The organism is Microbacterium sp. (assembly GCF_017305435.1).
In the GTDB taxonomy this organism is placed as follows: domain Bacteria; phylum Actinomycetota; class Actinomycetes; order Actinomycetales; family Microbacteriaceae; genus Microbacterium.
This window is the reverse complement of the sequence record NZ_JAFKIP010000002.1, coordinates 1-56501: the sequence shown is the minus strand read 5'-3', so window position 1 is coordinate 56501 and position 56501 is coordinate 1. Positions and strand designations below refer to the sequence as shown.

General features: G+C 69.4%; 52 protein-coding genes and 1 tRNA gene. 32 read left to right on the top strand and 21 right to left on the bottom strand.

The genetic code is table 11. The annotated features are described in order from the left end of the window. Window positions 1-102: 102 nt before the first annotated feature. The 3 genes from J0I43_RS00300 to J0I43_RS00290 all read left to right on the top strand — a co-directional run bounded on the left by J0I43_RS00300 (window position 103) and on the right by J0I43_RS00290 (window position 4387). Window positions 103-1188 (top strand): Glu/Leu/Phe/Val dehydrogenase family protein, encoded by a 1086-nt coding sequence (locus J0I43_RS00300; RefSeq protein WP_292857224.1) that lies wholly within the window; start codon window positions 103-105, stop codon window positions 1186-1188. Between the two features lie 182 nt (window positions 1189-1370). Beyond that, complete coding sequence (locus J0I43_RS00295) at window positions 1371-2996, top strand: AMP-binding protein (protein WP_292857221.1); 1626 nt, start codon at window positions 1371-1373, stop codon at window positions 2994-2996. A gap of 53 nt (window positions 2997-3049) precedes the next feature. Further along, entirely contained in the window at window positions 3050-4387 is a 1338-nt protein-coding gene (locus J0I43_RS00290) for an amidohydrolase family protein (RefSeq protein WP_292857218.1), read from the top strand. Between the two features lie 12 nt (window positions 4388-4399). Here the strand turns inward: J0I43_RS00290 and J0I43_RS00285 are convergent, their stop codons facing one another. Next, window positions 4400-5401, bottom strand: a complete 1002-nt coding sequence (locus J0I43_RS00285; RefSeq protein WP_292857215.1) for a PDR/VanB family oxidoreductase — start codon at window positions 5399-5401, stop codon at window positions 4400-4402. A gap of 206 nt (window positions 5402-5607) precedes the next feature. Between J0I43_RS00285 and J0I43_RS00280 the strand changes: the two genes are divergently transcribed. From J0I43_RS00280 to J0I43_RS00265, 4 genes are all read left to right on the top strand, one after another. Further along, entirely contained in the window at window positions 5608-6888 is a 1281-nt protein-coding gene (locus J0I43_RS00280) for an amidohydrolase family protein (RefSeq protein ID WP_292857212.1), read from the top strand. Further along, entirely contained in the window at window positions 6885-7676 is a 792-nt protein-coding gene (locus tag J0I43_RS00275) for an ABC transporter ATP-binding protein (RefSeq protein ID WP_292857209.1), read from the top strand. The genes J0I43_RS00280 and J0I43_RS00275 overlap by 4 nt, the downstream gene beginning before the upstream one ends. Then, a complete protein-coding gene (locus J0I43_RS00270; RefSeq protein ID WP_292857207.1) occupies window positions 7673-8605 on the top strand; it encodes an ABC transporter permease in 933 nt (310 codons plus the stop codon). The genes J0I43_RS00275 and J0I43_RS00270 overlap by 4 nt, the downstream gene beginning before the upstream one ends. A 119-nt stretch (window positions 8606-8724) precedes the next feature. Beyond that, window positions 8725-9930: a hypothetical protein gene (locus J0I43_RS00265; RefSeq protein WP_292857204.1), complete on the top strand. Its 1206-nt coding sequence runs from the start codon at window positions 8725-8727 to the stop codon at window positions 9928-9930. Window positions 9931-10052: 122 nt separating this feature from the next. Here the strand turns inward: J0I43_RS00265 and J0I43_RS00260 are convergent, their stop codons facing one another. Continuing rightward, window positions 10053-10664 carry a cyclodeaminase/cyclohydrolase family protein gene (locus J0I43_RS00260; RefSeq protein WP_292857202.1) on the bottom strand — a complete coding sequence of 204 codons (612 nt, stop codon included), beginning with the start codon at window positions 10662-10664 and terminating at the stop codon, window positions 10053-10055. A 153-nt stretch (window positions 10665-10817) separates the two neighbouring features. On the opposite strand from J0I43_RS00260, the gene J0I43_RS00255 reads away from it, so the two are divergent. Together J0I43_RS00255 and J0I43_RS00250 are read left to right on the top strand one after the other, a co-directional pair. Beyond that, window positions 10818-11960, top strand: a complete 1143-nt coding sequence (locus J0I43_RS00255) for a methylenetetrahydrofolate reductase C-terminal domain-containing protein (protein WP_292857200.1) — start codon at window positions 10818-10820, stop codon at window positions 11958-11960. Beyond that, on the top strand, window positions 11960-13027 hold the full coding sequence (locus J0I43_RS00250) for a methylenetetrahydrofolate reductase C-terminal domain-containing protein (RefSeq protein WP_292857198.1): 1068 nt from the start codon (window positions 11960-11962) through the stop codon (window positions 13025-13027). Before J0I43_RS00255 ends, J0I43_RS00250 begins: the two co-directional genes overlap by 1 nt. A gap of 8 nt (window positions 13028-13035) precedes the next feature. Here the strand turns inward: J0I43_RS00250 and J0I43_RS00245 are convergent, their stop codons facing one another. After that, window positions 13036-13662: a helix-turn-helix domain-containing protein gene (locus J0I43_RS00245; RefSeq protein WP_292857195.1), complete on the bottom strand. Its 627-nt coding sequence runs from the start codon at window positions 13660-13662 to the stop codon at window positions 13036-13038. A gap of 34 nt (window positions 13663-13696) precedes the next feature. Between J0I43_RS00245 and J0I43_RS00240 the strand changes: the two genes are divergently transcribed. From J0I43_RS00240 to J0I43_RS00230, 3 genes are read left to right on the top strand one after another with little or no spacing between them, the layout of a single operon-like run. Next, window positions 13697-15070: an FAD-binding oxidoreductase gene (locus J0I43_RS00240; protein ID WP_292857192.1), complete on the top strand. Its 1374-nt coding sequence runs from the start codon at window positions 13697-13699 to the stop codon at window positions 15068-15070. Next, entirely contained in the window at window positions 15067-15870 is an 804-nt protein-coding gene (locus tag J0I43_RS00235) for a creatininase family protein (protein ID WP_292857189.1), read from the top strand. Before J0I43_RS00240 ends, J0I43_RS00235 begins: the two co-directional genes overlap by 4 nt. Continuing rightward, window positions 15867-16523 (top strand): pyridoxamine 5'-phosphate oxidase family protein, encoded by a 657-nt coding sequence (locus tag J0I43_RS00230; RefSeq protein ID WP_292857186.1) that lies wholly within the window; start codon window positions 15867-15869, stop codon window positions 16521-16523. The genes J0I43_RS00235 and J0I43_RS00230 overlap by 4 nt, the downstream gene beginning before the upstream one ends. A gap of 347 nt (window positions 16524-16870) precedes the next feature. Here the strand turns inward: J0I43_RS00230 and J0I43_RS00225 are convergent, their stop codons facing one another. Next, complete coding sequence (locus J0I43_RS00225) at window positions 16871-18034, bottom strand: winged helix DNA-binding domain-containing protein (RefSeq protein ID WP_292857184.1); 1164 nt, start codon at window positions 18032-18034, stop codon at window positions 16871-16873. A 126-nt stretch (window positions 18035-18160) separates the two neighbouring features. Further along, window positions 18161-18697, bottom strand: a complete 537-nt coding sequence (locus J0I43_RS00220) for a DUF1761 domain-containing protein (protein WP_292857182.1) — start codon at window positions 18695-18697, stop codon at window positions 18161-18163. Between J0I43_RS00220 and J0I43_RS00215 the strand changes: the two genes are divergently transcribed. Further along, a complete protein-coding gene (locus J0I43_RS00215) occupies window positions 18675-19658 on the top strand; it encodes a YafY family protein (protein WP_292857180.1) in 984 nt (327 codons plus the stop codon). The two genes, J0I43_RS00220 and J0I43_RS00215, sit on opposite strands and share 23 nt — an antisense overlap. A gap of 123 nt (window positions 19659-19781) precedes the next feature. On the opposite strand, the gene J0I43_RS00210 is transcribed toward J0I43_RS00215, so the two are convergent. The 4 genes from J0I43_RS00210 to galU all read right to left on the bottom strand — a co-directional run bounded on the left by J0I43_RS00210 (window position 19782) and on the right by galU (window position 22477). After that, window positions 19782-19857, bottom strand: a tRNA-Ala gene (locus J0I43_RS00210). A 50-nt stretch (window positions 19858-19907) separates the two neighbouring features. Next, window positions 19908-20828 (bottom strand): large exoprotein, encoded by a 921-nt coding sequence (locus J0I43_RS00205; protein ID WP_292857178.1) that lies wholly within the window; start codon window positions 20826-20828, stop codon window positions 19908-19910. Between the two features lie 99 nt (window positions 20829-20927). Beyond that, window positions 20928-21557 carry a GNAT family protein gene (locus J0I43_RS00200; protein ID WP_292857175.1) on the bottom strand — a complete coding sequence of 210 codons (630 nt, stop codon included), beginning with the start codon at window positions 21555-21557 and terminating at the stop codon, window positions 20928-20930. Window positions 21558-21598: 41 nt separating this feature from the next. Then, the gene (gene galU, locus J0I43_RS00195; protein ID WP_292857173.1) at window positions 21599-22477 is read right to left on the bottom strand and encodes a UTP--glucose-1-phosphate uridylyltransferase GalU; all 879 of its coding nucleotides are present in this window, start codon (window positions 22475-22477) and stop codon (window positions 21599-21601) included. 73 nt (window positions 22478-22550) lie between these two features. On the opposite strand from galU, the gene J0I43_RS00190 reads away from it, so the two are divergent. Genes J0I43_RS00190 through mscL form a run of 3 tightly spaced genes read left to right on the top strand, consistent with a single transcriptional unit; the run spans window position 22551 to window position 23919 of the window. After that, complete coding sequence (locus J0I43_RS00190; RefSeq protein ID WP_292857171.1) at window positions 22551-23147, top strand: 5-formyltetrahydrofolate cyclo-ligase; 597 nt, start codon at window positions 22551-22553, stop codon at window positions 23145-23147. Window positions 23148-23174: 27 nt separating this feature from the next. Further along, window positions 23175-23459 carry an FmdB family zinc ribbon protein gene (locus J0I43_RS00185; protein ID WP_292857168.1) on the top strand — a complete coding sequence of 95 codons (285 nt, stop codon included), beginning with the start codon at window positions 23175-23177 and terminating at the stop codon, window positions 23457-23459. Between the two features lie 34 nt (window positions 23460-23493). Further along, window positions 23494-23919, top strand: coding sequence for a large conductance mechanosensitive channel protein MscL (mscL, locus tag J0I43_RS00180; protein ID WP_292857165.1), 426 nt, complete (start codon window positions 23494-23496; stop codon window positions 23917-23919). Window positions 23920-24002: 83 nt separating this feature from the next. Here mscL and J0I43_RS00175 read toward each other — a convergent pair whose 3' ends face one another. Continuing rightward, window positions 24003-24212 carry a hypothetical protein gene (locus J0I43_RS00175; RefSeq protein WP_292857162.1) on the bottom strand — a complete coding sequence of 70 codons (210 nt, stop codon included), beginning with the start codon at window positions 24210-24212 and terminating at the stop codon, window positions 24003-24005. Further along, window positions 24199-27939, bottom strand: a complete 3741-nt coding sequence (locus J0I43_RS00170; protein WP_292857159.1) for an AAA family ATPase — start codon at window positions 27937-27939, stop codon at window positions 24199-24201. The genes J0I43_RS00175 and J0I43_RS00170 overlap by 14 nt, the downstream gene beginning before the upstream one ends. A 149-nt stretch (window positions 27940-28088) precedes the next feature. On the opposite strand from J0I43_RS00170, the gene J0I43_RS00165 reads away from it, so the two are divergent. The 3 genes from J0I43_RS00165 (at window position 28089) to J0I43_RS00155 (ending at window position 30011) form a co-directional block, all read left to right on the top strand. Then, a complete protein-coding gene (locus J0I43_RS00165; protein WP_292857156.1) occupies window positions 28089-28625 on the top strand; it encodes a methylated-DNA--[protein]-cysteine S-methyltransferase in 537 nt (178 codons plus the stop codon). An 83-nt stretch (window positions 28626-28708) separates the two neighbouring features. Continuing rightward, window positions 28709-29557, top strand: a complete 849-nt coding sequence (locus J0I43_RS00160) for a LuxR C-terminal-related transcriptional regulator (protein WP_292857153.1) — start codon at window positions 28709-28711, stop codon at window positions 29555-29557. Window positions 29558-29639: 82 nt separating this feature from the next. Further along, window positions 29640-30011: an Lsr2 family protein gene (locus J0I43_RS00155; protein WP_292857150.1), complete on the top strand. Its 372-nt coding sequence runs from the start codon at window positions 29640-29642 to the stop codon at window positions 30009-30011. 29 nt (window positions 30012-30040) lie between these two features. Here the strand turns inward: J0I43_RS00155 and J0I43_RS00150 are convergent, their stop codons facing one another. Next, a complete protein-coding gene (locus tag J0I43_RS00150) occupies window positions 30041-30676 on the bottom strand; it encodes a TetR/AcrR family transcriptional regulator (RefSeq protein WP_292857147.1) in 636 nt (211 codons plus the stop codon). A gap of 100 nt (window positions 30677-30776) precedes the next feature. On the opposite strand from J0I43_RS00150, the gene J0I43_RS00145 reads away from it, so the two are divergent. Next, a complete protein-coding gene (locus J0I43_RS00145; protein WP_292857145.1) occupies window positions 30777-32303 on the top strand; it encodes an MFS transporter in 1527 nt (508 codons plus the stop codon). Here J0I43_RS00145 and J0I43_RS00140 read toward each other — a convergent pair. The 6 genes from J0I43_RS00140 to J0I43_RS00115 form a co-directional block, all read right to left on the bottom strand. Next, window positions 32279-32908: a hypothetical protein gene (locus J0I43_RS00140; RefSeq protein ID WP_292857142.1), complete on the bottom strand. Its 630-nt coding sequence runs from the start codon at window positions 32906-32908 to the stop codon at window positions 32279-32281. The two genes, J0I43_RS00145 and J0I43_RS00140, sit on opposite strands and share 25 nt — an antisense overlap. A 98-nt stretch (window positions 32909-33006) precedes the next feature. Continuing rightward, a complete protein-coding gene (locus tag J0I43_RS00135; protein ID WP_292857139.1) occupies window positions 33007-34086 on the bottom strand; it encodes a peptidase C39 family protein in 1080 nt (359 codons plus the stop codon). After that, window positions 34079-35665: an ABC transporter ATP-binding protein gene (locus tag J0I43_RS00130; RefSeq protein ID WP_292857136.1), complete on the bottom strand. Its 1587-nt coding sequence runs from the start codon at window positions 35663-35665 to the stop codon at window positions 34079-34081. Before J0I43_RS00130 ends, J0I43_RS00135 begins: the two co-directional genes overlap by 8 nt. Then, window positions 35662-36513, bottom strand: coding sequence for an ABC transporter permease (locus J0I43_RS00125; protein ID WP_292857133.1), 852 nt, complete (start codon window positions 36511-36513; stop codon window positions 35662-35664). Before J0I43_RS00125 ends, J0I43_RS00130 begins: the two co-directional genes overlap by 4 nt. Next, complete coding sequence (locus J0I43_RS00120) at window positions 36510-37556, bottom strand: ABC transporter permease (RefSeq protein ID WP_292857131.1); 1047 nt, start codon at window positions 37554-37556, stop codon at window positions 36510-36512. The genes J0I43_RS00125 and J0I43_RS00120 overlap by 4 nt, the downstream gene beginning before the upstream one ends. Beyond that, window positions 37553-40264, bottom strand: coding sequence for an ABC transporter substrate-binding protein (locus tag J0I43_RS00115; protein ID WP_292857129.1), 2712 nt, complete (start codon window positions 40262-40264; stop codon window positions 37553-37555). Before J0I43_RS00115 ends, J0I43_RS00120 begins: the two co-directional genes overlap by 4 nt. Window positions 40265-40376: 112 nt before the next feature. Here J0I43_RS00115 and J0I43_RS00110 point away from each other — a divergent pair, with 112 nt between their 5' ends. After that, window positions 40377-41081 carry a DUF1684 domain-containing protein gene (locus J0I43_RS00110; protein ID WP_292857126.1) on the top strand — a complete coding sequence of 235 codons (705 nt, stop codon included), beginning with the start codon at window positions 40377-40379 and terminating at the stop codon, window positions 41079-41081. Window positions 41082-41087: 6 nt separating this feature from the next. On the opposite strand, the gene J0I43_RS00105 is transcribed toward J0I43_RS00110, so the two are convergent. Further along, the gene (locus J0I43_RS00105; protein WP_292857124.1) at window positions 41088-41309 is read right to left on the bottom strand and encodes an RNA-binding S4 domain-containing protein; all 222 of its coding nucleotides are present in this window, start codon (window positions 41307-41309) and stop codon (window positions 41088-41090) included. A 77-nt stretch (window positions 41310-41386) separates the two neighbouring features. On the opposite strand from J0I43_RS00105, the gene J0I43_RS00100 reads away from it, so the two are divergent. The 7 genes from J0I43_RS00100 to J0I43_RS00070 all read left to right on the top strand — a co-directional run bounded on the left by J0I43_RS00100 (window position 41387) and on the right by J0I43_RS00070 (window position 49903). Beyond that, window positions 41387-42598: an ROK family transcriptional regulator gene (locus tag J0I43_RS00100; RefSeq protein ID WP_292857122.1), complete on the top strand. Its 1212-nt coding sequence runs from the start codon at window positions 41387-41389 to the stop codon at window positions 42596-42598. Continuing rightward, a complete protein-coding gene (locus J0I43_RS00095) occupies window positions 42595-43542 on the top strand; it encodes a carbohydrate ABC transporter permease (RefSeq protein WP_292857119.1) in 948 nt (315 codons plus the stop codon). Before J0I43_RS00100 ends, J0I43_RS00095 begins: the two co-directional genes overlap by 4 nt. Continuing rightward, window positions 43535-44368 carry a carbohydrate ABC transporter permease gene (locus J0I43_RS00090; protein ID WP_292857116.1) on the top strand — a complete coding sequence of 278 codons (834 nt, stop codon included), beginning with the start codon at window positions 43535-43537 and terminating at the stop codon, window positions 44366-44368. The genes J0I43_RS00095 and J0I43_RS00090 overlap by 8 nt, the downstream gene beginning before the upstream one ends. Window positions 44369-44412: 44 nt before the next feature. Continuing rightward, window positions 44413-45663: a sugar ABC transporter substrate-binding protein gene (locus J0I43_RS00085; protein ID WP_292857113.1), complete on the top strand. Its 1251-nt coding sequence runs from the start codon at window positions 44413-44415 to the stop codon at window positions 45661-45663. Window positions 45664-45735: 72 nt separating this feature from the next. Then, complete coding sequence (locus J0I43_RS00080) at window positions 45736-46887, top strand: glycoside hydrolase family 15 protein (RefSeq protein WP_292857110.1); 1152 nt, start codon at window positions 45736-45738, stop codon at window positions 46885-46887. Then, window positions 46887-49124 (top strand): TIM-barrel domain-containing protein, encoded by a 2238-nt coding sequence (locus J0I43_RS00075; RefSeq protein ID WP_292857107.1) that lies wholly within the window; start codon window positions 46887-46889, stop codon window positions 49122-49124. The genes J0I43_RS00080 and J0I43_RS00075 overlap by 1 nt, the downstream gene beginning before the upstream one ends. A gap of 5 nt (window positions 49125-49129) precedes the next feature. Further along, the gene (locus J0I43_RS00070; protein WP_292857104.1) at window positions 49130-49903 is read left to right on the top strand and encodes a hypothetical protein; all 774 of its coding nucleotides are present in this window, start codon (window positions 49130-49132) and stop codon (window positions 49901-49903) included. Between the two features lie 215 nt (window positions 49904-50118). Here the strand turns inward: J0I43_RS00070 and J0I43_RS00065 are convergent, their stop codons facing one another. Further along, the gene (locus J0I43_RS00065) at window positions 50119-51099 is read right to left on the bottom strand and encodes a DUF5677 domain-containing protein (protein ID WP_292857101.1); all 981 of its coding nucleotides are present in this window, start codon (window positions 51097-51099) and stop codon (window positions 50119-50121) included. Window positions 51100-51415: 316 nt separating this feature from the next. Here J0I43_RS00065 and J0I43_RS00060 point away from each other — a divergent pair, with 316 nt between their 5' ends. Then, window positions 51416-52087: a hypothetical protein gene (locus J0I43_RS00060; RefSeq protein ID WP_292857098.1), complete on the top strand. Its 672-nt coding sequence runs from the start codon at window positions 51416-51418 to the stop codon at window positions 52085-52087. A 136-nt stretch (window positions 52088-52223) separates the two neighbouring features. On the opposite strand, the gene J0I43_RS00055 is transcribed toward J0I43_RS00060, so the two are convergent. Then, window positions 52224-52721, bottom strand: coding sequence for a DUF1643 domain-containing protein (locus J0I43_RS00055; RefSeq protein ID WP_292857095.1), 498 nt, complete (start codon window positions 52719-52721; stop codon window positions 52224-52226). Window positions 52722-53409: 688 nt separating this feature from the next. On the opposite strand from J0I43_RS00055, the gene J0I43_RS00050 reads away from it, so the two are divergent. The 3 genes from J0I43_RS00050 to J0I43_RS00040 all read left to right on the top strand — a co-directional run bounded on the left by J0I43_RS00050 (window position 53410) and on the right by J0I43_RS00040 (window position 56332). Then, entirely contained in the window at window positions 53410-54783 is a 1374-nt protein-coding gene (locus J0I43_RS00050) for a hypothetical protein (protein WP_292857093.1), read from the top strand. Between the two features lie 254 nt (window positions 54784-55037). Then, window positions 55038-55271, top strand: coding sequence for a hypothetical protein (locus tag J0I43_RS00045; protein ID WP_292857091.1), 234 nt, complete (start codon window positions 55038-55040; stop codon window positions 55269-55271). Further along, entirely contained in the window at window positions 55268-56332 is a 1065-nt protein-coding gene (locus J0I43_RS00040) for a hypothetical protein (RefSeq protein ID WP_292857089.1), read from the top strand. The genes J0I43_RS00045 and J0I43_RS00040 overlap by 4 nt, the downstream gene beginning before the upstream one ends. Window positions 56333-56501 lie beyond the last annotated feature (169 nt).

The window sequence follows — 56501 nt, the reverse complement described above, 5'->3', positions numbered from 1 at the left end:
CTGCCGACGCCCACCGCCGCGGGTGACACAATGGACGGCGGATGCCGCAAAGCCGCGACGTCCGCAGAGCACTGCCCACAAGGCACGCCGAAAGAGGACGCGATGACGCACACCCTGCCCCTGCCCGATCTCACGCACGAGCGCGTGGAGGTGACGACGGGCCCGCGCAGCGGCCTCGTGATCACCGTGGCGCTCCACTCGTCCGCGCTCGGCTCCGCCCTCGGCGGCGCCCGGCTGTGGACCTACCCGCACTGGAGCGACGCCGTCGGCGACGCCCTCCGGCTCTCCGCCGCGATGACGCTCAAGAACGCCGCCGCGGGCCTCGATGCGGGCGGCGGCAAGTCCGTCATCTGCCTGCCGCCCGGCACGACGCTCGACTCCGATCGCCGCCGCGCCGCCTTCCTCGATCTCGGCGACGCCGTCGAGCGCATGGAGGGTCGGTACCGCACGGCGGAAGACGTCGGCTCGACCACCGACGACATGCTCACGGTCAGCGAACGCACGAACCACGTCGTGGGGCTCCCCGACTCCGCGGGCGGGTCCGGCGAGCCGGCCGGACCGACGAGCCTCGGTGTCTACGAGGCTCTGCGCGCGACGCTCGACCGGCTCGACGACACGACGGGCTCGGATGCCGCGGTCGCCGGCCGGCGCATCACGATCTCCGGTCTGGGTCAGGTGGGCAGCCGCCTCGCGGTCCGGCTCGCCGCCGAGGGCGCCGCCCTCACGGTGACCGACGTCAATCCCGCGAAGCGAGACCTCGCCGCCGAGCTCGGCGCGCACTGGGTCGACCCCGGCACCGAGCACCTCATCGCCGCGGACGTCTTCGTCCCGGCCGGCATCGGCGGAGTGCTGGACGACGAGGTCATCGACGCCCTCGCCGCCCGCGCCGTCTGCGGCCCGGCGAACAACCCGCTCGCCGCGCGCAGCGGCGCCGATCGCCTCGCCGCGCGCGGCATCCTCTATGCGCCCGACTTCGTCGTGAACGCCGGCGGCGTGATCTACCTCGACCTCGAGGCGAAGCGCCTCGGCAGCCGCGCCGAGATCATGGACCGCGTCGCCGGCATCGGAGACGTCGTCCGCGGGATCTTCGACGACGCCGAGAACCACGGGATCACGCCGCTGGATGCCGCGGAGCAGCGCGCCGCCGCACGCCTGCGCGCCGCGGCGGCGACGTCCGCGCTCGTCTGACGGCGCCCGCTCACGCCCGTCCGACGACGTGAACGACGGACCCGGTGCCACAAAGAGTGGAACCGGGTCCGTCGTGATGTCAGGATGGTGCCACCCGGCATCGTCGCCGGGAGGCCCGCGCGACACCTCGGCAGCCGAAGCCGTCGCCGCGCCGGCCACACCGCCGTCGAAGGAGACCGCCCGTGTTCACCAGCCCGTTCCCCGACATCGAGATCCCCGCGACGAGTGTCTACGACGACCTGTTCGGCGAGCTGAGCGCGGACAACGCCGCCCGCATCGCGCTCATCGACCCGTCGACCGGCGTCGAGACGACGTACGGCGCGCTGAAGGCGCAGATCGATGCGTTCGCCGGGGCCCTCGCGGCGCGCGGTGTCGGCGTCGACACCGTCGTGGGCCTCCTCTGCCCCAACGTCCCGGCGTTCGCGACGGTCTTCCACGGCATCCTGCGCGCCGGCGCGACGGTGACGACACTCAACTCGCTCTACACGCCGGGCGAGATCCAGAAACAGCTGACGGATGCCGAAGCCACCTGGCTCATCACCGTGAGCCCGCTCCTCCCCCAGGCTCAGGCCGCCGCGGATGCCGTCGGCATCCCGGCCGATCATGTCATCGTCCTCGACGGCACCGCCGAGGCGACGCCCGGCCATCCGAACCTGCCCGAGCTCCTCACCGAAGGGCGCACACCGCCGGAGGTGTCTTTCGACCCGGCGACGCATGTCGCCGTCCTGCCCTACTCGTCCGGGACGACCGGCATCCCGAAGGGCGTCATGCTGAGCCACCGCAACCTCGTGGCGAACGTCGCGCAGTGCCGCATCAACATCGACCTCCAGACCAGCGACCGCGTCCTCGCCGTCCTGCCGTTCTTCCACATCTACGGCATGACGGTGCTGCTGAACCTCGCGCTCAAGCAGCGCGCGAGCCTCGTCACGATGCCGAAGTTCGACCTGGTCCAGTTCCTCGACAACATCCAGACCTACAAGTGCACGTACCTCTACATCGCGCCGCCGATCGCGGTCGCCCTCGCGAAGCATCCGATCGTCGACCAGTACGACATCTCGACGGTGCACACGATCTTCTCCGGTGCGGCTCCCCTCGACGGCGAGACGGCGGAGGTCGCGGGGCGGCGCCTGGGAGCCCGCATGATGCAGGGCTACGGCATGAGCGAGCTCAGCCCCGTCTCGCACGCCATGCCGTACACGCGCCACGACATCCCGGTCTCGTCGGTCGGCACGATCCTGCCGAACATCGTCTGCAAGCTCGTCGACACCGAGACGGGCGAGGAGATCACCGAGATCGGCGAGGACGGGCAGACGCGGCCCGGCGAGCTGTGGGTCAAGGGTCCGAACGTCATGCTCGGGTACCTGGGCAAGCCCGATGCGACGGCGGAGACGCTGGATGCCGAGGGCTTCCTCCACACGGGCGATGTCGCCGTGTACCACGAGGGCGGGTACTTCTCGATCGTGGAGCGGGTGAAGGAGCTCATCAAGTACCACGGCTACCAGATCGCGCCGGCGGAGCTCGAGGCGCTGCTGCTGAGTCACCCGAAGGTGTTGGATGCCGCGGTCATCGGCGTGCAGGGCGAGGACCACGAGGAGATCCCGAAGGCGTTCGTCGTGGCCGCGCCCGACTCCGGTCTCACGGAAGAGGATGTGAAGGCCTTCGTCGCCGAGAACGTCGCGCCGTACAAGAAGGTGCGGCGGGTGGAGTTCATCGACCAGATCCCGAAGTCGACGGCCGGCAAGATCCTGCGCAAGGACCTGCGGGCGCGGGAGGCGGCGGGAGCGGCCGCACAGGAGGCGGCGCAGTAGGCCCCGCGCTCGGCGGCATCTGCGCGAAACATCCGCCTGGTAGGACGGAGGACATGACCGGCTCAGTCACCCTCACCGGCGCCTCCGTCATCGTCGAGCGCTTCGACGACCCCGCTGCCGACCGCAACGGCACCCTGGTCGTTCAGGACGGGCGGGTCGCCGCGGCGGGGTCGCCGTCTCCGGCAGGCGAGGTCCTCGACGCGGAGGGGGGCATCGTCACCCCCGGCCTGGTCAACGCGCACCACCACCTGCTGCAGTCGGGCTTCCGCACGCTCCCGGGCACTCGAGGCGTGCCGATGCGCGACTGGCTGCCGGCGATGGCCGCCGCCTACGCCCGCGCCGGGATCGACGCATCGCTGGTCGGTGCGACCGCCGGGGTGGGGCTCGCCGAATCGCTCCTGTGCGGAGTGACGACGGTCGCCGACCATCAACTCAACTGGCCCGACCCGGGCGCGGTGGCCGACCCGATCGGGAACACCGTGGCCATCGCGCGCGCCGTCGCCGCCGCCGCCACCACGCTCGGCGCTCGGCTCGTGTTCGTGCGGGGCTCGGCGCGCGATGATCCGGATGCCGCCGCCGACAGCGCCGAGGCGATCGTCCGCGCCCTTCTTCCCGCGGATTCCGCGAGCGGAACGAGCGCCGACGGCATGCTGCAACTGGCCGTCGGGCCCGCCGGCGTCCACTCCGACTCCGCGGAGACCTTTCGCGCGCTCGGCGCGGTCGCCCACCGCCACGGCCTGCGCCGCCGCACCCAGGCGAACGAACAGGTCGACACGGAGATCGCGCTCCAGCGATACGGCCGCCGGCCGCTCGATCTGCTCGAGGACTGGGGGTGGCTCGAGTCGGACGTGACGATCGCCCACCTGTGCGACGTCACGGACGACGAGATCGCGCGGCTCGCCACCGCCGGCGTCAGCGCCACGCATGCCCCGGGCTGCGACGTCCCGATGGGGTGGGGCGTGAGCCCGGTGCGTCGAATCCGAGACTCGGGCATCGCCGTCGGACTCGGCACATCCGGGGGCGGCTCGAACGACGCGGGCCACCTTCTGGCCGATGCCCGCCTCGCGATGCAGGTGTCCGGACTCGTGGGCCCGGTGCTGACGGCGCGCGACGTGCTCGCGATGGCCACCTCCGGAGGCGCAGCCGGTCTCGGTCGAGCCGATCTCGGCATCCTGTCCCCCGGCGCAGCGGGGGATTTCTGCGTCTGGGATGTCTCCGGCGTGGCCGACGCCGGAGTCGCCGATCCGGTCGCAGGTCTGGTGTGGTCCCATCCGGGGCGGCGGCCGCGGCACGTCGTCGTCGCCGGGCGCGTCGTCGTCCGCGACTACCGGCTGGTCACCGCCGACGAGGCCGCCCTCGTCGCGGCCCTTCGGGACCGGACCGGCAGGTGATCCCGCGCCGGGTCAGGCGTCGAGCACGATGCGCGGGCAGGCCGCACGCGAGACGCACACCATCATGACCGCGCTGTGCTCACGCTCCAACGGGGTGAGCACCGAGTCGCGGTGCTCGATCTCGCCTTCGACCACGGGGACCTCGCAGGTGCCGCACGTGCCGCGACGGCAACTGGAGAGCACGGTCGCGGCAGGGCTCTGCTCCTCGATGGCCTCGAGCACCGACTGATCCGGGCGCACGGTGACGACGTCGCCCGTCATCGCCAGTTCCACCTCGAACGGCTCGGGCCAGATCGGCGCTCCGTACTCGATGGCCTCGAAGCGCTCGACGTGCAGCAGGTCCGCGCGACCGGCGGTCGCGAACACCTCATCGAGGGCGGCGATCAGCCGTGCCGGCCCGCACGCGTAGACCGGCGCGCCGTCCGCGGCAGCCTCCGCCAGCGCGGCGACATCGAACCGCGTCCCCGCATCGGCCGGATACAGCCGCACGCGCCCGACGCCGGCGTCGAGGGCGCGCAGCTCGTCGACGAAGGCCATCGTCGAGAGCGAGCGCCCGGCGTACTCGAGCGTCCAGTCTGCGCCCGCCCGCGCCGCGGCTCGCACCATACCGAGAATCGGCGTGATGCCGATGCCGCCGGCGACGAACCTCAGCGTCGCGCCGGGCACGACCTCGCACGCGAAGTGGTTGCGCGGTCCGCGCACGCGCAGACGCTGGCCCACCTGCACGTCGTCGTGGATCCGCACCGACCCCCCGCGCCCGGCATCCTCGCGCAACACCGCGACGCGCCACGTCGAACGATCGGCCCCGTCGCCGCAGAGGGAGTACTGACGCTCCACCCGCTCCGCCGCGGGCAGCCGGCTGTCCGAGAGGATCAGATCGACGTGCGATCCGGGCTCCCACGTGGGGAGGTCGCGTCCGTTGTGCGCGACGAGGTCGAGCGCCAGGATGCCGTCGGCCAGCGCGGTGCGGGCGGCGACCACGAGGTCCCGTTCGACGTCGCTGAAGTAGCTCATGGGTCCCACTCTCTCTGCTGGGGCGGGGCGTGCCCGACGACGAGCGACGCCCGGCCGTGCTCTTCGCGCGGATTTAACACGGCCGCAATCCTGACAAGCCCGGCAGGAAACACTCCGGGCGTTTACTGATTCTCACCCGATGTTGGCCATACCAACAACACCAGTGCTCGCCGACACAGCCATCACCCCGTGAGGAGGACGATCGTATGGATGCCGAACTCCTCGAACCGGGTCAGCGCGTCGCCGCTCTCACGGGACTGACGCCCACCGGTGCGATCGGTGAGGTCCTCGCCTTCGCCGACGGCCGGGTGATCGACGCACCCGCACGCGGTGGCGTCGGCGAATCCGTCGACGCCACCGGCTGGATCGCCCTGCCTCCGCTGGCCGATCTGCACGCCCATCTCGACAAGGGCTACACCTGGACCTCATTCGGTCAGCCGGAGGGGTCGCTCGACGACGCGATCGCGTGCTGGATCGACCACGGGGAGGATCACAGCTACGCCGACATCAAGCGAGGGGCACGCCGCCACCTCATCGCAGCGCTGCACGCCGGCGTCACCGCGGTCCGCTCGCACACGAACTATCACCTCGGCGACGACCCTCTCCGCGGCGTGCGAGCCCTCGTCGAACTGCGCGCGGAGTTCGCGGGCATCGTCGACCTGCAGGTCGTGGCGAGCCCCGGCCCCTCCGACGGACCGGACGACCTGGGCCGGGCGGCCGTCGCACTCGGCGTCGACCTCATCGGCGGCTTCCCCCATCTGGCAGAGGACCCGACGGCCGACCTCGAGCGCGCCGCCGCGTTCGCCGAGGAGTTCGGGCTCGGCATGGATCTGCACACCGACGAGACGCTCGATCCGACATCGACGGGGCTCGCCGAGCTCGCCGCCCGCACGCGGCACTGGCCGGCCGATGTCATCCGCTCCGCCGGTCACTGCGTGAGCCTGTCGACGCAGGATGCCGAGGTCCGCGCACGCACGCTCGCCGCGGTCGCCGAGGCGGGGGTCTCGATCATCACGAACCCGCTGACGAATCTCTACCTGCAGGGCTGGGAGCACCCGGTGTCCACTCCTCGCGGCATCCCACCCCTGCGCGATGTGCTGGCAGCCGGCATCATCCTCGCGGCCGGCGGCGACAACGTCCAGGATCCGTTCAATCCGCTCGGCAACGCCGACATGATCGACGTCGCGTCCGCTCTCGTGATCGCCGGGCATCTGAGTCCCTCCGAGGCGTGGCAGGTCAGCTCGACCGGCGGGCGCGCGGCCTTCGGACTGCCCCCGGCCGACGGACGCGTCGACGACGTCGCCGATATCGTGCTCGTCCGCGCTGCCCACACCGCCGAGGCGCTCGCCGAGCGCGCGCCGGATCGCATCGTCATCCGGGACGGGCGGGTCATCGCCGTCCGCCGTCGCGTCGTCGGCTCCGTCCTGGATCTGCACCCGCTTCCGGTCTCGCCCTCCACCCCGACCTCCGAGGGAGCACTGATATGAGTACTGCCACAGCCGACACGTTCGCCGGTTCCGCCCCGTCGTCGGACGGCGCCGGCACCGCGCCGACGCTGTCCTTCACCGACGTCGCGAAAGTGTTCGCCACCGGCACTCGGGCCCTGGAGGACGTGTCCATCGACGTCCGCCCGGGCGAGTTCGTCTCGGTCGTCGGCCCCTCCGGCTGCGGCAAGTCGACGCTGCTGCGACTGGCGGCCGGTCTCGACGGCGCGACCGAAGGCACCGTCGACGTCCGCGCCGACACCACGAGCTTCGTCTTCCAGGAGGCGACGCTGCTCGAGTGGCGCAGCGCGCAGCGCAACGTCGAGCTGGTCGGCGAGCTCGCCGGGGTCGGGGCCGCCGAGCGCCGCCGCCGCGCGGCGGAGGCGCTGGAGCTCGTCGGGCTGAAGGGGTTCGAGAATCAGCACCCCCGCTCGCTGTCGGGCGGCATGCGCATGCGCGTATCGATCGCCCGCGCCCTCGTGGCCGAACCTCAGCTGGCGTTGTTCGACGAACCCTTCGGCGCCCTCGACGAGATCACGCGTCTGAAGATGCAGACGGAGCTGCAGCGCCTGTTCCAGCTCAAGGGCTTCGCCGCGATGTTCATCACTCACTCGATCTCTGAGGCCGTGTACCTCTCCAGTCGTGTTCTGGTGATGAGCGGACGCCCGGGCCGCATCGTCGACGACATCGAGCTCCCCTGGTCCTATCCCCGATCGCCCGAGCTGCGCTACGAACCCGAGTTCGGGCGCATCGTCGGACACCTCTCGCACGCATTGGAGGCGCATTCGTGAGCCAGAACCTCGCCCTGAAGGCACCGCCGGCGCTCGCCGACGCGGCATCCAGCGCGGCAGTCCCGTCCGCGACGACGGCGACGGCAGCGTTCGCCGGGACGGCGACGGGTCGCCGTCCCCGCTCGGGCGGCCCCGGGGGCCTCGCCCGCGCCGCCTGGTCGCGCGCCCTGCCGATCATCGCGGCACTGCTCGGGATCATCGCGATCTGGTACGCCGTGTCGTACCTGATGCTGAGCGAGAGCCGCCGCTTCCTCCTCCCCCCTCCGCACCAGGTCCTGGCAGAGACCATCGGGAACGACAAGGTCATCGTCCCGATGCTCGCCGCGTTGGGTCAGACCATCGTCGTCGCCCTGATCGGACTCGCGATCGCCGTGGCCATCGGAATGGGCTGGGCGATCGTGATGTCGCAGTGGGGCCTGGCCGAGAAGATCCTGTACCCCTATGCGGTCATCCTGCAGACGATCCCGATCCTCGCCCTCACGCCGCTCATCGGCATCTGGATGGGATACGGCCTGCCTGCGCGCATCGTCGTCTGCGTCATCATCGCGGTGTTCCCGATGATCTCGAACACGCTCTTCGGGCTGCAGTCGGCGACGCCCGCAGCGCACGACCTGTTCACCCTGCAGAAGGCGACGAAGTGGCAGCGGATGACGAAGCTCATGCTGCCCGCCGCCATCCCCTCGATCTTCACGGGCCTGCGCCAGTCCGCCGGTCTCGCCGTCATCGGCGCGATCGTCGGCGACTTCTTCTTCCAGCAGGGCAGCCAGGGCATCGGCGGGTTGCTCCGCACGTACACGCTTCGCCTGAACATGGAGCCGCTCTTCCTCGCGATCATCTTCACGGCGCTGTTCGGCGTGATCGTGTTCTCGATCTTCGCCGCCCTCGATCGCCTCGTCGTCGGGCGTCTCTTCGGAGTCGCCACCCGCTGACCGGCGCCGCCGCGCTCCCCTCCTCTTCTCCCTCGCTCGTCCACCCGTAACGAGAACGCACCACCACAACGCACCACCCGTCTGTCCGCACCGCACCCACAGCCTTCCAGGAGGACACCGTGTCACAGCCCGCTTTTCTCTCCCGCCGTGTGATCGCACGCACCACCGCGATCGGCGTGCTCGCCGTGACGGCCGTCGCCGTCGCGGGATGCTCCAGTTCCGACGCGGCCGCTCCGGCCTCGACCTCCACCGCGACCCTCGCCGAGAAGGGCAGCTCCCTCGACCTCGCGAGCGTCTGCCCCGCGACGGTCGTCATGCAGCAGGACTGGCAGCCCGAGTCCGAGCACGGCGCCATGTACAACCTCGTCGGCGACGGCTACACCGTCGACACCGACAAGAAGACCGTGACCGGGCCGCTCGTCGTGAACGGCACCGACACGGGCGTGAAGATCGAGGTGCGCTCCGGCGGCCCGGCGGTCAACTTCCAGCCGGTCCCGGCGCTGATGTACCTCGACTCCGACATCCTGATCGGGGCCGTGAACACCGATGCCGCGATCGTCGCGAACGCGGACCAGCCCACCGTCGCGGTCGCCTCGCAGCTGACGTACAGCCCCCAGATCCTGATGTGGGACCCGGAGAGCCACGACGGGGCGACGACGATCAAGGAGGCCGCCGCGAACGGCGATCCGATCGTCACGTCCGGCGACGTGATCCCGAACCTCCTGCTGTCGCAGGGCATCATCACGCCGTCACAGATCGACACGAGCTACGAGGGCACCCCGCAGCGCTTCGTCTCCGACCCGAAGATCCTGCAGCAGGGCTTCGCGACGGCCGAGCCCTACATCTACAAGAACGAGATCCCGCAGTGGGGCAAGGAAGTGGGCTACCAGCTGCTGTCGGAGCTCGGCTACAACATCTACCCCGAGCCGCTCGCGGTGCGCGCAGCAGACGTCGCCGACCAGGCGGACTGCCTGAAGAAGCTCGTGCCGATCATGCAGCAGTCGCAGATCGACTTCCTCGCGGCGCCGGAGCACGGCAACGCCGTGATCCTCGACCTCGTGGAGCAGTACAACACCGGCTGGACCTACTCGGAGGGCGTGGCGGAGTTCTCGGTGGAGCAGCAGAAGAAGCTCGGCCTGGTCGTCAACGATGAGGCGTCGGGCGTATTCGGACAGTTCGACCCGAAGCGCGTGGCCTCGATCGTCTCGGACTTCACGCCCTTCCTCGTCACCGCCGGAAGCATCACGCAGGCGGCGGCGACGGCAATCGATCCGTCGTCGCTCTACACGAACCAGTTCATCGACACCTCGATCAAGATGGACTGACGTCCCTCGGCGGAACGCCCTGCTCCCCCGCGGAGCAGGGCGTTCCGATGTACGAGGCGCATGTGGGTGCGCGGCTCGCGCGGATGGGCGGGCGAACCGACCCGCTGGACGGGAACGGACGCTCAGAGCGTCTTGGTGACGCGCTCGGCGCACGCGTCCAGACGCGCGGCTGCCGCATGCGCCTCATCGAGGGCGGCCTGCAACCGGTGTGCCGTCTCAGCGTCCGCACCCGCCTCGATGGCGCTGGTCACGTTGCAGCGGATGTTGACGGCGGTCGAGCGGATGCCGCAGGCCAGCATCCGCGCCGCGACGGCGACATCCGGTGCGAGGCGCGGCTCACCAGCGTGCTCCAACCAGGCGAGCGTGCCCTCGAGACCTGCGGCGATCGCGACCAGTGCGGCGCCGGACTGCGCCGCACGCACGGTCGCCTCGCGCACGGCGCCATCCCGGCCCGCGTCATCGAGCGGACGCCGGAAAGCCGCGACCAGTGCCGCCGACATCCGGCCGTCGTGCTCGGCGCCGATCAGCGCCTCCCGCCGCGCCCGAGCGGCCACCTCGAGGGCCGCGTCGCGCTGTTCCCCCGGCAGCGCGTAGCCTGCCGCCATCGCTACCAGCGCGGCACCGGTCGCGATGACGACGCCCGCCGCCTCACCGCCTCCGGGTTCGGGAACGGGAGTGGAGAGTCGCTCCAGCCAGTCGTCGATGCGGGCAGCGGCGAGCGTCGAGGTGGGCATGCGCCCACTTTAGGGTCCGCGGCCGTGCATGGTCGGCCCGCGAGATCGACGCTCACGCGACCGTAACACCCGCGAAACGGCGGGCTTCTACAGTGGCACTGTTGGCTACACCAACATCCTGACGCCGCCCCGGTCGACGCGAGAGGAGCATCGATGACATCTCTGCACCTCCTGCGCGATGCGACGCGACGATGCCCCAAGCGGATGGTCTACGGCCCGTGCGGCGGAGTCTCGGCCGACGGCGGCTGCGAGGTGCCCGGCATCCGGTGCTCGTTCGCCGAAGACCCCGTGCTGCTGCGCGAACTGGATTTCTCCGCCGCCGACATCCAAACCCCGGACACCGCGCACGCGAGCGGCGATGCCCTCCCACCCTCACCACGGCGCGCGGCAGCCGCCGCCCTCGGCGACCTCGTCGCGACGGCACCGGTGATCACCGCCGATCTTCCCGTCCGGACGGTCGATCCCGCCGTCGTGGCGGATGCCGGCGCGCGCCTCGGCGCGATGACCGCGCTCACCGCGGTCATCGCGGGCGAGCCCCCGGGGCTGCGCGAGTCCCTCAGCCCGACCCACAAGGCTCTTCTCCTCGTGGCGGCGGGCGCCCGCGTGATCTCCGGCATCACCTGTCGCGACCGCAATCGCGTCGCGATCGAGGGCGAGCTCGCGGCCCTCGCCGATCTCGGCGTCTCGGGGATCCTCGCTGTCACCGGCGACCACCCGGCGACGACCGCGCTGCGTGACGCCGACCCCGTGTTCGACCTCGACTCGACGCGCGTCGCCGCCCTCGCGCGCCGGGCGGGCCTGTTCGTCGCCGTCGCGGAGCAGCCGTCGGCGCCGCCCGTCGACTACCGCCCGAAGCGCCTCGCACTCAAGGCGCGCGCGGGTGCGGAACTCGGCATCCTGAACCTCTGCGGAGACATCGCCGACATCGCGCGGTTCACGTCGGCCCTCGCGACCACGGCGGCGCCGGTGCCCGTGCTCGTATCGGTCCCCGTTCTCACCTCTGCGTCGAGCGCGCGGCGCCTGGCATCGCTGCCCGGCGTGAATCTGCCGCCGAGCATCGTCGCGGCCGCGCTGGCCGCCCCCACGGACCCCGGCGCCGGTATCCGTGCCGCCGTCGACTGGGCCGGGCGCGCTCTCGGCCTCCCGGGGGTCGTCGGCGTACACCTGTCCGCCGTCGTCGATGACGAGGATGCCTCGGGGATCGCCGCTGTCGATGCCCTCGCCGCTGCCGCCACGGCGATTCGCGACACCCTCCGACCGAGGACTGCCGTCCTCGCTGCGCCGGAGGAGCGATGATGTCGCCTCCTGCAGCCGCCGCCCGGCCGACCGGCCGTACAGCGGGGTGCCCGAAGGCGATGGCCTACGGGCCGTGCGGCGGTGTCAACGGGGACGGGACCTGTGAGATCGACCCGACGCCCTGCGTCTTCCTGACGCGCGACCTCCCGATCAGATGGAGCGGCGCCGCAAGCGCGCCTTCGGCGGCGGACGATCAGGTGACGACTCTCGCGGGACGGGAGATCCTGGACATCGCGAGGCGCCGCCCGCTCGTGTACACCGGTTTTCCGGTTCGCGCCCTGCGCTCGGACCTCATCTGCGCCACGGCGGACGCTCTCCTCGGCAGCGCCGATGCCGTGCTCTCCGGTGATGCGGGGCTCTCGCGGACGCAGTTCCCCCCGTCGTATCGCGCCGCCCTGATCACCGCGACGGGACTGCGACTGTGGATGGGTTTCAACGCCCGAGATCGCAACCGCACCGCGCTCGATCGAGAGCTGTCGTCGTTGCGCAGTCTCGGAGTGGCCGGCGTGCACTGCGTCACCGGCGACCACACGCAGACCGGGGATCGACCCGACGCCCGACCGGTCTTCGATCTCGAGTCGACGACGATGCTCCCTCGCGCTGTGGAACTCGGACTGCTGACCTCCTTCGCGGAGTCTCCGGCAGCTCCACCGATCGCCGAGCGTGGCGGTCGGGTCGCCGAGAAGGAGCGCGCCGGCGGTCGCCTCTGTCTGACGCAGTACGCCGGCGACGCCGACGAGGTCGCCGACTTCATCGCCCTCTGTCGCGCGGCGGGGGCGAGCGTCCCCGTCCTGCCCGGGGTCCCCCTCGTCGTCGATCAGAACGGGGCCGCCCTCTTGGCCTCTTTTCACGCCGCGAAACTCCCGCGCGGCTTCGTCGAGCGTCTGTTCGCCGCACGCGACGTCCGCGCCGAGGGCATCCGCCTCGCGATCGAGTACGGTCGCGCACTCCTGGAGACGGGCATGGTGGGCGGGCTCGTCATCGCGGGCGGCGCACGCCCGGGCGCAGAGTCCGAGTACGCGGCCGACCTCGCCACGGTCGCACGAGAACTCGGCGGTGGCTCATGAGCGCCCGTTCACCGCGCTCCCGCGCTGCCCTCCTTCACGATGAGAACGCGGACCGTCTCCTCCTCGTGGGTGCGCCAGCGGTGCCGGATGCCGCCCTGGTAATACACCGCGTCCCCCGCCGCGAGGGCGAACTCCTCGTCGTCGAGCGAGACGATCAGGCGACCCTCGAGCACGTAGACGAACTCCTCCTCGTCGTGCACCCACCAGAGATCGTCCGTGAAGGTCCCGGACATCACCATCGGGACGAAGCGCGGGTGATCGCGAGCGAGGACCCGTACGGGGCTGCCGCCGGCATCCAACGGCGTCGCACCCTCCGCTCGGAAGACATGGAACGTTCCGGGAGCGCGTGGCGCGGCATCCGCATCGTCCGTCAGGAGGGCCTGTTGCGTGGTTCCGAGCGCCTGCGCGACGCGGAAGAGCGACGTCATGCTCATGCGCTCCAGTCCGCGCTCCACCTGGCTGAGGAACGAGTGCGACAGTTCGGCCTGGCCGGCGACCTGCGTGAGCGTCATGCCGCGGCCGTTGCGCAGCGCCCTGATCCGAGCGCCCAGCGCGCGAGCCGCAGAGGCTGCCGCGTCGTCCTCGACGCCGCCCGACCCCGCAGCGCCACGGCGCGAGGAGGGGGCATCCGACATGAGTGAAGACTATGACATACGAAAGGAACCTGAGATGACCGGCGCGACTCCCACCGACATCCTCGAATCCGAAGCGACCGTCGCTTCGGAAGCCCCCGACTACCGTGCGCTCGAGACCGCACTCGCCGAGGCGCTCGGCCCCCGCGGCGTCTCGAGCGACCCGCGGCAACGCGAGAAGGCGTCGGTGGACGGCGCCCGAATGTCGCCGATCATCGCCGAACAGCTGCCTCTCGGCGTCGCCGACCTCGTGGCCTTCCCCGCGGATGCCGCCGCGATCGCCGAAGCGGTGCGGATCGCGGTCGCCCATGGTGCTCCCGTCACCCCGCGCGGCAAGGGCACCGGCAACTACGGTCAAGCGATCCCGATGCCCGGGGGGCTGGTCCTGGACACGTCCCGGGCGCGCGCCGTCATCGAGGTCGGTGAGGGCTGGATCACCGCCGAGGCCGGTGCTCCGATGGCGGCGCTGGAGCTCGCCGCTCGCCAGCAGGGGCAGCAGCTCTGGATGTACCCTTCGACCGTCCACTCGACGCTCGGCGGTTTCCTCTCCGGCGGCTCCGGCGGCACGGGGTCGATCGCGCACGGCAGCAACCACGAAGGGTTCGTCCTCGCCCTGGATGTCGTGACTCCGGCATCCCGCGGCGAGCTCATCCACGTCGAGGGCGAGGACGCGCTCGGCTACGTCCACAACTACGGGACGGCGGGGATCATCGCTCGCGCGACTGTGCGACTCGAACCCCTGCAGGACTGGCGGGGCCTCTATGCCTCGTTCGACGACTTCGCCGGCTCGATGTCGGTGTTGCGGCAGCTGGGCACGCTCCGGCCGCACCCGCGCCTCGTCTCCGCCGACGATCCGCACGTGTCGGCACAGCTCCCACCGGACCCCGCATTTCCCGAAGGACGCAGCTCGCTGCGCGCGATCATCGACGCCGCCCTCGTCGACGAGGCCACCGCGATCATCACCGGCGCGGGTGGTCGCATCGAGGACGTCCGCGAGGGGCCGCAGGTGTCCGCCGCGATCTCGGTGCTCAGCTACAACCATCCGATCGAGTGGCTGCAGAAGTCCGAGCCCGGCGTCTACTTCCACGTGGAGGTCGGCGGAGATGCGCTGATCGACCGTCACGACGAGGTCACCGGGGTGTACCCGGGTGCCCACCTGCACATCGAGGCCGCCGGCGCGGGGCCGATCGGCATGCTCGCGGGTGTGTACGAGAGTCCTGAGCAGGTCGCCGACGGCATCGAGGCGCTCACCCGGCTCGGCGTCGGCGTGCACAGTCCGCACCAGTGGAACGTCGACTTCCGCCTGCCCCAGACCATCGAGCTGGCCCGCGCCACCGATCCGAACGGTCTGCTCAACCCCGGCAAGCTCAACCCCGGCTACGCGGGCCCCGTGAAGGGGGCGATCCGTTGACCGCTCCGCGCCCCTTCGCGCCGGCATCCCGTCACTGGGCTGACCTCTCCGGCCCGGCCCTCACCTCGCTTCTCACGGAACGATCGATCGCCGTCGTGCCGATCGGAGCGATCGAGCATCACGGGCCGCACCTGCCGCTGCGCACGGATGCCTTGGTCGCCGAGACCATCGCCATCGCCGCCGTCGAGCGCGTCGCCGCCGCGGGGATCGACGCCTGGGTGCTGCCGACGATCAGCTACGCGAAGTCCGACGAGCACCACTGGGCACCGGGCACCGTGTGGCTCGAGGGGACGACGGTGCTCGACACGCTCGTCGACATCGGCCGTTCGATCGCGATGACCCCGGCGCGGACCGTCGTCTTCGTGAACGGGCACGGCGGTAACGTCATGCTGCTCGGGTGGGCGAACCGCGAGCTCCGGCGCCGCTTCGGGCTGCGGACCTTCTCGATGCCCGCGACGGCGAGCGGGGCGGGCGACGGCCTCGAAGGACGCCCCGACGAGAAGGGGCAGGGCATTCACGGCGGCTTCTCCGAGACGTCTCTGGTCATGCACCTCGCGCCGCACCTGGTCGCACCCGACATGCCGGCACGCAACATCCCGGAGCACATCGCCGGCCTCACCCACATCGGCTTCAACCGCAAGCCCGTGATGTTCGGATGGACGAGCGACGACTTCGGACCCGACGGGGTCATCGGCGATGCGACCGGCGCCAACGCCGCGTATGGCAAGGTGCTGTACGAGCGCGGTGTGGACTTCGTCTGCGAGGCGCTCGCCGAGATCGACGGGTTCGTGTTCGGATGACGCGCGCGTATGACCCCGGCATCCCTCCGGCACCGGTCGTCATCGATCACGACGCCGATCCGGTGCACGCCGACGCCCCCGTTCCGGACCCGCTCGCCCTCGCAGCCGAGTGGCTGCCCGCGCCGGGCGAGGACCGGATGCTGATGACGGTGTCCACCATCGGTCTGGACGGCGTGCCCGATGCGCGCACGACGATGCTCAGCGACTTCGACGGGGCCCGCTTCTTCTTCCACACGGATGCGCACAGCCGGAAGGTCGCAGAGATCGCGGCGAATCCCGCGGTCGCGCTCACCCTCCTGTGGCCCGGCTTCACGCGTCAGCTCGTCGTGCAGGGCACGGCGCAGCCGTCGCCCCGCGAGGAGTCGGACGAGGCGTACCGCAGCCGCTCGTTCTATCTGCAGCAGCTGGCCTGGCAGAACACGGCGGAGTTCGCGCGACTCCCGCAGGTCGATCGGCGCGCGGGATGGGAGGAGTTCCTCCTCGCGCACGGCGGACCCGAACGACCCGCGTTCGATCCGCCGGAACGGTGGGCGGGCTTCGCGGTCACTCCTCACCGACTGGTGTTCTGGACCTCCCACCCCTCCGCGGCGAGCCGCCGCCTCGCCTACACGCGCTCCGGTGAGGAATGGGAGACGATCGCGCTCCCCGGGTGAGCCCTCGTCACCGATCGGCGACGCCTTCCCCCACGACGCCTTCGGCCTCAACCTCACGGATGCCGTCGACACCCCTGGGCGATCGCCAGCCCCGAGACCTTCGACCTGCTCGTCCGCCGTCGCGTCGGGGCTACACCCTCGACGAGTTCCACGCGTGGCTCGACCACACCCTCGCCGCCGCACTCCTCCGCGCCACCTGATCCGGTCCGCCGCGTGACGCCCGGAACGCGAGAAACGAAGCAGGTCACGTTTGCTGTGGAGATCAGCGCCGCTACACATCACACAGCACACTTCACCTGGGTCCGCGCCATTAACGGCGGTGCCTCGTCCGGCAGTGCCGTGACGGGTCAGGAGATTCTGTGATCGAGCATGGCCGATGATCGATAGCCCGTGGAGATGTGCCGACCGTCGAGCCAAGCCGTGAGTTGCGCGGCCCGGTGGTGGAGGGATCGGCGTGCTCGGTCGGGGATGGGCTGGAGGAGGTGTACCTGAACGGCTCCATCCTCGTCTTGGGTCCAGCAGCCGACAGCACGTCCGTTGACCCAGGCCGTGGTGCCTGCGTTGCCGAGCTTGTCGAACAGTGCCGCGGCATGGGATCCGAGATAGAAGTCGCGGTGTTTCCAGCCCATCACAGTGGGGTCGAGGACAGGCAGCAGAGCCGTCCATGATGGGGGATCGGGGACGGGGTCCATATCGTCTGGCAGCAGCCATCCAGGGTGCGGCCCGTCGAGGGTGACGGGGATCGCCTCGAGTTCGGTGAGGGCGGTGCGGACGATGGTTTTGGTGGCGCCCAGCCACCAGACGAGGTCCTCCTCTGTGCCTGGCCCGAACGCGTGCAGCCACCGGCGCACGATCTCCCGATATCCCTCAGTCGCGGTCATGTGGTGATGGGTGTCGAGCCAGGTGGAGGCCAGCGTCCACAGGGGTCTGGCGTTGGGGAACTGCCCACGCGACGGTCCGCGAACGATGACACCCTCTGCGCCGAGGAGGGTGAGAAGCCGGTAAGAGGACCACGTCTCTGCCCCGATGCCGGGGATGACGGTGCGGATGATCGGGACGACCCGGCGCAACTCCGCAGTCGACAGCGCGCCGTGCGCCTCGAGGGCGGTGACCACGTCTCGCCGCGCGGCGTCGAGCCATGCAGCACCGCCGGGCGCGATGCCGGCGCGTTCGATGTCGCGGATCGTACCGGCGCGTTCGGCGGTTGCAACGCGCGCGGCGGCGCTGGGAAGCACTGCCGAGATCAGGTCTTGTGGGAATGCGAACAGGGTGCGGCGCATCGCGAGCTGCTTGACGAGTGCGTGGTCCCTTCCGAGTGCAGCGGTGATCTGCTCCGGCCCGACAGTGCGGGATCTGGCCCAGACGGAGAGGTGCACGGAGGGGGCTTCGGTCGCGTGAAGAGCAACAACCGCCTCTGCGGCCGCCAGAGGCGTCGAGACGCGGGCGCCGGGGGTGAGGGCGTGTCGGGTGGCGAGGCGAGCTCGTCGTTCCCGACCGGACACGTAGCGCATGGTTCTCCTCATAGGGCGGGGCGGCACAGTGTGGGTGCTCACGCCGTGCCGCCCAGCTCGGTCGTAGCTAGAGGTGAGGTGTAGTGGTGATGCTGATGTGCTGCACCGATCGTGATGGCGACCCTTTTACCGGATGAGGGTCACGATGATGGCGGTCAGGATGCTGCTGAGGATGAAGTACGGGGCGTTGATCAGCCCGTAGAGCAGTGGGCGCGGGAAGTTCGGGTTGATCGCGATCTGAAACGTCATCACCGTCAGGTAACCAACCCCGACGATGAGGGCGAATACGACCGCCTCCCCGACATCAGTGACATCCATTGCCCGCAGCAGGACCGCGCTGGTGATCGTGATCAGCAGCACGCACACCACCGGCCCGAGGTTGCTGACCGGGGTGCCTTTGATACTCGGCGCATCCTGACGACCCAACGCGACCGCATAGGGTTTCGCGATCAACACGGGGAAGTACACCGCGGCCAGGGCAGCGGAGACGATGAACGCGACCAGGATGGCGAGCCAGTTGAGCTGCGCGAGAACAGTGAACATAAAGGAAGTGCCTTTCCGGCCCGGACGATCCGACCCGGTCACACCTTTCCTGGTATTGCGGTCAGAGAGAGTCCGGTATTTCGGCAGAATCGATCTCGTGCCCTCTTCGTCGACCTCCACCTCGCAGCGGCTCCTTGCTCTGCTCTCATTGCTGCAAGCGCGCCGGGATTGGCCGGCACGCCTCCTGGCGCAACGGCTGGAGGTCAGCGAGCGAACCGTGCGCCGCGACGTGGAACGCCTGCGAGAACTGGACTACCGGATCGATGCCACCCGTGGACCCGACGGAGGCTACCGCCTCGGCGCAGGCACCCATCTGCCGCCGCTCATGATCGATGACGAGCAGGCCATCGCCATCGCCCTCTCGCTGGGGGCCGCGGGCGCCCTCGGTGCAGGCATCGCTGACGCCGCCGAGCGAGCCCTCGCCATCATCACCCGCACCATGCCCGACCATCTCGCACGCCGCATCGAGACACTCACCGCCGCCTCCTCGGTTCCCGGCCACCCGCAGCAAACAGCCGCGAACCCGGCCGTGTTGCTGCGCATCGGCGAGGCGATCCAGAAGAGCGAAGAACTCCGCTTCGACTACGCCTCGGTCGTAAACCCCGACACCGAACCCGGACCGCCCTCCCGGACGGAACCCCACCACCTGATCCTCAGCAACGGCCACTGGTATGTCATCGGATACTCCACCACCCGCGACGACTGGCGCATCTACCGTGCTGACCGGATCTTCCCCCGCTCTCACAACGGCAAACACTTCACCCCACGCTCGGTGCCTGGCGGTGACCCAGCCGCGTACCTGTCGGCACGCTTCAGAGGTTCCACAGGACCCGACAGCTGGCCCCATTGGGGCGACGCTATCCTCGGGATTCCCGCCGCCGAAGCAGTCCCCTATGTCCGCGACGGCACCGTAGAAGGACTCAGCCTCGATACCTGCCGGGTTCGAATGGGCTCCTGGTCATGGAACAGCCTCGCCGTCAAACTCGCGCTGTTCGATGCCACCATCAGCCAGGTCAACCCACCCGAACTCGCGTCCGCGTTCGCCGAACTCGCCCAGCGATTCTCCGCAACCGCGCCGTGAGTCACCCCGGTCACGGCCACGCGATCGTCACCGTGGCCGAAACCACACACGGCGCCTCTCCCGAGAGAGAAGCGCCGTGTGAAGGTGGCTCTTACAAAGTCACTTGTTCCAAAGAGACTGATGTGGTGGACCTAAGGAGATTCGAACTCCTGACCTCCTCGATGCGAACGAGGCGCGCTACCAACTGCGCCATAGGCCCGTGAACCGTCATCTACATTAGCACGCGTCCGAGGGGGCTCTCGCACACCGCTACTGCCCGCTCGCGCGTCGCGCCAGCAGCTGACGCACGTGTGCCTCGATCGCGTCGTCTCCGGCGCCGGGGCCGCCCGTGAACTCCTCGTCGCGGCGCGTCCGCGCCGCGACGATCGACGGCGGGCGCTGCGCCTCGGCGCGCGCCCGCATCGCTTCCTCGAGCGCGGCGCGGCGGAGCGCATCGCGCGCCGCCGCTTCATCCAGCACCGTCGCCGCGCGCGAGCCGGCCGACGCCGTGAGAGGCCGCGGCAGCTCACGCGGAGTCCAGCCGACCCGATCCGAGCCGAGCGCGACGTCCTGCAGGTCGCGGGCGACACGCACGACGTCGGGCGCGGCGACCCGCACGACGGCACGACGCTGCACGACCGACATCCGACCGAGCACGGCCCCTGCCGTCACGCCGAGCACGAGGCCGGTCCAGAGCAGAACGCCGGACGCGCCCGTCGCGAGGCGGACCCCTCCGACGATCGCGAGGGCGAGAGCGATGGCAGCGACGGTCGCCGCGACGAGCCGCGCGCGGCGCCGTGCACGCGCCCGGCGCAGCTCGGGGCGTGCGGCGGCAGCGCGCGAGGTCGCCGCGGCGCGCTCGCGCGCGGCGGCGGCTTCGGCCTTGGCGAGGAGGGTCGCGGCGGCGAGCTCGGCCCGGGCGCGAGCGAGGTCCGCCTGCTCGCGCTCGGTCTGCGCCTGTTTGGCGAGGCGCTGGTGGGCGAGCGCCGTGCGGGCGTTGAGCTCGAGGCGCACCTCCTGCGGCGTCTCGCTCGTCTCGGCGAGGACGCGGAGGGCCTGATTCAGCCGCACGGCGTTGCGCTCGGCGGCGTTGAACTGGTGGCGGCCATGCCACGAGGGGAGGAGATAGACGAGCCACAGCACGACGGCGACGAGGATGATCACTCCCCCACCGAGAACCTGGCCGCCCATGCGCTCAACGCTAGGGCCGAGACGGCACGCGGGCGGTCAGCCCGCCCGCGTGTCTGAGGTTCGAGTCGAACCTGAAGCCTCCGGAGCGGGTCCGCGCCCTCAACCGGGCAGCCGGTCCGAGAGCGGCACCGTCGCGGCATCCGCCGGCACCCGCCCGGCCACCCAGCGCTGCAGGACGCCGTCGGGCACCTCTTCGCGGACGAGCGCGAAGGCGTAGTGGTCGCGCCAGTCCCCCGCGATGTGGATGAACCGGCGACGGAGCCCCTCGTAGCGGAACCCGAGCTTCTCGACGACGCGCAGGCTCGCCTTGTTCTCCGGTCGGATGCAGATCTCCATGCGGTGCAGCCCCAGCTCACGGAAGCAGACGTCGGTCGCGAGGGCGACGCAGGTCGGGGTGATGTCGCGCCCCGCGAAGCGCTCGCCCACCCAGTAGCCGATCGTCGCCGACGAGAGCGAGCCGCGCGCGATCCCCCACACGTTCAGCTGCCCGGCGATCTCTCCGTCGTACTCCATGACGAAGGGCACGCCGCCGCCGTCGCGGTACTGCTGCAGCAGGCGGCGGATGCCGAGGCGCATGTCGAACGACACGGGACCGTCGGGGCTCGTCGCCTCCCATGGGCGCAGCCACGATCGGTTGTTCAGGAGCTCCGCCTGCAGTGCCCGGGCGTCGCGCTGTTTGACGAGTCGGAGCGAGATGCGACCGTGCTGACGGGGTGTGGCCACGTCCATCGGCCCTCCTCACACTGTCGGTCGCACTCTCCGACGCGGCGTCAGAGCTGCGCGGCGAACTCCTGGAGCCACGGGCGCAGCGCCGGTCCGAGATCCTCACGATCGGATGCCAGCTGCACGATGGCCTTGATGTAGTCCACCTTATCGCCGGTGTCGTACCGGCGACCGTGGAACACGACACCCAGGACGCCGTCGGTGACGGCGAGCTCCTGCAGCGCGTCGGTGAGCTGGATCTCGCCGCCCTTGCCGGGCGCCGTGCGCGCGAGGATGTCGAACACCTGGGGGGTGAGGACGTAGCGGCCGATGACGGCGTAGTTGGAGGGAGCGTCCTCGCGCTTGGGCTTCTCGACGAGGCCCTTCACGCGGACGACATCGGGGTTGTCGGTGGGCTCGACCTCGGCGACACCGTACAGGTGGATGTGCTCCGGGTCGACCTCCATGAGCGCGATGACGGTGAGGCCCGTGCGCGCGTTCTCGGCGATCATGGTCGTCAGCAGCGGGTCGCGCTCATCGATCAGGTCGTCACCGAGGAGCACGGCGAACGTCGCGTCGCCCACGTGGTTCTTGGCACGGAGGACCGCGTGGCCGAGGCCCTTCGGCTCGCCCTGCCGGACGAAGTGGATGTCGGCGAGCTCGGTCGAGGCCTGCACGCGCGCGAGCTTCTCGTGGTCGCCCTTGCCCCGCAGCGTGTTCTCGAGCTCGGGCACCGAGTCGAAGTGGTTCGAGATGTTGTTCTTGTTGCGCCCGAGGATGATGAGGATGTCGTCGATGCCCGCACCCACCGCCTCTTCCACGACGTACTGGATGGCCGGCTTGTCGACGACGGGGAGCATCTCCTTCGGCATGGCCTTGGTGGCGGGGAGGAAGCGCGTGCCGAGGCCCGCGGCAGGGATGACGGCCTTGATCCGGGGGGAAGTCATGTCGCTACCTTATCCGGCACGTGTTTCAGGGCGACAAACGTCCCGTAACGAGGAGCGCGAATACAATCGGACCATGCCGGATGCCATCGCCGATGCGAAGCGGGCGCTGCGCGCCGATCTGCGCGAGCGACGCCAGCAGCGCTCCGACGCCGACCGCGCGGTGGATGCCGCGGGGCTGGCCGTGCAGCTCGACGCGCTCGTCGAGCGCCTCGGCGCGCGCAGCGTGTCCTGCTTCCTGTCGACTCCCACCGAGCCGGGGACGCAGGACTTCATCCGCGGGGCGGTGGCGCGCGGCATCCGCGTGCTCCTGCCGATCACCCGCGAGGACGGCCTCATGGACTGGGCCGTCGCCGACCCCGACGGCGAGATCGCGGACGGGCTCTACGGCACGCCGGAGCCCGTCGGCGAGGTGCTGAGCCCGCTCGCCGTGAACGACGTCGACCTCTTGATCGTGCCCGCCGCCGCCGTCGACCGCACCGGCATGCGCATGGGGTGGGGCCGCGGATACTTCGACAAGACCATCGGGTCCATGGAGCACTGCCCGCCGGTGTACGCGGTCGTCTTCGACAGCGAGATCCTGGATGCCGTGCCCCACGATGTGCACGACCAGCCGGTCACCGGCGTCGTCACCCCGACTCAGACCATCGCCCTCGCGCCCGCCGGGCGCTGAGGACACCCCGCCCCCCTCGAGGATCACATGCCCACCTACGCCTACGCCTGCACGCAGTGCGGCCACCGTTTCGACGCCGTCCAGTCCTTCAGCGATTCCGCCCTCACCGAGTGCCCCGAGTGCGGTGGCCCCCTGCGCAAGCAGTACGGTTCGGTCGGGGTGACCTTCAACGGCTCGGGCTTCTACCGCACCGACTCGCGTGCGTCCTCCTCGTCGGCGAAGACGTCCGGCGAGAGCGGTGGCGCGAGCACGTCATCTTCGACATCATCGAAGTCTGAGGCGAAGGCCTCCCCCGCATCGTCGGGATCGTGAGCCGGCCGAGGCCGGAGACCGTGAGGAGACTCGGATGATCAAAGGCTTCAAAGACTTCATCATGCGCGGCAACGTCATCGACCTCGCGGTCGCTGTCGTCATCGGCGCCGCGTTCACGGCGATCGTCAACACGTTCGTCGAAGGCCTCATCAACCCGTTGATCGGTGTGATCTTCCAGGTCGGCGACCTGAGCTCGTGGACGCTGGAGGTCCCGACGCTGTCCGGTGGCACGTCGACCTTCCTCGTCGGCTCGATCGTCGGGGCGATCATCAACTTCCTCGCCGTCGCGGCGATCGTCTACTTCGTCTTCGTCCTGCCGATGAACCATTTCAAGGAGCGCCAGGCCGCGAAGGCGGGCGTCGACGAGGTCCCCGAGGCGAAGCTGCCGACCGAGCAGGAGCTGCTCATCCAGATCCGCGATCTGCTCGAGAAGAACGGCACGACCAGCCCCCCTCGCTGATCGAGTGCCGCGGCGGACGCAGCGCCCCCTCGCTGATCGTGTGCCGCGGCGCAGCCGCGGTGTATCGAGATCACTGCCCCGCATCAGTAGTGCGGCGGCACGTCCTGTCGCATCCGCTCGTCGTTCGGCCCGCCGAGTCCGCCTGGTGCGGGAGCGTCGCGCGTCGCGATCATCTCGGGGTCCGGATCGCTCCCGGCGACGGGCGTGAGCTGAGCGCGCCGCGCACCGCGCACCCGCACGATGCGCTGCCGCGGGGAGTCCGGCGCTGAGGCATCCGGATCAGTCGAGGACATCGATCGGCTGCGTCTGCGTGTCGACCGCGCCGCCTTCGGAGGGCACGCCGAGGATCGCAGCGATCCGTTCGGCGACGCCGGCCGGATCGCTGTACAGGTCGAACGCGTGGACGCGGATGTAGTGCCAGCCGAGGCGCCGCAGCACCTGCGGCCGCAGCCGCAGCGTCTCGCGGAGGGTGTCGTGCGCCGTGTCGGCGTCGCTCTCGGCGACGATCGCCTTGCCCTTGTACTGCGCGACGATCGGCAGCTGACCCCGGTAGTCCACATCCACCGCGACGCCGCGGGCACGCAGGTGGCGGGCGAGCGTGAGCGTCAGCGGGTCGGCGAGGTCCTCCAGGCGGGCTTCGCGCGCGCGGGCCGCGATGCCGCCGAGGATCGTCATGAGGCGGGATGCCCCGGACGCGAGCCGCCCCTCGTCGAACGCCGACGGGCGGATCGAGGAGACGATGACCATCGACCGGCGGGCGCGGGTCATGCCGACGCGCAAGAGCCGCTCGCCGTCGTCTCCGGACAGGTCGCCGAAGTCGCTGAGCACACGTCCGTGCTTCGTGAGGCCGAACCCGAGCGAGAACACGACGCGGTCGCGACTCTCGGCGACCGACTCCTCGAGGCCGAGTACCGCAAACGGCTCGGCGGTGTCGCGCCCGACGAAGTCGGCGACGTCCGCGCGCCCCGAGAACGCCGCGGCGACGGCCGCACGGACGCGTTCGGCGTGTCGCGTGGACGCGGTGACGACCATGAGCGACTCGGTCGGGCGGTTGACGGCGTGCTCGACGACGAGGGTGACGACGCGCGCGACCTCGGCATCCGGGCTCTCGACGGCGCCCGTGACGGGATCGGGCGTGCCGTGGCCGCCCTCGACGTAGTCGACGCTGAGGCTGCCGCGGCCGAGGTACGAGCCGGCCCACGGCAGGGAGACGAGCCGGCCGTCGTAGAAGGCCGAGTTCACGAGCTCGGCGAGGTCTTCGCCGCCGGCGCGATAGCTGCGGGTGAGGATCTCCTCGGGCACGATCTCCGACAGTCGTTCGAAGACGCTCACGTCGTCGAACGGGACGTCGTCGGCGCCGGACTGGTCGGCGAGCAGCGGCGCACCGGCACCGACACGGAACGGCGTCGGCTTCTGCGTCACGGGGTCGCCGAACGCGACGACCTGCCCGGCCCGACGGAGGGCGGGCGCGGCCTCGGCGAGGCAGAGCGCTGCGGCATCCGCGATCACGACGACGTCGAACGGCGCCGTCACCGGGATCGAGGGCACCTCGTACGGCGAGGCCAGCCAGACGGGGGCGAGCGTGCGGACGAGCGAGGGCGCGGCGCCGACGAGCTCGGCGGGAGTCGTCGCCCCCGATCGCAGCGCGTGCTTGAGCGCGTTCGCCTCGTGCGCCTCGTCGACGACCGCGATCTTCCACTTCGTGGCGAGCTCCGCGGCCAGGAGCGGGCCCGCCGAACCCGCGTGGGCCTCGTCGACGAGCCGGAAATCGCGCTCGAGTCGGTCGACGACGGCGGTGTTCGCACCGAGCAGGGCACGGTCGCTGCGCAGCAGCACCTCCAACGCCGACTGCCACCATGCGAAGTCGAACTCTGCGGCGACCTGATCCTCCGGCACGTGCCGCGTGGACAGCTCCGTCAGGAGTCCGTCGAGGCCGAGCTCGGCCAGTCGCCCCCGGAGCGTCGCGCGCTCCACGACGTTGTCGAAGACGGCGGACTCGGCCGCGAGCCCGGCGAGGGTGCGCAGGAGAAGCGGGATGGGGAGAGATGCCAGGGCCTGCGATCGCCCGAGCGCCGCGTCGAGAGCGGCGAGGTCGGCGTCGATGCGCTGCCACGACGCGGCGACGTCGTCGAGGCCGATCGGCACCTCGGGGAGGACCCCCGGCTCGACGAGCTGCTGCCACTGGGCGCGCTGCTGCTGCACGCGCACGAGCGACTCGTGCATGTCCGCGACGTGCATGCCCGGGCGCACGTACTCCCGCGAGAGGTTCTTGAGGCGGCGGCGCTGCGCACCCGCCATCTCGGGGGCGTCGCGGCGCGGTGCGTGCGCGTCGATGAGTTCACCGAGAGGTCGTTCGAAGACCGTCATGCTGAGCCGGTCGAGCGACCCGCGGATGCCCTGCAGCAGCTGGATGTACGCCCCGAGCTCGGAGACCGTCGCGAACGGCCGCATCCGCGTCTGCGCGATGAGCTCGTATCCGCGCTCCAGGATCGCGGGTACGTCGGTGCGGTGCAGGCGCGCCGCGAGGGCGTGCGCGTCGGTCGCCTGCTGCGTCGTCTCGAACGCAACCGCGTACCACGGCGAATCGTCGGGGCCGAAGCGGAACTCTCCCAGGCGCGCCGCGGTCTGCAGCGCGTGCGCGGCCTCCGCGCGACGCGTCGACAGGTTCTGCAGGGTCCTCAGGTCGAAGCGCGTCTCGGCGGAGGGCTGCGGCTGCTGCTGCGTGATCGTCGTGAGGGTGCGCAGCGCTTCCAGCGGTGAGATCCCGAGCTGCGGGTGGCGCCCCGTGAGCGCGTCGCGGTAGTCGCGCAGCACGGTGCGCAGCCGCACGAGCGCGTCGTCGACGTCGGCGACCTTCGGCTGCTCGGCCTTCTCGTTGCGCCCGATCGCCCGGATGAGGTCGCGATGCAGCTGCGTCGGCGACACGGCGAGCGCGGGCAGGCCGATACCGGAGAGGCGGTGACGGATGCCGTCGAGCGTCGAGCGGCGCGCACTCACCACGAGGACGCGCTTGCCGGCGCGCACGAGCTCGCCGACCGCGTTGATGACCGTCTGCGTGCCGCCCGTGCCGGGGAGCGTCTGCACCGTGAGGGACTGGCCCGCGAGGATGCGCGCGAGGACCGCCTCCTGCTCGGCATCCGCATCGAGGAGGAGGCGGTCGGATGCCGGGGGTCGATCGTCCGCCCCGACGAGCGTCGGGATGCGACGGAGGGCGGCGAGGTCCTCGCGGTCGCCGACATGACCGCCGAGGGCGTTCAGGATGGGATGGTCGAGGTCCTCGGCATCCCGCGTCATGTGCGACGACACGTCGGCGAAGGTCGAGACGACGAGACGCGGCAGGACGGTGAAGGTGTCGATGTGAGCCGTCAGCGCGCGCAGGTGGTCGATGACCGGCTGCGGCTTGAACACGCCGTCGTCGTAGGCGAGGGCAGCGAGCGCGCGGCCGTCGATCGCGATGCCGAAGTGGGTGCGCGCGGCCTCGACGAGCTCGGGGTTGATGGTGAACGACCCGTGCAGACGCAGGTCGAAGTCGAGATGGTGACGGCGGATCGCGAGCGGGCGCAGCAGCACGGGCGCGGCGTAGGAGACGCCGCCGATGCGCCACGCGGCGATCGCGACGGCGAGGTGGACGGTGTCGAGGCCCCGCGCCGTGCGGAGCTCGACGTCCTTCGCGGCGATGCGTTCGGCGGCGCGTTTTGCGGTGAGGAGCGCGACTTCGTCGCGGAAGAGGTTGGAGAGGAGCGTCGGACGGCCGGTGATGAACTGCGGGAGGCTGCCCGGGTGGGCCTTCGTGATGTCGATGCCGGCGTCTCCGGCATCCGAATAGTGGAGCAGCGTCGAGGTGCCGCCGAGCTCCCCGCTCTCCTCGCGGAGGCGGTCGCGCTCCGCCTGCGCGGCGTGCGTCACTCTGACCCCCGGCTCCGACAGATCGAGGTCGGCCGGGGTCACTGCGCTCACGTGCTCGGCGTCGTTCACGCCTCGCACGGCGCCACCGTCTGCTCGCCACACACTCGACACCATAGGCGCGCGTGGGTGCGGAAACCGGTCAGAACCGCGGGTTTCGTGGGATTGGACCCATCGCCTTCTCCCCAGCGGGCCCTTTTCCGGATCCGTCCACAGATCTGCGGTCCGGCGCCGGGCCGCAGCGATGACCGCGCCATGATGTGTGCATGAGCACTCCCGCCGCCTTCTCGGTGCACCCGACGCCGATCGGCGAGGCCCTCGTCGTCGTCACCGACCGGGGTCTCACCTTCCTCGATGTCCTCGACGTGGCACTCGGCGCCGTCGACGGAGCCCTCGCGGAGGTCACGCGCGCCCTGCGTACCGCACCCGAGCCGGATGCCGGGGCGACCGCGGCCGTGACGACGCAGCTCGACGAGTACTTCGCCGGCGCTCGTCGGCGCTTCGACGTGGCGCTCGATCTCGGCACGGTGCAGGGTTTCGTCCGCACGGCGCTCGAGCGCATCTTCGAGATCCCGTACGGCGAGGTGTGGTCGTATGCGGAGGTCGCGATCGCGGCGGGCTCCCCCGGCGCGAACCGCGCCGTCGGATCGGCGTGTGCGCGCACGCCGATCTCGATCGTCGTCCCCGCGCATCGCGTGGTGCGCAGCGACGGCTCGATCGGCGAGTACGGCGGCCACCCCGAGCGCAAGCGCTACCTGATCGATCTGGAGGCGCGCGTGAGCGGAGCCCCCGCGGCCGTGTAGGCCGGCCGCGGGGGCTCGATGGTATCGTCGGGAGGACGAAAAGAGCGGCAGCGACGTCGCCGCCGGAAGTAGGTGACCGCGAGATGACACCGGTCGGACTCGCCTCGGATGCGGACCTCCTCGCCCGCGCGGTCGGCGATCTCGCGACGCGCACCGGCCTCCCGGTCGCCTTCGGCGGCTTCGAGCAGTCCGGCGCGATCGACGTCACGACGGTCGTCGGAAACCGCACCGGCCATCTCGCCGGGCTCGTCGTCCACCCGACGCGGGGCCTCGGCGGCCGCGCGTTCGTCGAGCGCCGCCCCCGCCTGGCGCTCGACTACGGCTCGTCCCGCAACATCACGCACGACTACGACCGCGCGATCCTCGGCGAGGGCATCTCGACGCTGTTCGCCGTCCCGGTGCTCGTCGGCGGCAAGAGCCGCGGCGTGCTCTACTGCGGCTCCTGGACGCAGGCGCCGTTCGGCGAGAACACCGCGCGCGCGGCGCTGCAGGTCGCCTCCGACCTCGCCACCGAGCTGCGCGTGCGCGACGAGGTCGCCCGCCGGATCGCGCTCGCCCCGGAGGCGGCACCCGGCATCGACGTCGCGACCCGCGAGGAGCTGCGCGAGGCCTATGCCGAGCTCCGCCGGATCGGCGCCGAGGTCGCCGACCCCGGCATCCGTCGTCGACTGACGGCCGTGGAGGAGCGTCTGGCGACTCTCACGCGCGACCGGACGATGCCGCACGAGCCGATCGACGTGCGCCTGTCGCCCCGCGAGACCGACGTCCTCGCCTGCGCCGCTCTCGGCCAGACGAATGCGGAGATCGCCGTCCACCTCAGCCTGCGCGAGGGGACCGTCAAGTCGTACCTCCAGGCGGCGATGGCCAAGCTGGATGCCTCGACGCGCCACGCCGCCGTGACGAAAGCGCGCCGCGCGGGCTTGCTCCCCTGACGCGAGACGTCCGGACACGCGATGTCGCGGCGCGCGGGCCGCTCTATACCGACGGCGGCCCCGTGCTCACTAGGCTCAGCCCATGGCCCGCAAAATCGTGCATCAGCTCGTCGACGACCTGGACGGCACCGTCCTCGAGCCCGGAGAGGGCGAGACGGTTCTCTTCTCGCTCGACGGCGCCGCCTACGAGATCGACCTCACCGACGACAACGCGGCGGCGCTCCGTGCTGCATTCGCGCCGTATCTCGCCGCGGCACGGTCGGTCTCATCGCGATCTGCACGCGACGCGGGTGCCGCGCGCGGCGGCGCGGGGGGCGCGGGGCGCAAGCAGAAGCGCTCCGGGCAGCGCGACTACGCCCCCGTCCGTGAATGGGCGGCGAGCAACGGCTACACGGTCTCGGAGCGCGGTCGCGTCCCGGCCGCCGTGCTCGAGGCGTACGACGCCGCACACTGACCTCACCGCCGACGCCGACCGTCGGTGCGCTACGCGTCGGCGCCGCGCGGCGTGACGCACGCCCGTGCCGCCGGCAGGATGACGCGGTCGATGACGCCGATCGAGAACGCGCGGTCGATGGGGAGCTGGAGCATCAGGGTTCGATACGACGCCATCGCGGGCCCGATCATGCACAGCGTGTCGAGATCGACATCGGCGGGGATCTCACCACGATCGATGGCGCGTTCCAAGATGATCCGGTTGGCTGCCGCGCGTGGTTCGACGAGCGCCGCCTGGGCCGCGGCAGCGAGGTCGGGGTCGCGCGCGATCATCGAGACGATGCCCGCCATCACCTTGAGTTTGCGCTCGCTCTGCGCGAGCGTGGGCGATTTCACCATCGCGACGAGGTCGCCGCGGAGCGTGCCGGTGTCGGGCGGAGCCGCAAGATCGGCGTCCGACGATTTCATGCACGCGACGGCGTCGAGCACGAGTTCGGGCTTCGACGCCCAGCGCCGATAGAGCGTCGCCTTACCCGCCTTGGCTCGAGCGGCGACCATGTCGATCGTCATGCCGTCGTAGCCGGTCTCAGCGAGCACGTCGAGTGCGGCTTCGAGGATCTCGCGGTCGCGGCTGTGGTCGCGCTTGCGCCCGAGCCGGGGCTTCGGGGCATCGGCGAGCTGAGCCATCGCTCTCGTCTCCTTCCCACGTCCACGTCCACGTTACCAGCGGGTTAATTCGTGAACGCCACATATCCGAAACTCATTAGTACCGTATATAGTCACCTGCATGTCTTCCTCGACCGATACCCCGACGACTCCCTCAGCGACCGACCGGCGTCACTGGATCACCCTCGTGGTCGTCGGACTCGCCCAGCTCATGGTGGTGCTCGACGCCACCGTCGTGAACATCGCACTCCCCTCCGCCCAAGCCGATCTCGGGTTCAGTGACGGTCAGCGTCAGTGGATCATCACGGCTTACTCGCTCGCGTTCGGCAGCCTGCTGCTCCTCGGCGGGCGCCTCTCCGACCTGATCGGTCGCAAACGGACGTTCATCATCGGGCTCATCGGATTCGCCCTCGCTTCGGCGCTCGGCGGCGCCGCACCCACGTTCGAAGTGCTCGTCGCCACTCGCGCGCTCCAGGGCGTCTTCGGCGCCCTGCTCGCGCCGACAGCCCTCGCGGTCCTCACCACGACATTCACGATCCCCAAGGAGCGCGCCCGTGCATTCGGGGTCTTCGGTGCGATCGCCGGCGCAGGCGGAGCCGTCGGACTGCTGCTCGGCGGCATCCTCACCGAATGGCTCGACTGGCGGTGGAACCTATACATCAACGTGTTCATCGCGGCGTTCGCCCTCGTCGGCGCGTTCCTGTACGTCCCGCACATCAGCCGTTCGGGTCCGCGACCGAAGCTCGATGTGCCCGGCACGCTGCTGATCTCCGGTGGTCTGTTCGGACTCGTCTACGGCTTCTCGAACGCCGAGACCGACGGATGGGACTCGCCGTTCACGTGGGGCATGCTGGCCGCAGCCGCGGTGTTGATCGCCGGATTCGTGTTCTGGCAGACACAGGCGTCGCATCCCCTGTTGCCGCTGCAGATCGTGCTCGACCGCAACCGCGGTGCCGCGTATCTGTCGGTGATGATCGCCGGCGCCGGGATGTTCGGCATCTTCCTGTTCGTCACCTACTACCTGCAGTTGACGCTGAACTACACACCGATCCAGACAGGTCTCGCCTTCCTGCCGATGATCGCGATGTTGGTGCTTGCGGCGCAGCTGGGCACGAACATCTTCGTCCCGCGGTTCGGGCCGAAGGTGCTGGTGCCGATCGGGATGACGCTCGGCGTGGTCGCGATGATCTGGCTCACGTTGCTCGACGCGACGAGCACGTATGCCGCGCACGTGATGCCGCCGCTCATGCTCATGGGGTTCGCGATGGGCACGATCATGCCCGCCTCGATGCAGACCGCCACGCTCGGCGTCGACCGGCACTTCGCCGGCGTCGCCTCGGCGATGGTCAACACGAGTCAGCAGGTCGGCGGCTCGATCGGCACCGCGCTGCTGAACACGCTCGCCGCGACCGCGATGGCGGACTATCTGGTGGCGCACGCGCCCGTCACGCCTGAAGTGGGCGTGGATGCCGCATTGGCGAGCTACGCGACGGCGTACTGGTGGGGTGCCGGGTTCTTCGCCGTCGGCGCCGTTCTGTCGGCGCTGCTCTTCCGTCGGCGCGGCCAGGGACTGTCCCTCTCGCACGGGACGTCGAGTTCAGGTGAGGGGTCAGCCGAGACGGATCAGCCGAGCGTCATCGCGCACTGACCTTCGGCGCGGCTCAGCGCGGCGACCACTCCGCTCCGCCACCCGGGGGCCGCACCGCCCTGGGGTGGGCGGAGCGTGCTCACGCGGAGGCCGGACACCGTGAGGAGCCAGGAGATGACGGAGTTGGAGTTCCACATATCGCCGATCCCGAAGACGTCACGCCCCCAGACGTGCCGGGGCAGGTCAGGGACCTGCGCGAGCAGCGCACGTGACCCGGCGCGCGACATCGGCAGGCTCACCGGCGGGGAGACAGCCCATGCCCGGTCGGGGATATGCCCGTCCCGCCAGCAGCGGATCTCGTAGCGGAACAGGCGGATGACGCCGAGGGGTCGCGCACCCACCGGTCCGGTCATGACGACGCCTCGCTCACCGGCAGGTCCGCTCCAGGCCGGCGCCATCTCGATCACGTGCCGTGCATCGCCGTCGAAGACCTCGAGCGCGGCGTGGAACAGGGGGCGTGGAGAACGGTGTTCGCGATGAGCGCGGAAGAGCTCCCAGCATCGACTGGTGTGGACGGCGACGTGGCCACCCGCCCCGACGGGCAGCCACACCACATCGACGCGCGGTGAGCTCACCGTCGCCGGATCCGATGGTGAGAAGCCCACCCGCGCATGCTATCGGCGACGGGATCGCCCCGTGCCGGCACCGACCGGATCAATCGGCCGGCGCGGATGAGGGTGGCGCGAGGGGTCGCCGCCTCCGCTCACCGACCGATGAACACGACTCCGCGGTAGCCGGCGTCGGACCAGCGGACGAGCCGGTTGAGGTCGGCGAGCGCGATGGGCAGCTCGTGGGTGTCGACCCACGTCTCCCCGGTGTCGCGGTTGACCCAGGGGTCTTCGACGATCACCACCTCGGAGCCGTCGGAGGCGTGGGCGAGTACCCAATGCGGGCCGTGCTCGCCGTGCATCGGCGCCTCGTCGATGAGAAGCAGCGCCAGTTCGCCGTCGGCGACGCGACGGGCGATCTCGGCGACCGCGACGCGTTCACTCCGCTGGACGAGGCCGAGCTCACCGGCGCGACGGCGCGATTCGGCCTGCAGCTCGGTGCGGAAGGAGAGGTCGAAGTGGTCGTACCCCTCGACCAGCACCGGACCCTCGGCGTCGAGGGCGACCTCGATCGCTTTCGTACCCAGGTATTCCGCCGTGGCGACGGCGAGGCCCACCGGCTCGCAGGCGGGATAGTTGCTGGCTCGGCGCCAGTACTCGAGTTCGCGCGCCCGGTCATCCCGGTCGCCGGCGAAGCCGTCGGCATCCCGGAGCGGGGCGCCCATGAGCGCGGCGACCGCCCCGCAGGTGAACATGGTGGTCTGCGCGTAGTAGCCGGGCTCGCGATGCGGGATGTCCGCGAACCAGCGGACGGCGCCGCGAACCCCCTCCGTGCCCACGGCTCCCAAGGGCGCCGTCAGCGGCACGAAGCCGGCGTCGATCGCCACCTCCGGGATCTCTTCCGTCGTGCTCCATTTGAGTGCGACGTCGCCGCGCCGCCGTGCCCAATCCACCACGTCGTCCACCAGCGCCGCGAGCGCGGGGGCCGACGTCCACCACGGCTCGACGAGCGTGGTCGCCGCGGTCGCGGGGCGCCCCGTCGTCAGAACGGCGGCGACCGGGTGTCCATCCTGGAATGCGACCCGGAGCTCGGGCCGGTAGAACTCCCGGTCCACCGACCAGGGAGAGGTCCGCTCGGGGCCGACGAGATCGCCGACGCCGGTGTCGAGCGCAGCGCGGACGGCATCCATGCCGGCGTGCACCTCGACCTGGACGGGCGTGCGGGTGTCAGTCATGGGAGCTCTCTCCGGGGTGGATCTCACGCGTCACAGCGGAACCGGGATGCCGGGATGCCGCGACGAGCGTCTGGGTGAACGGGTGCTGCGGGTCCTCGAGCACGTCGGCGCACGATCCGTGTTCGACGACCTGCCCCTCCCACATCACGGTGACGGTGTCGGCAAGGGTGCGGATCACGGCCAGGTCGTGCGAGATGAACAGGATGGTGACGCCCCGCTCGGCCCGCAGCCGGCGGAAGAGATCGAGGATCTGGGCCTGCACGGACACGTCGAGCGCCGACACGGATTCGTCGCAGATCAGCAGCTGCGGCCGCGGAGCGAGCGCACGCGCGATCGCGACACGCTGCCGCTGGCCGCCCGACAGATCGGCGGGGCGGCGCGACGCGAACTGCGGGTCGAGGCCGACGATCTCCAGGAGGCTCGTGACCGTGTCGCCGCCGCCGGGCGCGGCGCGGAGCGCCTCGCTGAGGATCGCCCCGACCGTCATCATCGGGTTGAGCGAGGAGTACGGGTCCTGGAAGACGATCTGCATCTGCCCCGGCGTCCGCGAGTGCCGCCCGGGTGCGAGCGGCACGCCGTCGAAGACGACGGTGCCGGCATCCTCGCGCTCGAGCCCCGCGATGCAGCGGGCCAGCGTCGACTTGCCTGAACCGGATTCCCCGACGATGCCGGCGATCTCCCCCGCCACGACATCGAGATCCACGCCGCTCACGACGACGCGCTCCCCGAAGCGCTTTCCGAGACCGCGGACCCGCACGAGAGGGTCGTCGGCGCGGACGGGCCGCCCCTCCACCGCGGAGGGGGCGGCGGCGAGAGACGGATCCGCCGCGACGAGCGCGCGCGTATACGGATGCCGGGGAGCGGACAGCACGTCAGCGGTGCGACCCCTCTCGACGATCTCCCCGTGCCGCATCACGAGCACCTCGTCCGCACGGCCGCGGACGACGCCGAGGTCGTGTGAGATCAGGACGATCGGGAGCCCGCGAGACCGCTGCAGGGCCTGGAGGGCGTCCAGCACCTCCGCCTGGTTCGACGCGTCGAGGGCGGTCGTCGGCTCGTCGGCGATCAGGAGCATCGGATCGCTCGCGACCGCGGCGGCGATCGCGACGCGCTGCCGCATGCCGCCGGAGAGCTGGTGCGGGTAAGCGCCCGCGACGCGCGCGGGGAGCTTCACCTCGGCCAGGCTCCGAGCGACCGCCGCGCGACGGTCCTCTCCGCGCAGGCGTGTTCCCCGCGCGGCCTCGATCGTCCATGCGATCTGGTCCCCACACCGGTGCACGGGCGAGAGGCTCGTGAACGGGTCCTGCAGGAGGAGCGCGACCATCCGGCCGAGGACGCCGCGCCAGTGCTCGGGCTTGGCGCCGAGATCGATCTCGCGCTCCCTCACCCGGAGACTGCCCTGTGCGCGGAAGCCCCGTGGCAGGAGCCCGACGAGGCTCTTCGCCGACAGGGTCTTGCCCGAGCCGGACTCGCCGATGATCGCGAGCATCCCGCCCGCCTCGATGTCGACGTCGAACGGCGCGACGACGCGACCCGCGGGACCCTCGACCGTCAGGCCCTGGACGACGACGCCGGTCATGCGCCCGCCCCCGTCCGCGACAGCCGTTCGCCCAGCCAGTCGCCGAGGACGTTGACAGCGCAGGCGACCAGGATGATGAGCAGCGCCGGCAGGATCACCGCGGCAGGATTGTCGAACATGATGGCCCTGTTGTCGGTGAGCTGCCGACCCCAGTCGGCCGTGCCGGGCGGCACCCCGACCCCGAGGAATGACAGCGAGGAGAACGCGACGAGCGCGAAGGCGGTGTTGAGCATCACATTGGTGATCACGAGCGTGGAGACGTTCGGGAGGATGTGCCGGAACATCACCCGCCACCGCGAGAGCGACAGCATCTGGGCGGCCTCGATGTACGGGCGCGCCGACTGCTCGAGCACGCCGGCGCGCACGATCCGGATGTCGGACGGGGAGAACAGCACGATGAGCAGGATGACCGTCACCGCGTATCCCCCGCCCAGGATGCCGGAGACGACGATGGCCGCGAGCAGCACGGGGAGGGCCAGGAGGAGATCCGTCCATCTCCCGATGACGAAGTCGAGCCATCCACGCTCGTAGCCGGCGATCGTGCCGAGCACGATGCCGCAGAGCATCGATCCGACCGCGACGAGCACCGGGCCCACGACGGACGATGCCGTTCCGGCGATGGTCATCGCGACCACATCGCGGCCGAGCTCATCGGTGCCGAGCGGGTGGCCGGCGGTCCCCGCCGGCAGCAGGCTCGACAGGATGTCCTGACGCATCGCGTCGGGAAAGAGGAGCCCGCCGAATGCGGCGAGCGCGGCGACGATGGCGAGGAAGGCGATCACCACGACGATCGCCCAGGGCGCACGCCGACGCGTCGGCGTGCTGATGAGCTCGATCGCGGCGGTCATGCGACGCTCCCCACGGTCTCCGTGCTCTCTGTGGGCCCGGCTCCGGCGATGGCCGCCGCCCCGGCATCCCGCACGCGCGGATCCAGGAGCAGGTAGGCGAGATCGGCGAGGAGGGCGATGACGGCGATGACGATCGCGATGAGGAGGATCAGCGACTGCACCACGGCGATGTCCTTGAAGAGCACGGAGTCCTGCAGCAGCGTGCCGAGGCCCGGCAGCGCGTACGTCGTCTCGGCGAGGACGGTTCCGCCGACGAGGAAGGTCAGCACGAGGCTCGCTCCCGTCACGATGGGGATGGCGGCGTTGCGGAGCGCGATGCGGTCGACGGTGCGATCACGCAGCCCCCGCGCGCGAGCCGCGGTGACGTAGTCGGATGCCAGTTCGCGCAGCATCGCCGTGCGGGTGAGCTTCAGGACGATCGCACCGAGACCGAGCGCGAGGGTGACGGCCGGAAGGACGAGGTGGCGGAGCGTGTCGAGCCCTCCGTCGCCCGCCCCGTAGACGGGGAGGATCGGCAGGTAATACGCGAACGCATAGAGCAGGAGGAGGCCGACGGCGAAGGTGGGGGCGCTGAGGCCGACGATCGCGAAGACGTTCGCGATGCGGTCGACCGCTCCCCCGGGGCGCACGGCGCTGCGGACCCCCATCGGCACGGCCACGGCGAGCGCGACCGCGAACGCGAGGCCGCACAGGGCGAGGGTCACGCCGAGGCGCGCCGCGATCGCGTCGGCGACGGGCACCTGCAGTCGGATCGAGGTGCCGAGGTCACCGGTCACGAACCCGCCGAGCCAGCGCAGGTACTGCACGACGAGCGGATCGTCGAGGTGGTATTGCGCGCGCACGGCGGCGACGGCCTCCGGTGTCACCGGGCGGTTCCCGAGCAGGTTCTTCACGAGGTCGCCCGGGGCCAGGTACATGAGGGAGAAGATCACGATCGACAGCACGAGGAGCACGGCGACCGTTCCGAGCACGCGCAGCGCGAGCAGACGTCCGAGCGGACGTGCTCGCGCCGCGCGCGACCGGAAGAAGGAGGTGGCGGTCACTCCGCCGCCCGGTAGAGCTGGGTCGGCCAGGACGAGATGAAGGCGAAGGAGCTGTAGTCCTTCATCCCCAGGTCGTTCGCGAACGCCGTGGCGGACTGGCCCCACCAGAGGGGGACGTTGACGACATCCTTCGCCTGTGCCGTCTCCGCTTTCACGAGCAGGTCGATGCGCGCCTTCGGATCGGAGGTCGCCCCCGCCTGGGCCAGCAGGTCCGTCACGACGGGGTTGTCATAGCCCGCCGGGTTTCCGGCGCCGAGCAGGTAGCTCGGCACTTCCGCGGGGTCGCCGAGGGTCGAGAAGTACCACATGAGGTTGATGCCGTGGTCGCCGGCCGCATCGAGACTCGCGAGCCACTCCTCGATCGGCACCTCGCGCACATTCAGGGTGATGCCGATGTCGGCGAGGTTCTGAGCGAGGGCCTGCGCGGCCGAGCCCAGCTGCGGCCCGGTGTTCGGGGTCAGCAGCTCCGCCTCGAAGCCGTCCGGAGATCCGGATGCGGCGAGGGCCTTCTTGGCGGCATCCAGGTCGAAGTCCCACTGCGGAATCGTCGCGAGCTTGGCGCGAGCCTCGTCGGCTCCGTACGCCTTGCCGAGCGACTCGGGGGTCATGATGGCCGTCGCCGCCTCCCCGTGCCCGCGCAGCAGGGAGGTCACGTACGCGTCGCGGTCGACCGCGTGCGCCACGGCCTCGCGCACCTTCGGGTCATCGAACGGCGCGACCTTCGTGTTGAAGTACAGCCCGACGTAGGAGAGGTCGTTGATGTAGTCGACGCGCATCGTGTCGAGCTTCTCCCACTGCGCCGCCTGCGCCAGCGGTACGTTGAACGCCACGTCTGTGTCGCCGGACTGCGCCGCGAGAAGGCGGGTGGATTCGTCCGGGATGAACGAGACGGTGATCTCCTTGACCTTCGGCAGGTCGCCCCACCAGGTGTCGACGCGCTCCAGGGTGACGTGCGAGTCGGGCACGAACTCGGTGACCTGGTAGGGGCCGGAACCGAGCAGCAGGGCGTCGGAGGTGCCGACCTTGCCGTCGTGCTCCTCCCAGAACTTCTTCGAGGTGATGAAGGCGGCACCGCCGCTGCTCATGTTCGCAGCGAACGCCGGATCGGGAGCCGTCAGAGTGATCGTGACCTCGGCATCCCCCGTCTTCGCGATCGTGTCGACGCCCGTCAGGTAGTACGCGAGGCCGGGAGACGCCGTCTCGTCGCGCGCCTCTTCGAGGCTGAACACGACGTCATCGGCGGTCACGGGGGTACCGTCCTGGAACCGGGCGTCGTCACGGAGCTCGTAGACGTATGTGAGGTCGTCGGTCTGCTCCCAGGACTCGGCGAGCCCCGGCTGCACGCGTCCCTGGGCGTCGATCGAGACGAGACCCTCCTGCGCGATCGACGCGATGTAGTAGTTGAGGATGCCGGCCTCCTGACCGACATAGAGGTTGGAGAGGGACCCCGGCAGAGCGACCGTGATGCTGTCGATGTCGGCGCCGGTGTCTGCTCCGACGGTCTTGCCGGGACTCGCGGAACCGGTCGTGCAGGCCGATAGCAGCAGCACGCCGGCGGCGGCGACCGCTCCGGCCGAGGCCAGGCGGGTGGTGGTGGACGAGAGCATGATGGCGGGCTCCTCTGCGGGACGGGATGGGCGGGAAGGATGCTGCGGGACGGACGGAAAGCGCGCGCGGTGGCCGGCGCTGCCACGGCGGGCATCGACGAGCGCGTCGATGCCCGCCGTCGCCGGACGGTGCGCCGCGAGGAGGCGCAGCGCCTCCGCGACGGCGGGGATGGATGTCGCCTCCACGAGGACCGAGGCGGTGGTACGGCGGGTGACGGCGGGAGCGAGTCCGAGCATGCGCACGCCGTTCGGGACGGTGACGCCGGAGAGCTCGCCCTCGGCCAGGAACGCGGCACCGACACCGTTCGCGGCCAACGAGATGGCGGCGTACGGGAGCGAGACCGCGGTGTCGACGTCGCGAGCGGGGCGACCGACGAGCTCAGCGATGTGCGCCGTCGACGTCCCGGCGCCGGTGATCCAAGGGTCGGCGGCGAGGGCCTGCGCAGCGACACGGCCCCGCTCGGCGGGAGCGTCGTTCGTCGTGAGCGCGACGATCTCCTCGGCGAACAGGAACGTCGACCGCATGCCGCGGCGGCGCGGTGCCGACGCCCGACCGCCATGCGGCGCGATCTCGCTCGTCACCGCGATGTCGGCACGTCCGTCGCGGGCCATGGCGATCGCCTCGGCTGCGTCGGCCGCCTCGATCACGCTCGCGGTGATGTCGGGACGGGTGCGAGCGAGTCGGCCGAGCGCTGGCGCGAGCGCTCCGGCGATCAGCGCGGGCGGAGCGGCGAAGCGAACGGCCTCCGCACGCCTTCCGAGCATGTGCGCGAGCTCGGTCGCTGCGGCGGTGAGGCTTGCGTCGATGCGGGGCGCGTGCGCGGCGAGGAGCCGTCCGACCGGGGTGAGATGCGCGGCGCGTGCTGTCCGCGCCACGACGCCGACGCTCAGCCGGGCCTCGAGACGCTGGACGTGCTGGGTCACCGTCGGCTGGGTCAGCCCGAGAGCGCGGGCCGCTGCGCTGATCGAGCCGGTCTGATCGATCGCGACGAGGATCCGCAGCGAGTGGACGTCCAGGGCGCGCGTCAACGCATCGACGTCGATCGCGCCGAGTTCGGCCCGATCTTCGTTCCGCTCCGGTGTACCCATCGTGGGATCCATAGGGGCATGCTATTCATACCTAGATGTCGATGGTGTAACAGTATGTATCGATCGGATACACGGCGACACATAATGTCGCGAACGCGCACCACTGCGGTGAGATGGAGACCTCATGGATGACACGGCCTGGCGCGAGGAACGGGATGCCGCGGTGTGGGCGCCGTACGGCATCGCATCGCTCGCCGCGACGCACTGGCTCGACGACACTCCGCGCGTGTTCGATGGCGCACCGGGGACCTGGCGTGCCCACGACGGCGCGGCGCAGGGAGACATCGACGGGCGCACCGTCGCCCTGGCATCCGGCGAGGAGCTGCATCAGGGCGGCGTGCTGCTGCGCGGCTTCTTCCGAGACGGCGCGGTCGCTGTGCGGGTCCTGGATCCGCTCGCGGCAAGCGCGCGGGGCATCTCGAGGATCGAGCGCTTCCCGTACGACCCCGCGGCGGTCCGGCAAGGCACGTTCCGCCCGGTGGATGACGCGCCCGTGACGACCGAATCGGTCGACGGCCACCGTTCCACGGCGACGCACGACGGTGTCGTCTCCTTCCACCTGCTCGGCACGGCGCTGGAGCTGACCGTCGACCGGAGTCTCGACGGCTCGTTGTCCGCGGTGTTCTCCGATGGCACCAGCGGCGGCGAGAGCCACCGCTTCCGGCAACTGCGCCTACCCGCTCCCGATGCCGACGGCGCGGTGACTGTCGACCTCAATCGCGCCACGCTCCCGCCGTGCGCGTTTTCGGATCACTACGTGTGCCTCCTGCCGCCGGCCGAGAACCGAATCACGGTTCCGGTGCGTGCGGGGGAAGCGCTCGTGCGCTGAGGCGGTCTAGCGGCAGACGCGGACGCTGCGACCGTCGAAGCCGACGACGTCGCCGATCTGCAGTTGGCGGCCACGGCGGCGGTCGATCTCGCCGTTGACCGTGACGAAGCCGTCGATGATGGCCTCCTTCACGTCGCCGCCGGAATCGAGCACGCCGGCGAACTTGAGGAACTGCCCGAGTCGGATGCTGTCGCCACCGATCGGCACGTCGGTCGGTGTGGCGGTCATCCCGCAATGCTAATCAACTCTTGACGTTGCCTGGTCGTTTGTTCTAGCTTTTATTCATGCCTAAACAAAGTCGTGAAGTGGCTTCGACGTCGCGCACCCAGGCGGACGTCAATCGGACCGCGGTCCTCGCGCGTCTCGGAGCGCGCGGCAGCGCATCGCGGGCCGACCTGGCCCGAGAACTCGACCTCTCCCCCGCACTGCTCACCCAGCTCACCCGCGACCTCCTCCGGGAAGGTCTCATCGAAGAGCTCGAGCAGACGACGAGCAACGGAGGTCGCCCCGCGCGCCTTCTCGGACTCGTCTCGCAGAACTTCACGGCGCTGGGCGTGAAGGTCGCCCCCGATCACGTCGCCATGGTCGAGGTCGGGATCGACGGCGACGTCGTGCGCTCGGACACGCGACCCTTCGAGGCGATCTCCCCGCTGGCGACATCCACCCTCGTCGGCCTGGTGTCGAACTTCATCGCCGAGGGCTCCGGAACGCGCCTTCTCGGCGTGGGGGTGGGGCTGCCGGGCAACGTCGCGGAGCAGGGTGTCGGCATCGTCGACTCCACCCAGCTCGGATGGAACCAGGTGCCGCTGGGCGAGATCCTGCGCCGCGCCCTCAATCTCCCCGTCGTCGTCGAGAACAACGTCAACGCGCTCAGCGCTGCCGAGCGGCTCTACGGGCAGGGGCGCGAGCACGACGACGCACTGGTCGTGACGATCGGAAACGGTGTCGGCGCCGGCCTGATCGCCGGCGGCGCGCTGGTGCGCGGACGCGCGGGCGGCGCCGGCGACCTCGGCCACATCCCCGTGCGAGAAGACGGACCGCTCTGCCAGTGCGGAAACCGGGGATGCCTGGAGGCGCTCATCGGTCAGGCCGCCCTCGTCAACGACGCCCGCTCGATCCGTCTCATCGGTCCATCCGAGACCATCGACGATCTGCGCGCCCTCGCCGACGCGGGCAATCCGGGCGCCGCCGAGATCTTCGGCAACGCCGGTCACATCTTCGGCCGCGCCCTCGCCGGCGCGATCAACCTGTTCGACCCGTCGGTCGTGGTGCTTCTCGGCGAAGGCGTGCAGGCCTGGCCGCACTGGGCGCCGGAGTTCGAGAAGGCCCTGCGCAACGCACTCGTGCCGGGCAAGCGCGGCACCCCGGTCGTCGTCGAGAGCTGGCAGGACGACCGCTGGGCGCAGGGTGCAGCCGCACTCGTCCTCGCGACCCCGTTCGACGCAGACGGCGTCGCCGGTGAGCAGGGGCGACTGGTGCGGGAGCGGATGGTCGCGACGACCGGGACGGGCGCATGACGACCTACGCCACCCCGGCGACGATCATCGCCGCGGAGCCGATGATGCAGCGAAGGCGCCGACCCTCCGCCCGCGTGCGCGTGAAGTACGTGCTGACGGTCCTCGTCTTCCTCCTGCCGAGCCTCATTCCCCTCCTCGCGTTCGTGATCGGGCCGATGATCTCCGCCGCGTGGACGTCGCTGCACTCCTGGAACCTGATCGGCCCGATGCAGTGGGTGGGGCTCGACAACTACGCGTTCCTCCTGGGCGACCCCGCGACGCACCAGGCCTTCCTGCACACCGTCGCCTACATCGTCGGATACCTGCCGCTCGTCTACGTCGGCGGCCTCGCCCTGGCGCTCGCCCTGAACTCGCGACTGCGCGGGCGCGCCGTGTTCCGCGGCGTCTACTTCCTCCCCGTCATCACCAGCTGGGTCGTCGTCGCGCTGGTCTGGCGCTGGCTCCTCAGCCCGAGCAACGGCGTCGTGAACACCGTCCTCTCCTGGGTCGGGATCCAGGGTCCGGGATGGTGGGCCGATCCCGCGTGGGCGATGCCCTCGATCATCCTCGCCTCGGCATGGAAGGACCTCGGCTTCGTGATGGTGATCCTCCTCGCGGGGCTGCAGACCATCAACCCGGACCTCTACGAAGCAGCGGCGCTCGACGGCGCGGGGTGGTGGCGGCGCCTCCGCAGCATCACGATGCCGCTCCTGTCGCCCTCCACGTTCTTCGTGATCGTCCTCTCGCTCATCAACGGGTTCCAGGTGTTCGACCAGGTCTACGTGATGACCGGCGGCGGCCCCAACGACGCGAGCCGCGTCGTCGTCCAGCAGGTCTACGACCTCACCTTCCGGTACGGCCAAGCGGGGATGGCATCCGCCCTCTCGTGGCTGCTGTTCTTCGTCATCCTCGTCATCACGCTCATCCAGTTCTACGGCCAGAAGAGGTGGGTGAACTATGAGTGAGACCGCTCGTCGCCCCTTCCCCGTCGGAAAGACGCTGCTCTACATCGCCCTGGTCGTCGGCGGACTGATCATGCTGTTCCCGTTCATCTGGACGGTGGTCACCTCGATCACTCCCGGCGCGACGCTGACATCGACCCCGAAGCTCATCCCCGACAACGCGTCGCTGGCGCCGTATGCCGAGCTGTTCAACCGTGTTCCGTTCGCGCAGGTCATCGCCAACTCTCTGATCATCGCGATCGTCAGCACGATCCTTCAGCTGGTGACCAGCTCCATGGCGGCGTACGCATTCACTCGCCTGCCGTTCCGGGGGCGCGGCGCGATCTTCGTCCTGTACCTCGCGACGATGATGATCCCGTTCCAGGTGCTCATCGTGCCGTTGTTCGCGGAGATGAAGACGCTCGGACTCATCAACACCTACCTGGGTGCGATCCTCCCCACGATCGCGTCGGCCTTCGGCGTGTTCCTGCTGCGGCAGGCGATGAGCACCGTTCCCTACGACCTCGATCAGGCGGCCACGCTCGACGGAGCCGGACACTTCCGCATCTTCTTCCAGATCATGCTGCCGCTCGTGCGGCCGGCGCTGGCGACGCTCGCGGTGTTCGCGTTCCTGAACACCTGGAACAGCTTCCTGTGGCCGCTGATCATCCTCCGGGACCCGACGATGCAGACGCTCCCCGTGGCGCTCTCGACCCTGCAGGGCCAGTTCTCGACCCAATGGGACGTGCTGATGGCGGGCTCCGTCGTCAGCATCATCCCGATGCTCGCGCTGTACCTCTTCGCTCAGAAGTACATCGTGCAGGGCGTCGCCGGCACCGGACTCAAATGACCCACCCGACCCTTCACCACCATCACATCAAAGGAGATACCCCCATGAAGAAGTCCCTCATCGCGGCGAGCGCCGTCGCGATCCTCGGAGCCGCCGCGCTGACCGGCTGCTCCTCATCGTCCTCGCCGTCGGGAGACGACAGCGGTCCGGTGACCATCACGTACTCGAACTTCATCTCCAACGGCGGCAACGAGGCCAACCTCAAGACGATCGTCGACGCGTTCGAGAAGGAGAACCCGGACATCACGGTCGACGTCCAGACCGCCGCGTACGCCGACTACTTCACGAAGCTGCAGACCGACCTCGCGGCCGGAACCGAAGCCGATGTCTTCGACGTGGATGCCGGCAGCTTCGCCAACATCCAGGCCAACGGCGTCCTCGCCGAGATGACCGGCGTGGATGCCTCCAAGTACCGCACCTCGGTGCTCGACAGCTACAAGGTCGACGGGAAGCAGTACGGTCTGCCGACCTCGTTCTCCAACGTCGTCCTGTTCTACAACAAGGACCTCTTCGACGCCGCCGGCGTCGGCTACCCGACCTCCGACTGGACGTGGGCCGACGAGAAGGCCGCTGCGGAGAAGCTGACGAACAAGGATGCCGGTGTCTGGGGCGACTACCAGCCGGTCAGCTACTACGAGTACTACAAGGCAGTGCAGCAGGCGGGTGGCACCTTCCTGAACGACGACAACTCGGCATCCGACTTCAACTCCGCCGCCGGCAAGAAGGCGGCTGACTGGATCGCCGGCAAGTCCGGCACGGTCATGCCGACCGCTGCGGACGGTGCGGGCACCGCCGACTTCGACACCAACCTCTTCAAGGAGGGCAAGCTCGCGATGTGGCACACGGGGATCTGGATGATCAGCCTCGTGGGCGACCTGCCCTTCGGGTGGGACATCGCGGTCGAGCCCGGTGACACGCAGAAGGCCAGCGCGACATTCTCGAACGCCGTCGTCATCTCGAAGAACTCGAAGCACCAGGAGGCCGCGCAGAAGTGGGCCGACTACCTCACGAGCTCGAAGACGATGGTCGACACGCGCCTGTCCGCCGGCTGGGAGCTGCCGCCGGTCGCCGACGACTCGCTGCTGAAGCCCTACCTCGACAAGACGCCGCCGGCGAACCGTCAGGCCGTGTTCGACGCGCTGGAGCACATCGCCGTCGCCCCGCAGCTCGGGACCAACGCCCAGCAGATCCAGGATGACGTGACGAACGCGCTCGGCGAGATCGCGGCGGGCCGCGCGACGACCGCCGACGCCATCCCCGCTCTGGCGACGCAGGTCGACGGCCTGCTCAAGTAATCATCCACAATCCGGTCGCGCCCGCGATGCCCCCCACGTCGCGGGCGCGACCACTCCTCCGAAGGACACACCGTGGCCACACGCGCACTCGACCCGGGCGACGTCCACCGTCTCGCCGATCACAGTCTGACCCTGATCACCGAGCTGCAGACCCCCGAAGGCGCGTACCCGGCGAGCCCCACGTTCTCGGCGTACGTCGGGTACTGCTGGCTGCGCGACGGGGCGTTCATCGCCGACGCGGCATCGACCGCCGGGGCGGCCGAATCCGCGACGCGCTTCTTCGACTGGTGCGCACGCACGCTCACCGCCCGCGCAGAGCAGATCGACGCCATCGTCCGTGCGACGCATGCGGGCACGCCGCCGAGCGGCGAGCACATGCTGCCCGCCCGCTTCACGTTCCAGGGCGAGGACGGCACCGATGACTGGTGGGACTTCCAGCTCGACGGCTACGGCACCTGGATCTGGGCGCTCGGAGAGCACCTGCAGCGCCACGGCCTCGAGGCCGACCCGTACCGCGAGGCCGTCGCTCTGACGGTCGACTACCTGCTCGCCTCATGGCAGCGACCCTGTTACGACTGGTGGGAGGAGCACGCCGAGCACGTGCACGTCTCGACGCTCGCCTGCATCGCCGCGGGCTTCCGTGCATCGCTGGACCACGACCTGATCTCCGGCGAGCGCGCCGCCCGGGTGGAAGCGGAGCTCGCCGCCGTGCGCACGCGCCTGCTCGGCGACGGCGTGCGTGACGGCCACCTCATCAAGTGGGTGGGCAGCACGGCCGTCGACGCCAGCCTCGCGGCGGCGATCGCTCCGCTCGACGTGATCGACCCCGCCTCCCCTCTCGCCCATCGCACGATCGAGGTGCTCGAGGCGCACCTCACGGTCGACGGCGGCACGCACCGCTATCTCGGCGACACCTTCTTCGGGGGCGGGCAGTGGCCCCTGCTGAGCTGCTTCCTCGGGCTCGCCCACGACGCCGCCGGCGACGAGGCGCGCGCGAACGAGCTGTTCGACTGGGCGGCCTCGACCGCGACATCCCGTCTCGACATGCCGGAGCAGGTCGATCACCACCTCATCGCCCCCGGGATGCGGCAGGAGTGGATCGATCGCTGGGGCACGGCCGCGACACCCCTGCTGTGGAGTCACGCCATGTTCCTGCGCCTCGGCATCCAACTCGGCCGCATCCCCGTGCACCGTCCGTCCGTCATCTCCGAAGGAAACGCCTGATGCTCCGCCACCGCCCCGAAGGGTCCGGTCACCCCTACTCCGTCGACACGGAGCAGCGCTCCCCCGCCACACCGCTCGCGGGCGAACGCGCCCTGCTGGGCGTTCGCGCCGATGCCGGCGTCGTCACCGTCGCCGCCACGCTGCAGTGGCATCCCGACGATGGCGCGTCGACGTCGACCGAGCTGACGCTCGAGCGCGTCGCCACGACGTCGCGGGGCAAGGTCACCGATGGCGGCCACCTCGCGTCCGCTGCGGCACGCCTCGCGCGCGCCGCGGGCGGATGGCAGGCCGAGACGCCCCCGCTCCAGTCGGGCGGACGGTATCGCTACCGCTTCACGGGCACGCACGAGGACGGGCGCGAGGAGCGCACCCGCTGGTTCGAGTTCCGTGCGGCGCGGTGGGAGAGCGCGTCCGACGCGGTCGACGAGATCGGCATCGGGCGGGTCGTGCCCGGGAGCGTCCGCGTGCTTCGCGACGGCGCACGCAACCATCGCGTGCGCTTCGCACTCCCGCTCGCGCCCGGTGAGCACGTCGCCGGATTCGGCGAGCGCTACGACGCGATCGATCAGCGCGGCACGACGCTCGACTCGATGGTGTTCGAGCAGTACAAGTCGCAGGGCGCAGAGCGCAAGACCTACCTGCCGATGCCGTTCGCGCACGTGATCGGCGGGGCCGGGTGGGGCTTCCACGTCGACACCTCGCGACGGGTGTGGTTCGACCTGGGTGCGAGCAACGCCGAGGAGATCGTCATCGAAGCCGAGGTCGGCGACGATGAAGCCCTCCGTGTGCGCCTCTTCGACGGCACGCCGACGGAGGTCCTGGGCGCGTTCCTCGACGTCGCCGGTCGTGCGCAGGAGCTCCCGGGGTGGGTGTTCCGGCTCTGGGCGAGCGGCAACGAGTGGAACACGCAGGCCGAGGTCATGCGGCAGATGGACCTGCACGCGCTGCACGGCATCCCGGTCGGGTCCGTCGTGATCGAGGCGTGGAGCGACGAGTCGACGTTCACGGCGTTCCGCGACGCCGAGTACGAGGTCCATTCCGACGGTGCGCCCCATCGGCTGGCGGACTTCACCTTCCCCGCGGAAGGCGCGTGGCCCGACCCGAAGGCGATGACCGACGAGCTGCACGCGCGCGACATCAAGCTGCACCTGTGGCAGATTCCGCTCCTCAAGATGCGCCCGCACCCGCACGGGCAGCTGAAGGCGGATGCCGAGGCGGCGATCCGCGAGGATGTGCTGATCCGCGAGCCCAAGCCCGGCGGCGGGACACGCCCGTACCGCAATCGCGGCTGGTGGTTCCCGCTGGCGCTCATGCCCGATCTGACCGATGAGCGGGCCGCAGCATGGTGGACCGAGAAGCGCCGGTACCTCGTGGAGGAAGTCGGCGTGGACGGCTTCAAGACGGACGGCGGCGAACATGCGTGGGGCCGCGAGCTCGTGTACCTCGACGGGCGTCGGGGCGACGAGAAGAACAACACGTTTCCTGTCGCGTACCCGAAGGCGTATGGCGATCTGCTGCGCTCGGCCGGCAAGGCGCCGGTGACGTTCAGCCGCGCGGGCTTCACCGGCTCGCAGGCGCACGGCGCGTTCTGGGCGGGCGACGAGAACTCGACGTGGGATGCCTTCCGCTGGTCGATGAACGCCGGGCTCACCGCTGCGGCCTCGGGCATCGTGTACTGGGGCTGGGACATCGCCGGGTTCTCGGGCGAGATCCCCTCGGCCGAGCTGTACATTCGCGCGCTGCAGGCATCCACGTTCGTGCCGATCATGCAGTACCACTCCGAGTTCAACCACCACCGCGCCCCGTCGCGCGACCGGACGCCGTGGAACATCGCCGAGCGCAGGGGCGACGAGCGCGTGCTCGACCTCTCACGACGGTTCGTCGCGCTGCGCGAGGCGCTCGTGCCCTATCTTGAGCGGTCCGCGCGAGAGACGATCGCGACCGACCGGCCGCTCATGCGCCCGCTGTTCTTCGACTGGCCGGCCGACCCCGCGGTGTGGACGGCACCGACCCAGTGGATGCTGGGTGCCGACCTGCTCGTCGCGCCGGTGCTGGAGGAGGGCGCAACTCGCGGGCTGGTGTATCTGCCGGAGGGCGAGTGGATCGACGTGTGGACCGGCGAACGCCTGGCCGGAGGACGATCGGTCGAGGTGGATGCCCCCATCGAGCGGATCCCGGTGTTCGCACGGGGCGACGCTGCCCCCGAAGTGCTGGCGCTCTTCACCGATCGGGGCTGACGAACGTGAGCGTTGAAGCCTACGCAGCGTTCGAGGCCTACACGGAGCGGGTCGTAACAGCTGCGAGAGCGCACCCCGAGATCGTCGGTGTGGCGCTTGTGGGCTCAGGGGCCGAACCGCACCGCATTGATGCATGGTCGGACCACGATCTCGTCATTGTCGCGACGTCCGCCGCTGTTGACGCGTTGCGCACCGACCTCGCGTGGCTACCCGATGCGACAGAACTCGCCGGCGTGGCGCGCGAATGGCACGACGGCTTCAAAGGGATCTTCGTCGATGGTCGGATCATCGAGTTCGCGGTGACCGATCTCGACGAACTGTCGAGCTTTCCGATCAATCGTGGACGCGTGGTCTACGACACCGGCGGCGTTCGTGAGGCGATCGAGGTGGCCGCGAGCGCGACGCCGCGACGACCGGTGTCGGATGCCGCCGCCCTGATGCTCGTCTTCATCGTTCAGCTGGCGGTCGGCGTCGGACGGGCACGGCGAGGTGAGATCCTCAGCGCCGGGCAGGTCGTCCGGTCAGAGGCCGTGCAGACGTTGCTCGACCTGTGCCTCGAGGTGGCCGAAAATAGCGGCGGTGGCGATGACCCCTTCGATCCACGGCGCCGATTCGAGCTCGCGGAGCCTACGATGGCGCGGGAGATCGCCGACGCGATGATCGCTACGCCCGAGGATGCCGCGCGGGCACTCCTCGAAATCGCGGACGCGCGTTTCGGCCACCACGACACCTGGCCCGTGGCTGCTGCGGCGGCTCTGCGGCGGAAGTTCGGGTGGTGATGCCGCAGCTGAAGCGCCACGATCACCGCGCATGTCGGTCACGCACGATTGGGTTCGATTCGTCACCGCGCTGCCCCTTGGAGGGACTCGAAGACGAGTTCCGCATCCTGCACTTCGACATCCATCGACACTTTCCCCGGAATTACGCGGATCCTTGAGATCCAAGCACAGTGAGCGACGTCCGAAAACAGCCAGTTGGAAAGTACTAGTGCGGGCTATTGCCCGTGGTCCTTAGCAAAGGCGTCGTCGAGGACCTCTTGACCTTGACTTAGCAAACCGCGGATCACGAATGAGAGCTGGTCGAGCGCTTCGAGCCAGTAGTAGATGTCTTGATCATCCGTGAATCTCCCGCATGATCGCAGCAGAGATTCCGTCACGTCTTGCACGTCCCACATTGCCTGGAGGGCGACTCTATCGAGGTCGTACGGTCGAGGTCCGAGGAGGGCGACACCTGGGTCGCCGCTTCGCAGCGCGCTGATGTTGCCCAATCTGGTCGCGTGCACGTGGCGGCTGGCGTGACGGTATCGCGCCCTGTCGCTCGGCTGCTTGACCTCATTCTCAAGCCGAGAAAATGGGACCCGACGCGGATGCCGGTTCTGCGCACTTGTCTTGGTGAATCGTGGTAGAGCCCACCCGTTCTCAACCAGCATGGATTCACCGTGAGTCGCAATCACCGCATTGAAGCGACTCTCGAGCTCACGCTCAACCGCAAGCCATTGGCTGCTCCGGCGCGCGGCCCCAGTCGGTCTCAGATCGTCGACCGACTTCCACATGTCCACGATATGACTCTCAAGATAGCGTTCAGACAACTTTGCCTCGAAACGGTGGAGGAATTTCGCGATCACCCGGACCTCGTGCAACGTCCGCGCTAAAGCGAGTGCGCCCGACGGGTAGCCCATCGTCGTAAGCACGAAGACCTCTTCCGTCAAAACCAGTGATCGAGCGTGGAGCTGGGCGAGGGCCTGAACCTTCGGCGCAGCTCGATGGCTTTTTGGCATCCACTTCGACAGCGCGAGGTCGTTCACTTTTCCGGCCACCTGGATATAGCCGGCGAGCAAGTATCGAGTCATCGCGAAAGCCTCGCCGATTAGCTCCCCGAGCGGCGCCAGGCCTCTGGCGCGAGCCACGCCAAGCCCGAGGGCGTCGTTGACAAGATCCAGGAGGTGGCGGTCCCACAAGTACTCCGCGTCACTCACCAAGTGCGCACTCTGGAGGCGCTTTGGCGATGGGCTTGATCGAGCTCCTCGAATGCGACGCGACAGGCGTCTCAGAATCACGTCCTCGTGTTCCGAATCGTCCACGGGATCGGATGCTCCTGCGTCACCGCTCTCCATAACCCGACACTAGGTCGTGGCATACCACCACCGTCAGCAGCGCGGTAATGGATCGCGCGAGTTCGAAGGCGCGCCGTCCCATGCACGGCCGCTTGGTAAGTCGTACCCGATTCAGTGGCTTCGAGTCAAGTAATCTCCTCGTCGGAGCTAACTCGAGCAAGTGTCGTGGGCGGAGAGTGTGAACAACGCGATTCAGTGGTTCTACCTCGGTGTGGGCGTGCTCGCCATTGTCCTGCCTCTCATCGTCGTTGGATTTCTTCGACCGTGGCGGCGCATTGGAGCTGATTGGCGGTGGGCCTTGTGGGGGCTAGCGGCCGCAATCGGTGTACTCGTCGGCAGCCTCATGCTTGTCTCGATTCTTGGCTCGTCAGGGGACCTCAGTAACTCGCGAGCCCAACTGCTCGACGCAGGGCTGGCGGCGATGGGGCCAGTACCGGGCGCCGTTCTTTTCGCGCTCATCGTGATCGTGACCGTGCTGGCCAGTAACTGGTTGGCACGCGGACGGCGGGTTCCCGACGTGCTGGACGCGACGACGACGCGCATATTGGCGCGACGCGGCGTGAACATCGACGAGCTCCGGGCGGCCTACGTTCCGACCGCGGAGTTCTCCGAGGATCTGTTCGACGCGTCGATTTCGCTGGGGCAGGCCGACCGGGAGGCGGGCATCCTCCGAGCCCGGGTCCTCGCATACTCGCCTCGCGGGCGACGGAGTCGAGACCTGCGCCGGGCGGCGTCCGCTCTAGAGTCTCGCGTCCGCGCTGCGACAACACCGAACGCGATGAAGGCGACCCTGGCCGAGTTGAGGACGATCGCAAGACACGTCGAGGGCGGCGAACTTCCCCAGCAATAGCCGAACGCTCTTCGTGCTGGATGCCTTGATCTCGATAGCCAATCGGGCAACGCCAGCGGACCGGACCATCGCGTGCGATCTCGATCCCCCTGCGGCCATCGACCGGTTGAGGGCCGGGTATCGCTCACGTGGAAGTTCAGAGCGCGACGTGCAGCGGCCAGTCGACGAGCGGAGAGTCGCTCTTGACGTAGAGCGGATGCTGCGGGCGGCCGTTCTTCGTGATCTTGAGCGCCTTCAGCGGCGGCAGCAACTTGAGAGCTTGAGCGACTCGCACGGGACTCGCATTGGTTCCCCATCCGGCCACGACAGTGCCAGCGGCTTCCGCGAGGACGCGATCGTTTTCGGGACCGACGGGGTCAGACGCCGCGAGCATCACTGCCGGGCTCGGCGTGCGGTACGCGTACAGGTTGAGGATCGTCATGCTGCCGAACCCTTCGCGCTGCGAGAAGTTCACGCATCGACGCAGCGTCGGGTCAAGATCGATCGCGTCGGCGGTGCTCGGATTCAACAGCACGAAAGTAATGGTCCGCAGCGACGTATCCCAAACGCGCGTCAGGCTGTACCGGTAGTCACCACGGATATCTGCGGTCGCAGAAACGAAGTGAGTCACGCTCAGATCGTAGCGGCCACGCAATCGTCGCCAACGATCACAACGATCCCTATCCGGACGGTGGGCGATTGAGGGACCGTGTCGTGCACGCATTGGGGGCGGCGCTCCGTACGCACCGTGCAGCGGCTTGTCGAGTTCGCGGCAGCGTGACTCTGATGGCCGCCGATATCGTGAGAGAGACTGCGTAGTGAGAGCACTGGTGGCCTTTCGAGTCGCATCGAGGCGGTCATCCCAAACGGCTGTCCCGGCCCGGGCTCTGAGGACTAGCGCTCGCGTTGTCGGGGGTTAATGTCATCGGCGGATCACCCAAGGAGAGGATCGATGATTGGCGTCGGCGAGAACTAACAAGGCACGAAAGAAGGCACGCAACTCGCGAGGGCGCATGAGTCGTGTAGCTCCGGACATAGGCGACCCGCCCGCGACTACGCCCGAAGTACTCGTTGCGGGATTCGGCCCCAGGCGCGACTTCGCGGCGTTCGCAGATGCAGTCGCCGACGACCCGGCGGTGCTCGGGTTCGTGCTCGCACGCTGGGAGGCTACGAGGCGTACGACAGCCGCAGAAACGCCGCTATATCTGACTGCGGCTGGTTGGGGCCTGCTGGGACTAGTGCCCCCCGCAGATGCCGCATTGACTCGCTTGGGAGCCGGATGGCCGTGGCTGACGACACCAACGGACCGCTGGGCGGCTGCGCTCCGAGGCGGCCTGGACGCCTTGGTCGACGTGCTCATCAAGATGCGTCAAGGCCTGAATGTTGCCGTGGTCGTTAGTGCGCGGGCCTTCTTAGAGCGGTGGACGTTCAATGTTGCCTCCAGCCACTCCATCCGATGGAAGCAGGCGGGAGAGTCAGACGCTGACTTCATCTCACGTGTTTGGGGGCATTACGGGCTGACGGCGCTCGGACGCGATCCAGGTAGAGATTGGGCATTTCTGTCCGAACTGCAGCACGGACGCGAAGTTTCGATCGGAAAACGCAGTGTCGACTTGCAGGCGACGGGGGCTGCGCAGGTTGCACTTTATGCCGAGATCGCCCGAATAATCGAGATCCCGATGCGGCAAGTGCGCGGCGGAATCCGCGAGCACGCCGCGAACGCTGGCATCGACGCGTTTGACCTTGCCTTATCAGCTCAACTCCGACTTAGCTCAACTCCGAAAGAGCCGGCGGAGTTGCGGCGCTTGCTCTCTCCGCCCGACCTAGTTTCCATGCATGACGCGGAGCTCGAACGGTCACGAACTGAGGCGTGGGGCTACCGCGAGCATTCGTCCCACGCGGATCCAGACATCGTCGTTGACCGAGTCGCTCACAATGACATTCTCGGTTCCTTCATCGAGCGCCTCTCGCGCCGTTTCGAGAACGCAGCGGCTGCGGCGGCGCAGGAGCAAGCGATGGTCGGTGACCGATTCGATTATGGGCACCTGGCCGCTCGCTTGTTTCGCTATCTGGCTATCGCGGGGATGGCGGAAGTCGTTGGTCTGGAATGTGCAAACAGTGGTGGGGATAATCTTCGGTTCGCTGGTAATGCGCTCACCTCTGCGTGGAACTACTGGCTCGAAGACAACGATCTCTCACTCGCTGGGGTGCGGGTGCTCGCTGAACAGACGGCCATTGCTCGCGCTCACCGATTGAAGCCTGACAAGGCGGCGAGGCTGGCCGCCCGTCCCGATCTTCCCGCATCCCGCTGGTTCGAACTCGCTGGGTGGGCGCGACTATCGGTGTTCATCCGCGTGCTAGGCGAATTCTCGCACTTTGGCCTCGCGATGCGACGCGATGGCGCGCGCGAAACACTGACCACGCTGAACATCGAAGACGACGAGACGGAGGCCCCGTTTGGAGCCCGACGAGAGGCTCTCGATCAAGCTGCCTACATGCTCGCGCACGAGATCGCGACGAGGCTCGATGAGTTGGCGCCCGACCTAAGCCGTGTGTTTCGAGATCGTGTCACGTTGCTCGACCACGGTGAGCACGAGGCGCGCCTCACGGACTGGCTGAACTTGGCGCTCGCCCACCGGGCTACGGACCTCGGGGCCCCCGACGTCAAGAGGCCTTCAAATGAAGTCGCGGCCCATCTTCGGGACGCCGCCCCCTGAAAGGCCAGGGATGGTGCCGCGGTCGATGTCGATTTCGGTCCACGGGGCGCGTGCGCGCGCCCGCGAGGGCAGCATCGTGACCGAGGCGAGGTGATGCAGTGCGGTCCGGGCCTTGGCACGGCTGCGTCGGGCTCACTCGACTTCCCGGGTGCGGCAGCGCTCTGCGCGACTGAACTCGGCCCTCGACTACGGAGCGTCCACCGCGGGAGCGCAACGCGGCCGCTGTGGCTCGGCGGCGGGGCATTGTCGGGGCCGTGGCTATCGTGTTGTTAGGGGTGAATGGCACCCAAAATCGGGGGGGCTCCATGGACTGGTTCTTTGACGGGCTGGGGACGATGCTCATCGGATTGGTCATCGGCGGGGCGGCGGGGAGCACGATCACTTGGCGCATCATGTCGAAGCGCTCGACGGTGAAGCAGAAGCAGCGCGCGGGCGACAACGCGGCCCAGATGCAGGTTGGCCGCGACGCGAAGAATACGAAGCAGTGAGTCCCGATCGTCAAACCCAGCGTGCTGGGGAGAACTCCACCCAGGTGCAGGCCACGACGGTCGTGATCAATCAGGGCATCTCAGAGGAGAGAGTCCACGAGATCATGCGGGTGGAGCGCGAACGCCTGAAGCAAGAGTTCGAGGTCGAGGCACGAGCGGTCATCGACGTCCGGTTGGAAGCTCTGGATGCCCGACTACTTCCGGCACTAGCAGAGGGCGACGACTTGGGCGAGTTCGCCAATCCGGCATTCGTGCGCGCCTATCGCAAAGCGCAGAACGGCGCGGCCGCGAGCGAAAGAGAGTCGGACTACGACATGCTCGCTGGGCTGTTGAAGGAACGCGCGGACCGCTCGACTGAACGACCGACGATCGCCGGAATCGAGAAGGCGATCGAGATCGTCGACCTAGTGGATGACGATGCGTTGCGGGGCATCACGGTGCTTCAAGCCGTGTTCACGTTGAGCCCGAACTCTCACTTGGCGTTCAAAGGTCTCGATGCCATGGAGACGTTGTTCGCGCAGCTGCTGGATGGACCGCTCCCCGAGGGAGCGGACTGGATGGATCACTTGGATGTTCTCAACGCAGTTCGCGTGACCAGTGGCAGTGACTTCCGGCCCTTCGATGAGTACTACACGGAGAGACTTCACGGTTATGCGTGTCCGGGCATTCTGGCGGAGAACGTTCCAGCAACGCTAAGCCCGCCTTACGAGCACGTGACTTGGGGTGACAGCCTCATCGACCACGAATTCAAGCCGGGATTCAAACGCATCGGTGCATCGAATGAGCGCACCATGCGGTACCTCATGGGGCTGAACGGAGTCGACGACGCTCAGATCGAAGCGACCGTCTCAGAGGCGAACTCCGCAATGGGCTTCGCTGGAACTGACGCAGAAGCCATCACCGGGTTCATCGCGGCGCTGGATCAGCGGCCGAGCCTCTCGGCAATTCGCGCCTGGTGGGGGCGAATCCCCAGCCACCTCGCAATCACTGCGGTGGGTAAGACGCTCGCGCGAGCAAATGCCTATCGATTAGATGTTTCCGGGTCGTATCCGCGCGATTAGGCATCCACGGCGGGCGTGATCCGGGTGAGTCCCATAGCGTGGTGTCACTTCCCGCGGGGGTCTCGTCGTTGTAGACGATGGGGGGCCACCGTGGGATGACCAGTTGTTTCCGGCAAGAAGCAAAGAAGAGATCCCACGATGACCCAGAACCAGTCTGCCTTGACGACCC

Coding starts and splice junctions, on each gene's coding strand:
- J0I43_RS00160 (WP_292857153.1), top strand. CDS start 28,709: ATGACACCGGTCGGACTCGCCTCGGATGCGGACCTCCTCGCCCGCGCG.
- J0I43_RS00255 (WP_292857200.1), top strand. CDS start 10,818: ATGACATCTCTGCACCTCCTGCGCGATGCGACGCGACGATGCCCCAAG.
- J0I43_RS00240 (WP_292857192.1), top strand. CDS start 13,697: ATGACCGGCGCGACTCCCACCGACATCCTCGAATCCGAAGCGACCGTC.
- J0I43_RS00115 (WP_292857129.1), bottom strand. CDS start 40,264: ATGGATCCCACGATGGGTACACCGGAGCGGAACGAAGATCGGGCCGAA.
- J0I43_RS00290 (WP_292857218.1), top strand. CDS start 3,050: ATGACCGGCTCAGTCACCCTCACCGGCGCCTCCGTCATCGTCGAGCGC.
- J0I43_RS00075 (WP_292857107.1), top strand. CDS start 46,887: ATGCTCCGCCACCGCCCCGAAGGGTCCGGTCACCCCTACTCCGTCGAC.
- J0I43_RS00260 (WP_292857202.1), bottom strand. CDS start 10,664: ATGCCCACCTCGACGCTCGCCGCTGCCCGCATCGACGACTGGCTGGAG.
- J0I43_RS00085 (WP_292857113.1), top strand. CDS start 44,413: ATGAAGAAGTCCCTCATCGCGGCGAGCGCCGTCGCGATCCTCGGAGCC.
- J0I43_RS00155 (WP_292857150.1), top strand. CDS start 29,640: ATGGCCCGCAAAATCGTGCATCAGCTCGTCGACGACCTGGACGGCACC.
- J0I43_RS00205 (WP_292857178.1), bottom strand. CDS start 20,828: ATGGGCGGCCAGGTTCTCGGTGGGGGAGTGATCATCCTCGTCGCCGTC.
- J0I43_RS00130 (WP_292857136.1), bottom strand. CDS start 35,665: ATGACCGGCGTCGTCGTCCAGGGCCTGACGGTCGAGGGTCCCGCGGGT.
- J0I43_RS00145 (WP_292857145.1), top strand. CDS start 30,777: ATGTCTTCCTCGACCGATACCCCGACGACTCCCTCAGCGACCGACCGG.
- J0I43_RS00125 (WP_292857133.1), bottom strand. CDS start 36,513: ATGACCGCCGCGATCGAGCTCATCAGCACGCCGACGCGTCGGCGTGCG.
- J0I43_RS00110 (WP_292857126.1), top strand. CDS start 40,377: ATGGATGACACGGCCTGGCGCGAGGAACGGGATGCCGCGGTGTGGGCG.
- J0I43_RS00185 (WP_292857168.1), top strand. CDS start 23,175: ATGCCCACCTACGCCTACGCCTGCACGCAGTGCGGCCACCGTTTCGAC.
- J0I43_RS00225 (WP_292857184.1), bottom strand. CDS start 18,034: ATGCGCTACGTGTCCGGTCGGGAACGACGAGCTCGCCTCGCCACCCGA.
- J0I43_RS00280 (WP_292857212.1), top strand. CDS start 5,608: ATGGATGCCGAACTCCTCGAACCGGGTCAGCGCGTCGCCGCTCTCACG.
- J0I43_RS00275 (WP_292857209.1), top strand. CDS start 6,885: ATGAGTACTGCCACAGCCGACACGTTCGCCGGTTCCGCCCCGTCGTCG.
- J0I43_RS00105 (WP_292857124.1), bottom strand. CDS start 41,309: ATGACCGCCACACCGACCGACGTGCCGATCGGTGGCGACAGCATCCGA.
- J0I43_RS00230 (WP_292857186.1), top strand. CDS start 15,867: ATGACGCGCGCGTATGACCCCGGCATCCCTCCGGCACCGGTCGTCATC.
- J0I43_RS00150 (WP_292857147.1), bottom strand. CDS start 30,676: ATGGCTCAGCTCGCCGATGCCCCGAAGCCCCGGCTCGGGCGCAAGCGC.
- J0I43_RS00245 (WP_292857195.1), bottom strand. CDS start 13,662: ATGTCGGATGCCCCCTCCTCGCGCCGTGGCGCTGCGGGGTCGGGCGGC.
- J0I43_RS00090 (WP_292857116.1), top strand. CDS start 43,535: ATGAGTGAGACCGCTCGTCGCCCCTTCCCCGTCGGAAAGACGCTGCTC.
- J0I43_RS00190 (WP_292857171.1), top strand. CDS start 22,551: ATGCCGGATGCCATCGCCGATGCGAAGCGGGCGCTGCGCGCCGATCTG.
- J0I43_RS00300 (WP_292857224.1), top strand. CDS start 103: ATGACGCACACCCTGCCCCTGCCCGATCTCACGCACGAGCGCGTGGAG.
- J0I43_RS00250 (WP_292857198.1), top strand. CDS start 11,960: ATGTCGCCTCCTGCAGCCGCCGCCCGGCCGACCGGCCGTACAGCGGGG.
- J0I43_RS00095 (WP_292857119.1), top strand. CDS start 42,595: ATGACGACCTACGCCACCCCGGCGACGATCATCGCCGCGGAGCCGATG.
- J0I43_RS00170 (WP_292857159.1), bottom strand. CDS start 27,939: ATGGTGTCGAGTGTGTGGCGAGCAGACGGTGGCGCCGTGCGAGGCGTG.
- J0I43_RS00175 (WP_292857162.1), bottom strand. CDS start 24,212: ATGTCCTCGACTGATCCGGATGCCTCAGCGCCGGACTCCCCGCGGCAG.
- mscL (WP_292857165.1), top strand. CDS start 23,494: ATGATCAAAGGCTTCAAAGACTTCATCATGCGCGGCAACGTCATCGAC.
- galU (WP_292857173.1), bottom strand. CDS start 22,477: ATGACTTCCCCCCGGATCAAGGCCGTCATCCCTGCCGCGGGCCTCGGC.
- J0I43_RS00165 (WP_292857156.1), top strand. CDS start 28,089: ATGAGCACTCCCGCCGCCTTCTCGGTGCACCCGACGCCGATCGGCGAG.
- J0I43_RS00200 (WP_292857175.1), bottom strand. CDS start 21,557: ATGGACGTGGCCACACCCCGTCAGCACGGTCGCATCTCGCTCCGACTC.
- J0I43_RS00285 (WP_292857215.1), bottom strand. CDS start 5,401: ATGAGCTACTTCAGCGACGTCGAACGGGACCTCGTGGTCGCCGCCCGC.
- J0I43_RS00135 (WP_292857139.1), bottom strand. CDS start 34,086: ATGACTGACACCCGCACGCCCGTCCAGGTCGAGGTGCACGCCGGCATG.